Source organism: Limnochordia bacterium (assembly GCA_023230925.1).
Classification (GTDB): domain Bacteria; phylum Bacillota; class Limnochordia; order DUMW01; family DUMW01; genus JALNWK01.
The window spans coordinates 1-57671 of sequence record JALNWK010000003.1; the positions used below are offsets into that span (position 1 = coordinate 1).

39 protein-coding genes and 1 pseudogene (1 of these 40 running past the window's edge) are annotated in these 57671 nt (G+C 48.9%); 24 read left to right on the forward strand and 16 right to left on the reverse strand.

Translation table 11 applies throughout. The features are described 5' to 3' along the window. The first annotated feature begins 622 nt into the window (after positions 1 to 622). Genes M0Q40_00895 through M0Q40_00910 form a run of 4 tightly spaced genes read left to right on the forward strand, consistent with a single transcriptional unit; the run spans position 623 to position 3331 of the window. Complete coding sequence (locus M0Q40_00895; GenBank protein MCK9221177.1) at positions 623 to 919, forward strand: hypothetical protein; 297 nt, start codon at positions 623 to 625, stop codon at positions 917 to 919. A gap of 54 nt (positions 920 to 973) precedes the next feature. Continuing rightward, positions 974 to 1957 carry a hypothetical protein gene (locus M0Q40_00900; protein MCK9221178.1) on the forward strand — a complete coding sequence of 328 codons (984 nt, stop codon included), beginning with the start codon at positions 974 to 976 and terminating at the stop codon, positions 1955 to 1957. Positions 1958 to 1963: 6 nt separating this feature from the next. Then, positions 1964 to 2938 (forward strand): FAD:protein FMN transferase, encoded by a 975-nt coding sequence (locus tag M0Q40_00905; GenBank protein ID MCK9221179.1) that lies wholly within the window; start codon positions 1964 to 1966, stop codon positions 2936 to 2938. A 21-nt stretch (positions 2939 to 2959) separates the two neighbouring features. After that, positions 2960 to 3331 carry an FMN-binding protein gene (locus M0Q40_00910; GenBank protein MCK9221180.1) on the forward strand — a complete coding sequence of 124 codons (372 nt, stop codon included), beginning with the start codon at positions 2960 to 2962 and terminating at the stop codon, positions 3329 to 3331. A 542-nt stretch (positions 3332 to 3873) separates the two neighbouring features. On the opposite strand, the gene M0Q40_00915 is transcribed toward M0Q40_00910, so the two are convergent. After that, positions 3874 to 4698, reverse strand: a complete 825-nt coding sequence (locus M0Q40_00915) for an rRNA methyltransferase (protein ID MCK9221181.1) — start codon at positions 4696 to 4698, stop codon at positions 3874 to 3876. A gap of 217 nt (positions 4699 to 4915) precedes the next feature. On the opposite strand from M0Q40_00915, the gene M0Q40_00920 reads away from it, so the two are divergent. After that, positions 4916 to 5905, forward strand: a complete 990-nt coding sequence (locus tag M0Q40_00920; GenBank protein MCK9221182.1) for an ATP-grasp domain-containing protein — start codon at positions 4916 to 4918, stop codon at positions 5903 to 5905. A 5-nt stretch (positions 5906 to 5910) separates the two neighbouring features. Here M0Q40_00920 and M0Q40_00925 read toward each other — a convergent pair whose 3' ends face one another. The 5 genes from M0Q40_00925 to M0Q40_00945 all read right to left on the reverse strand — a co-directional run bounded on the left by M0Q40_00925 (position 5911) and on the right by M0Q40_00945 (position 15389). Continuing rightward, entirely contained in the window at positions 5911 to 6888 is a 978-nt protein-coding gene (locus M0Q40_00925; protein ID MCK9221183.1) for a DUF3231 family protein, read from the reverse strand. A gap of 80 nt (positions 6889 to 6968) precedes the next feature. Next, a complete protein-coding gene (locus tag M0Q40_00930; GenBank protein MCK9221184.1) occupies positions 6969 to 7838 on the reverse strand; it encodes a DUF1848 domain-containing protein in 870 nt (289 codons plus the stop codon). A 45-nt stretch (positions 7839 to 7883) separates the two neighbouring features. Beyond that, positions 7884 to 9704: a bifunctional homocysteine S-methyltransferase/methylenetetrahydrofolate reductase gene (locus M0Q40_00935; GenBank protein ID MCK9221185.1), complete on the reverse strand. Its 1821-nt coding sequence runs from the start codon at positions 9702 to 9704 to the stop codon at positions 7884 to 7886. Between the two features lie 423 nt (positions 9705 to 10127). After that, a complete protein-coding gene (locus M0Q40_00940) occupies positions 10128 to 11237 on the reverse strand; it encodes an acyltransferase (GenBank protein MCK9221186.1) in 1110 nt (369 codons plus the stop codon). A 1086-nt stretch (positions 11238 to 12323) separates the two neighbouring features. Further along, a complete protein-coding gene (locus tag M0Q40_00945; protein MCK9221187.1) occupies positions 12324 to 15389 on the reverse strand; it encodes a DUF2961 domain-containing protein in 3066 nt (1021 codons plus the stop codon). A 256-nt stretch (positions 15390 to 15645) separates the two neighbouring features. Between M0Q40_00945 and M0Q40_00950 the strand changes: the two genes are divergently transcribed. Beyond that, entirely contained in the window at positions 15646 to 16686 is a 1041-nt protein-coding gene (locus tag M0Q40_00950; protein MCK9221188.1) for a stage II sporulation protein P, read from the forward strand. Here the strand turns inward: M0Q40_00950 and M0Q40_00955 are convergent. Then, positions 16663 to 17367, reverse strand: coding sequence for a 4Fe-4S binding protein (locus tag M0Q40_00955; protein ID MCK9221189.1), 705 nt, complete (start codon positions 17365 to 17367; stop codon positions 16663 to 16665). The genes M0Q40_00950 and M0Q40_00955 overlap by 24 nt on opposite strands. A 978-nt stretch (positions 17368 to 18345) precedes the next feature. Between M0Q40_00955 and M0Q40_00960 the strand changes: the two genes are divergently transcribed. After that, entirely contained in the window at positions 18346 to 20259 is a 1914-nt protein-coding gene (locus M0Q40_00960; protein MCK9221190.1) for a glycoside hydrolase family 13 protein, read from the forward strand. Between the two features lie 834 nt (positions 20260 to 21093). Further along, positions 21094 to 21639, forward strand: coding sequence for a plasmid pRiA4b ORF-3 family protein (locus tag M0Q40_00965; GenBank protein MCK9221191.1), 546 nt, complete (start codon positions 21094 to 21096; stop codon positions 21637 to 21639). Between the two features lie 35 nt (positions 21640 to 21674). On the opposite strand, the gene M0Q40_00970 is transcribed toward M0Q40_00965, so the two are convergent. From M0Q40_00970 to M0Q40_00980, 3 genes are read right to left on the reverse strand one after another with little or no spacing between them, the layout of a single operon-like run. Further along, positions 21675 to 22436: an ABC transporter permease gene (locus M0Q40_00970; protein MCK9221192.1), complete on the reverse strand. Its 762-nt coding sequence runs from the start codon at positions 22434 to 22436 to the stop codon at positions 21675 to 21677. Further along, positions 22426 to 23343 carry an ABC transporter ATP-binding protein gene (locus tag M0Q40_00975; GenBank protein ID MCK9221193.1) on the reverse strand — a complete coding sequence of 306 codons (918 nt, stop codon included), beginning with the start codon at positions 23341 to 23343 and terminating at the stop codon, positions 22426 to 22428. The genes M0Q40_00970 and M0Q40_00975 overlap by 11 nt, the downstream gene beginning before the upstream one ends. 3 nt (positions 23344 to 23346) lie before the next feature. Continuing rightward, positions 23347 to 23541: a PLD nuclease N-terminal domain-containing protein gene (locus M0Q40_00980; GenBank protein MCK9221194.1), complete on the reverse strand. Its 195-nt coding sequence runs from the start codon at positions 23539 to 23541 to the stop codon at positions 23347 to 23349. Between the two features lie 1365 nt (positions 23542 to 24906). Between M0Q40_00980 and brxF the strand changes: the two genes are divergently transcribed. The 10 genes from brxF (at position 24907) to M0Q40_01030 (ending at position 42185) form a co-directional block, all read left to right on the forward strand. Continuing rightward, positions 24907 to 25377, forward strand: coding sequence for a BREX-3 system P-loop-containing protein BrxF (gene brxF, locus M0Q40_00985; GenBank protein MCK9221195.1), 471 nt, complete (start codon positions 24907 to 24909; stop codon positions 25375 to 25377). A gap of 15 nt (positions 25378 to 25392) precedes the next feature. Then, a complete protein-coding gene (locus M0Q40_00990; GenBank protein ID MCK9221196.1) occupies positions 25393 to 29085 on the forward strand; it encodes a DUF6079 family protein in 3693 nt (1230 codons plus the stop codon). 12 nt (positions 29086 to 29097) lie between these two features. Continuing rightward, on the forward strand, positions 29098 to 31878 hold the full coding sequence (locus M0Q40_00995; GenBank protein ID MCK9221197.1) for a DNA methylase: 2781 nt from the start codon (positions 29098 to 29100) through the stop codon (positions 31876 to 31878). A 7-nt stretch (positions 31879 to 31885) separates the two neighbouring features. Continuing rightward, positions 31886 to 34687 carry a DEAD/DEAH box helicase gene (locus M0Q40_01000; protein MCK9221198.1) on the forward strand — a complete coding sequence of 934 codons (2802 nt, stop codon included), beginning with the start codon at positions 31886 to 31888 and terminating at the stop codon, positions 34685 to 34687. Beyond that, positions 34680 to 36671 (forward strand): BREX-3 system phosphatase PglZ, encoded by a 1992-nt coding sequence (gene pglZ, locus M0Q40_01005; protein ID MCK9221199.1) that lies wholly within the window; start codon positions 34680 to 34682, stop codon positions 36669 to 36671. Before M0Q40_01000 ends, pglZ begins: the two co-directional genes overlap by 8 nt. Then, positions 36668 to 37429 (forward strand): hypothetical protein, encoded by a 762-nt coding sequence (locus tag M0Q40_01010; GenBank protein ID MCK9221200.1) that lies wholly within the window; start codon positions 36668 to 36670, stop codon positions 37427 to 37429. The genes pglZ and M0Q40_01010 overlap by 4 nt, the downstream gene beginning before the upstream one ends. A gap of 10 nt (positions 37430 to 37439) precedes the next feature. After that, positions 37440 to 38660, forward strand: a complete 1221-nt coding sequence (locus M0Q40_01015; protein ID MCK9221201.1) for a DNA repair exonuclease — start codon at positions 37440 to 37442, stop codon at positions 38658 to 38660. A gap of 7 nt (positions 38661 to 38667) precedes the next feature. Then, positions 38668 to 41244 carry an AAA family ATPase gene (locus tag M0Q40_01020; protein ID MCK9221202.1) on the forward strand — a complete coding sequence of 859 codons (2577 nt, stop codon included), beginning with the start codon at positions 38668 to 38670 and terminating at the stop codon, positions 41242 to 41244. A gap of 94 nt (positions 41245 to 41338) precedes the next feature. Continuing rightward, positions 41339 to 41827 (forward strand): prepilin-type N-terminal cleavage/methylation domain-containing protein, encoded by a 489-nt coding sequence (locus tag M0Q40_01025; GenBank protein ID MCK9221203.1) that lies wholly within the window; start codon positions 41339 to 41341, stop codon positions 41825 to 41827. A gap of 7 nt (positions 41828 to 41834) precedes the next feature. Beyond that, entirely contained in the window at positions 41835 to 42185 is a 351-nt protein-coding gene (locus tag M0Q40_01030; GenBank protein ID MCK9221204.1) for a prepilin-type N-terminal cleavage/methylation domain-containing protein, read from the forward strand. Positions 42186 to 42194: 9 nt separating this feature from the next. Here the strand turns inward: M0Q40_01030 and M0Q40_01035 are convergent, their stop codons facing one another. Then, entirely contained in the window at positions 42195 to 43280 is a 1086-nt protein-coding gene (locus tag M0Q40_01035) for a DUF362 domain-containing protein (GenBank protein MCK9221205.1), read from the reverse strand. A gap of 153 nt (positions 43281 to 43433) precedes the next feature. Between M0Q40_01035 and M0Q40_01040 the strand changes: the two genes are divergently transcribed. The 4 genes from M0Q40_01040 (at position 43434) to M0Q40_01055 (ending at position 46466) form a co-directional block, all read left to right on the forward strand. Continuing rightward, entirely contained in the window at positions 43434 to 44174 is a 741-nt protein-coding gene (locus tag M0Q40_01040) for a TPM domain-containing protein (GenBank protein MCK9221206.1), read from the forward strand. A gap of 13 nt (positions 44175 to 44187) precedes the next feature. Next, complete coding sequence (locus M0Q40_01045) at positions 44188 to 44742, forward strand: LemA family protein (GenBank protein ID MCK9221207.1); 555 nt, start codon at positions 44188 to 44190, stop codon at positions 44740 to 44742. A 144-nt stretch (positions 44743 to 44886) separates the two neighbouring features. Next, positions 44887 to 45651, forward strand: coding sequence for a sugar phosphate isomerase/epimerase (locus M0Q40_01050; protein MCK9221208.1), 765 nt, complete (start codon positions 44887 to 44889; stop codon positions 45649 to 45651). 80 nt (positions 45652 to 45731) lie between these two features. Further along, positions 45732 to 46466, forward strand: coding sequence for a hypothetical protein (locus M0Q40_01055; GenBank protein MCK9221209.1), 735 nt, complete (start codon positions 45732 to 45734; stop codon positions 46464 to 46466). Positions 46467 to 46693: 227 nt separating this feature from the next. Here the strand turns inward: M0Q40_01055 and M0Q40_01060 are convergent, their stop codons facing one another. From M0Q40_01060 to M0Q40_01080, 5 genes are all read right to left on the reverse strand, one after another. Continuing rightward, complete coding sequence (locus M0Q40_01060; protein ID MCK9221210.1) at positions 46694 to 47761, reverse strand: acetylxylan esterase; 1068 nt, start codon at positions 47759 to 47761, stop codon at positions 46694 to 46696. A 174-nt stretch (positions 47762 to 47935) separates the two neighbouring features. Further along, a complete protein-coding gene (locus M0Q40_01065) occupies positions 47936 to 49306 on the reverse strand; it encodes an MATE family efflux transporter (protein ID MCK9221211.1) in 1371 nt (456 codons plus the stop codon). Between the two features lie 17 nt (positions 49307 to 49323). Next, positions 49324 to 50502, reverse strand: coding sequence for a DUF763 domain-containing protein (locus tag M0Q40_01070; GenBank protein MCK9221212.1), 1179 nt, complete (start codon positions 50500 to 50502; stop codon positions 49324 to 49326). A 58-nt stretch (positions 50503 to 50560) separates the two neighbouring features. Then, positions 50561 to 51733 carry an MFS transporter gene (locus tag M0Q40_01075; GenBank protein ID MCK9221213.1) on the reverse strand — a complete coding sequence of 391 codons (1173 nt, stop codon included), beginning with the start codon at positions 51731 to 51733 and terminating at the stop codon, positions 50561 to 50563. A gap of 61 nt (positions 51734 to 51794) precedes the next feature. Beyond that, complete coding sequence (locus M0Q40_01080; GenBank protein MCK9221214.1) at positions 51795 to 52886, reverse strand: YchF family ATPase; 1092 nt, start codon at positions 52884 to 52886, stop codon at positions 51795 to 51797. Positions 52887 to 54088: 1202 nt separating this feature from the next. Between M0Q40_01080 and M0Q40_01085 the strand changes: the two are divergent. Beyond that, positions 54089 to 55176: pseudogene (locus tag M0Q40_01085) on the forward strand (extracellular solute-binding protein). 234 nt (positions 55177 to 55410) lie between these two features. Then, positions 55411 to 57671, forward strand: partial view of a hypothetical protein gene (locus M0Q40_01090; protein ID MCK9221215.1) — the 5' portion only. 529 nt of this gene lie beyond the right edge of the window; the window shows 2261 of its 2790 coding nt (coding positions 1–2261); it begins with the start codon at positions 55411 to 55413; its stop codon lies off the right edge, out of view.

Sequence of the window (57671 nt, forward strand, 5' to 3'; positions counted from 1 at the left end):
ACTTCGTCTGGTGGATTGTCGAACCTGTTCAACAGACTCAATGAAGGTACCACTTTCTAGCACGTAAGGAACCGAGCCGACTTGGAGATGGAGCCTCTACCCGCTAATCGTTGACTCACTCCCTTGGCTAACATGAATTATGAGTTGGGAATCAACGCCCAGTCTTACGTACAGATCACCGGTTTGGGCTCAAGAATGGTGATGGACCTAGCCGATCAGCAGCATCGGTTCCGATCCGGTATCTAATACATGTGAAGTCGTCGGATTTTGCAGCAGCCAATTCCATCTTGCTCTTCCCCTGACGGCTACAGTAGAAGTACAGGTAGAGGGTTTTCTTTCCCAGCAAAGATTGGTCCGCTTTGATTGCCCCCAAATTACAGAAACCATAGAAGCGGTCTATACGGGAAGATTTGCTAAACAGGGTCCCCCTGGAGACCAAGGTCAGGATTTGCCCAGCCTGCAGGTGTTGATTGGCTGTGAAGCCGATGTACTAGATGAAGGTGTTCTTACCCTTGACTATGGTCTTGGCGCCTAATCAGTATCACTTTTGAGAACGCACCTTAGCGCGGTTTGTCCCCTAGCGGATATTATCGCCCACCCCTTCTCCTATGGGTGCCCGAGGATGGCTGAGCTTACTGAGCACATTGGCTCCGATGTTCTGCTTCCCCTTATTGAAAGGGCTAAGGCCAATGAAGTTGCTGTGGAGATTAGTCCCACCACGGTGGACAATGGGCATCGGGACTTCATGTATCGCTTCTATGTGATGTGTTTGGAAAACGGAGTACAGCTCTGTCCAGGTAGTGATGCCCATTGTCTTGATGATGTTGGTAGGATGAAGTCCGTTATGTTATTCTTGGATCAGTTAGGTGCCAGACCCGAGGATCTATTGGAACTAAGCGATCTTAAGGAAAGATCATGAAGCTACCTCCAAAGTAATGGAGGTGTGAGCTGCTCGGTAAAGGAGGCTTGAGAAATGACAAGTCGAGAGGTAGTGGTTCGTAGTATCAGGTTTGAAAACCCAGGTAGACTGCCCCGGAACTTCCCATCCCCCTTCGGGTCAGATTTCTACTGGACGAACATGTCACCAAACCCTGATGCTCGTCCCAAAAGTGGCATTGATGAATGGGGGTGTGTCTGGGAGAATCTGGGTTTCTCCAATTTAGGTGAGGTGAAGGTCTTTCCGATCACGGACTGGTCGGAGTTGGAGAAGCTTCGGGTACCGGATTTTAAGGAGCGAGACCGCTTTGCCCACTTGAAGGGGATTCGGCAGGATGCGGGGGATCGGTTCATTATTGCCACGGGAGTATCGATTTATGAAAGAGCCCATTTCCTACGCGGCTTGGAGAATCTCTGGGCGGATATTCACCTGAATCCCAGAAAACTTGGCCAGCTGCTGGATATCCTGGTTGATCTGAATCTAGCCGCTATATCAGAATATGCCAAGCTTGGAGTTGATGGTTACACTATGTGTGACGATTGGGGGCTACAGGATCGCCTAATGATCTCCCCAGAGCACTGGCGGGCTTTTTGGAGACCACGCTACCAGAAGATTTTTGATGCAGTAAAGCGGGCGGGTATGCTCTCTTTCCTGCACAGTTGCGGGTATATCCTGGACATACTTGATGATCTTGTGGAAATAGGACTGGATGTGATTCAGATTGATCAGCAAGAGAATATGGGATTAGAGGTCCTTGGAGAACGTTTTCAAGGTAGGATTACGTTTTTCGCCCCGGTGGACATCCAGCGGGTCATGTATCAAGAAGTTGATCAAATCCGCAGTTACTGCCGTAAAATGGTCCAGTATCTGGCAAGTAAACAGGGTGGATTCATCCCATGTTGGTACGCAGATCCTCATGGCGTTGGCCACTCCCAAGAGGCCATCGAGGTCATGTGCAATGAATTCCTGAAGTTAAGCGAGGAACTATATACTGACGCTTGGGATGGGAAGGAAAAATAAGTCTGCATGGTGAAGAGCGAGTTTTGTAAAACAGCCGATGGGTACGTGGAAGAACGGTTTCCTGCCATGGGTACCAAAATCACGCAGAGAATCGTTGGTAGTCAAGGTCTGCTTCAGGCTGGCCGAAGCAAGATCATAGAATTGGAGAGACTTTTGAGCTTCTATGACCCGGACAGTGATCTTACCCAGCTTAATCAAAGCGCTGGTGGGGACTGGCTTACTTTGCATCCAATTACCTGTGAGGTTCTGCGGGAAGCCAGGGACTACTGTCTGTGGACTGAGGGAGCCTTCGATGCTACCATTGCTCCCTTGGTTGCTGCCTGGGGCATTGGCACTAGCCATCCGCTGATTCCGGACCCGAAGGAGATTGAGACTCTTTTGCCATTGGTCGATGGAGCTAGTATCGAACTTAGTGAGACCGAGGGACGCTTGCCCTATGTAGGTCAAAGGATTGACTTAGGAGGTATCGCTAAGGGTTTTGCTGCGGACTATTTGTCAAGATTCTACCAAAGCAGCGGTACTGGTAGTGGCCTGGTAAACCTAGGCGGAAATGTGCTGGTGTGGGGAGCAAAAAGCGACGGTAGTCCCTGGCGGATCGGAATCCAACAGCCCGGTCGCCGGCGTGGTGTGCATATGGGGTATGTGGAATTGGCAGGGGGGTGTATGGCCTCTTCCGGTGCTTACGAGCGCAACTTTCGCTGTCGGGGGAGGACTTACGGCCATGTGCTTGATCCAAGGACGGGATATCCCGTTGTACATGATCTCCTTGGTGTAACCGTAGTGGCTAAGGATGGGGTTTGCGCCGATGCCCTATCTACTGCAATATTTGTTCTCGGACTGAAGCAAGGGATGCAATTGGTAAACAAACTGGAATCAGATGCAGTCATAATAACCAGACAGGGGACCGTGTTCGTCTCCATGGGGCTAAAAGATAAATTTGTATCGTGTAGCAAAGAACAAGTATTTTACGTTGGTCCATGAGGGGTGAAGGATTTGAAGATCGTGTTAGGTATCGTGGGTGGTTTGGTTGTCTTGGTGGTGGCGGGATTGTTATACCTATCCCGGGGTTTGAACCAGGGTGCAAGCATTACTATTGATGAGATTGATATCAGTTCTCTACCCGACGGTATATATGAAGGGACCTATCGAGCGGGGCGCTGGACGAACACCGTTGAGGTGGATGTTGCAGATGGTAGAATGACAGCCATACGCGTCGTGAAAGATGTGCAATTCGCCCTCGCTGAAGTCCGTAAACAGACCATTGATCGAGTACTAGAAAAGCAGTCACCGGCTGTGGATGCAGTCTCTGGCGCAACGGTTACCTCTAAGGCGTACTTGAAGGCGGTGGAAAAAGCCCTAGCAACAAAGGACTAAGCTTTCCATGTTTTTACGATCATCTGTTTTGGGCCTAGCATCTGCCAACAATGGGTACAAACAGGCCATCAGCGGATCGAGGGGCGAATTGAACAGGATGCTTCTTTTGCCGGTCATGGACTCGCCATACGGTTTCGGTTGGAGGCACCGGTGTCCATTCATCTAAAGTCACCAGGTTGCATTTTCCGCGTTGGTTCGGGTGTGCGGGGTGAATGGTTTACTACGTTAGATACAAATCTAGGGTAACCCTCGTTGCGGGTACGGGTGGAGGTTTCTCTTCCTCAATGAAGAGACCTGTTTAATTCCGACAGGGTATCACCGATTTACGCACCCTAAGCTGGAGTAATCTAGACACAGGAGATGTTTTTGACGTTAGAAGAACCAGGTTCAGTAAACCCTCAATAGCTGTGAGAGGAAGCCCAAAGACTCTCTTCTTTGAGAACGTGTCCGCTGTGCAAAACAATGCACCTACCCATGGCGGGCCCAGGTAAAGATCGTTGCCAAGAAGCTACATCTTTGGCCGTGGCGATTCGTGTGGCTGATTATTTCCTTCGCCTTTGCTGGTTGCTCTCATATAGGAAAATCGATGCAGCGCAGGCAATATTCAAAGAAGATGCCGATCCGTATATGGGGATGCGCACTAGATCGTCACACAAGGTGCGGAGATTCCAACTTAAGCCACTGGTTTCGTTCCCTAAAACAAACGCGGTAGGCCGGGTAAAGTCAACTTCAAGAATGTCCGTTGTTGCCTTTGCACTAGAACCGATAACTTGAAAGTTGGGGTAACGTTTCTTAATCTGGGCAAACCAAGGGATCAAGTCTTTGTACGAGGCAGCCCGAACCGAAGGCAAGGTGAATATTGAACCAATACTGGCTCTGATGGTTTGGGGATCGTAAAGGTCGGCGCTATGCCCCGTAATGACCATACCATTTGCACTGAAACTGTCACAGGAGCGGATGATGGTGCCGAGGTTTCCAGGGCTAGTGGGCCGATCTAAGATGATGCCGAGAAAATTCTCTGTGATGGGGATGCGACTGAGATCATCTACTGGTATGGATACAAGGGCGAGGAGTTCCGAGGTGTTCTCCTTGTCACTTAGTTGTTCCATCAGAGCGGGATGGAGTTGGTAGTGGACCTTGGCAGGGGACTCCTGCAAAATACTGATCGCCCAGTCGGAGAGATCCGCTTCTGGTCCGTAGATAAAGGCATCGATTGCCCAATGGTAAGCAATAGCTCGGTTAATAGCCTGGACACCTTCCACTAGGAAAGTCCCATGTTGGTGTCGTTTCCTTCGATTTCTGGAGATGACCTCGATATGTTGAAAATCGTTATTCGCTGTATTTATGCGCACAATCCGGGGGTTCATATCACTCAACCACCTCTATGATGTTCTCAATCTTACATACCTGTTCATGATTCCTAGGTCATTTGTTAAGGAACCCCAATCTAAGTTTCGTCACAGGTCATACAGATCCCTGTGCAGATCTAAGCCTACCCAGACCGCAGGGTAGGATATTCCCTTGTTTTGTCGAATATATCACAGAGCTAGCAGCGTAAAGCACCAATCTATAAGGGGTGACGATATGGATGTTCTTATCACATATAATACGCCTGTCAATAGAGCGGACCAACACTACCTGGCCCATGCCGGGGTAATGCAGGAGGTCCGGGATGTAGGCCGCGCCTGTGTGGAACTAGGCTATCGATTCAAGGTGTTGGGAATTGGTAGAAACCTGTCCGAGGAGCTAAAACGCCTAGCTGATACCAGTGTTGATGTGGTGTTTAATCTATGTGAGAGTATTAGGGAAAGTAGTAAAGCCCAGGCTTTGTTTACGGGCTACCTTGAGCTTCTGGGCATGAAGTTCACCGGTTCCGATAGTATCGGTATCTTCAATGCGGTAAACAAGGCGGTATCCTATGCCCTCCTGGCTGACGGGGGATTGCCAGTACCCACAACTTGGCCCTTAACCGCCTGGGAAGAGGTGGACATATTCCCTGTACTAGTTAAGCCTGTAGCTGAAGATGGTAGCATTGGGATCTGGCAAGATAGTATAGCCAACAGCCCCGTGGAACTACGAGGCATATTCGAGGGGAAAGCGGATCCTGCCTTTTGGTTGATTCAGCAATACCTGGACGGACGGGAGTTTTACGTTAGTATTCTAGAGGACGAACCCCTACGGACCCTAGCCCTAGCCGAGGCTGCCTTTGCCGAGATGCCGCCGGGGTATCGACCGATTCTATCCTACGATGCAAAGTGGACCGAAGGATCGGTTGAACAGAAAGCCTACCGACGCGTTTGCCCAGCACAGATCGGTCAGGATGAGGCCACCCGGTTTGAGGATTTAGCTACAAGAGCCTTCAAGATCATTGGTCTAAGGCATTACGGCAGGGTAGACATACGCCTTGATCAAGCTGGCCAACCCTACCTGATTGATGTCAATGCCAATCCGGATATTACCAAGGGGCAAGGGTTTCCCTTTGCGGCAGAGGTTGCGGGAATTACCTATCCCGAGCTTATAGACTGTTTACTCAAACTAGCCCTACAAGATAAAAAGACTGGTCCCTGGTCATAGCTAGCCTATTCCGCCCGGTAACTGGGCACCGGATGCAGCCAACTTTTTACTTTCCCATACTTGACGAAGTTGTCAAACATATCCAGTTCTTCTAGTAGCAGATCCTGGAACAGATGCCGAATACGGTCATTGACTAAACTGTGGGTAGCCGCTTCTGCATGCATGATCATGGCACCCTGGAGCCCTGCCAGGATATTGCGGTAGATTTTATCATCATCAACGATCTCGGCACTTACAGGGGTGGAGAGTACTTCGGATGGTCGTGTGGGTAGGGTAATGCCAAACTTCTTGCACTCAGTCTCCAGTACCTCCACCTGTTTGGCCAGAGTGGCAAGTCCCCGTTCGAGCAGAATACGGAAGTCCCCATCGTGCACTAGCTCGCGGAAGGCCTTAGTCTGCCAGATGTTATCATAGCGGAAGGTCAAGTGGTCCCACAGGTGGCCCACCCCGGACACATCAATGATCTCTTTTAGGTGTGATGGACTGCTCGGATACAGGGGTGGTGTGGCTACCCAACCCTTTAGTTTTACGTAATCAATCATGGTTTCCACTAGTTCAAACTCCGTTTTGACCATTCTTAGTATCGTACCCCTAATCTGCTCGTTTACTAAGGAAGTCCGAATGGCCCTTAACATGGTAAGGATGCGGCTCTGTAGTTGGGTTAGGACGTTTATAGCCATATATTCATCCCTCAACGCTTCCGGGTTACCGGCCCAATCGACGGGGAATCTGTATTGGTCAGGACCCCGCACCGCGAACTGCTTCATTAGGCTCTCCAAGATCTCCTTGTTCTTATCGATGGTTTTGATCAGCCTACCCAAGATGACCTGCAAATCTAGATCATGGGCAAACTGTTGGTAGACCCCCAATTGTTCAAGGGCATCGTATTTGGCTTTTAGCAGATCCCAAAGATTAAAAGCCTCCTGCACACTAAGCTGCTTCTGTCTTTCCTCTGTTTTTTTTGATTTGATGGTCATAATCATCGGTATTTGCACCCCTGAATTAGTATTGGAGTGGGGTTGGGGATTATGCAATTATCCCATGGTAAATATCGGAACAGAGGTCAGGTAAGGGGCTTTAGCAATGGGTCGAGGGGATTGTGGATGGGGATATTCTTCCGGTGGTTGGCATAGCAATAGGTGCAGCCAAAACCGCAGGTATCATACATACCGATATCTATCGATTGATCGCACTGACACAGGGGTCTTTGGTTGGGATCTTTTTTGGTGTTAAGTCGTAGGCCAAATAGTTGGTTTATTAGCCCATAGCTAATGCAACAGCCCGGGGGTATACCCAGGGTATCCGCTGGTTCAGCGCAGGAGACAAGGGAAATACCTTTGCTAAATCCAATCCGGTTCAGGGCCGCCACTAGGTCTTGTCGGGTCGAAAGACTAGGCTCTTGAGTAATCGTGATCCCTTGCTCCTGCTCGATCCTTCTTAGTTTAGGCTTAATCTTGGTGTAGACATCTAGGAAACTAATGGTGCACCGGCAGGTATATCCTGCTAGAGACTCTGCGATCTGTTCAAATTGCTCCAGATGGTAAGTCTGGGGTGTTGCGCTGCTTAAGATGATCGGGTCATAGCGCCAGAGGACCTTATCACTACCAATTGCGGCACTTAGCTTGTGGAAAGTAGCGATTCTCTGGTCAAGGGGTGGTACCAAGGGCTCGAAAAACTCAGGATAGCTGTTCAATGTGTACTGGAAATAATAGCGATACCCTAAGTCATCTAACTCCACCAAGTGGGGAAGAAGGGGGGCGGGATGCTTGGTCCAGAAGACGAAGGCGTCCACCGTGTCCGGGGATACTTCGATGGGCCGTTGGTGCTGGTTATACGGGTTAACTTGGATAAAGTAACCTTCGTTTAGCCGGTTCATGAACCAATCAGCATAGAACCCGGGAATATCCGTTCTCCTGCTCGCACTAATAATCATGCCCAACCCCCTCTTTTTAAAGGAATGAGAAAGGTGCTCTTATTCCTAGGGTTTTAGAATCTCCACAACCATGGAGTATCGGCCTAAGGGTGGCATGAAGTACACTCCTTGTACAAGTCCCTTAGCCTCAGCAGTGAATTCCCTGGAAATACTAATCCCTACTTGGGCCTGATCCCCTTGTTTTGCACGATACATCCGTTCCTGAATCCCTTCGGGAATGACAATCCCCGGTACTTCATTGTGCAAAAACTCCATATTCCGGACACTAAAGAGAGGAAGCACCCCGACCAGGACAGGAATTTGCAAATGCTGGATGCTCTTTAGAAAGCGTTGCAGTAATTTCAGGTCATAGATCGGCTGGGTCTGCACAAAATGGGCTCCCGCCTGTATTTTTCCCTCAAGCCTTTCAATTTCCCGATCCAGATTAACCGCAGCGGGATTTGCCGCCACACCGATGCAGAAATTGGTCTTTCGATCTAATGGATTCCCGGCAAGGTCAGTACCTTGGTTTAGGGCAGAAATGATTCTCACAAGACCCAGGGAGTCAACATCAAAGACACCGCTGGCATCGGGATGGTCACCAATGGATGGTGGATCACCGGTTAAGGCCAATATGTTCCGCAGACCCAAAGCATGGGCTCCGAGTAGCTCCGACTGAATTCCTAGTAGGTTCCGGTCCCTGCAGGTGAAGTGAAGAATAGACTCCGTGTCTAGCTCCTCTAGGAGGTGGTGTCCAATGGCGATAGGGCTTAGCCGGACCCTAGCCATGGGGCTATCTGAGATGTTGATCGCATCAACACCGCAATCCAGGAGTAGCTTGACTCCTTCATAGACCTTACTTAAGTTGGTTCCCTTAGGCGGATCGATCTCTACAGTAGTAACAAATTCGCTCCCAAGCTTACGGGCAAAGGCCGATTCATCTTGGTGGCTGGGGACAGACTCGGGTGTTGTTTCAGTCACCTGGACAATGCCTGTGCTAACGGAAATGTGTGGCTTTATGTGTAAAGCCTGCTCCATGGCACGAATATGCTCAGGTGTTGTTCCACAGCAGCCTCCGATCAAACGGGCTCCACAGGCAACAAATTCCGGTACTTTACTGGCAAAGTATGCCGGTGATGAGTAGTAATAGGTTCTCCCATCAACAAGTTGGGGCAAACCGGCATTGGGCTGGATAGATAAAGGCAAGTCAGTCAAGGACTGAAGCATATGTAGTACGTTGATTAGTGCTTGTACGCCAGCGCCACAGTTTACGCCCAAAACGTCTACGCCTGTGTTTGCCAGTTCATCCAGCATTCCTTGGGGAGTGGTGCCCATGACGGTCTTTCCGTCTTCCAGAAAGGACATTTGACAGATAATGGGTAGTTTGGGGTCCAAATCCCTTGCAGCCCTTACCGCTTGAACAGCTTCCTTTGGTTGGGACATGGTCTCAATGATCAAAAGATCGATACCGGCCTCAATTAGGGCTTGGATTTGGTTAGCATAGACTTGATAGGCTTCCTCTAAGGATAATGGACCCAAAGGACTAAGCAGCTTGCCGGTTGGCCCGAGGGATCCGGCTACATATACCCGATTATAAGCTGCTTTACGGGCAATCTCAACGGCCTTGTGGTTGATCTCGTGGACCCTATCGGCAAGACCGAAACGGGCTAGTTTAATCTCGTTGGCTCCGAAAGTGTGGGCCTGGATTACTTGGGCCCCTTGTTCAATGTACTGATTGTGTATGTCTTGCACCAAGAGAGGCTTGCTTAGCACCAACTCTTCCAGACAACTGCCCACTGGTACACCGGCTTCAATTAACATGGTGCCCATGGCACCATCGGCTAGCAAAACCTGTTCTTGGATACCTCTACGGAAATCTAAGGACATAAAACCCCCCCTATGCTTATGGGATACTGAATTACTCAGAGTTTAAAGCAACTCGCGGAGTTTGTCAAACGAAAGCTGTTACTTGCCGTACCTAACACCGGGCTGTCAACTACCTGCACCAACCAGTGCCCACACCGTCTAGTCGTCTTGTCCCGATCACCATCGCGATGCTGATAGATGGGTCTCTCCATGGCTTGCCGAAAGCTCCCTCGGACAACGAGACGCTCCACCTTGCTTGATTCCAACACAGAGGGGACGACCCTGGGGAAGCTGATGGGGTACTCAAGCAGAGTCGGAGCGGACTTGCCCCGCCCGAAGACGAGGCCTAGACGTATGCAAGCCCAGGATGACGATCGCTTTTTGCTGAGGCCTTTGGCTCGATATGCTCCATACTGTATGGAGCATATCGACCTAAAAGGTACCTCAGGAAGATATGGCCTTTCCTCTGCGCTTTCTGCCACTCGTCTTGCCCACGATGATCCAGCCATCTTCATCCTTGCTAACTAACCAGACCAACGCATAGGAGAGGGCCAACACCAGCAGAGAGGCTAGCGATGCCCCTGCCCAATTGGAGAAGAAAAAACCCTCTGCAAATTTCTTCAGGATGTTCCGGATAGCGACATGGACGAGGTAGATTCCGAAGGAGAGATCCCCGATAGAACGAAGGAGCCGTGACTTGTGTATTGTTGCCACTTTCCAAAGGAGTAAGGCGGTGGCCACAGAGTAAAGGAAGACTACCGGGCGCATGAAGTTTTCCCCTGGGTTCATAAGGTTCCTGGTAACTAGTACTGAATAATGGTAGTCCCAAAACAACAGTCCTAGACTGATCCCATAGAACGCTCCTAGGTGCCACCATGGTAGGCGCTGTACCCATTGACGAAAGCCGTCTAGGTTGGTGCCGACCAAACACCCTAGAGCGAAATACCCGATCCACGCTAGAAACCGTTGTTGGATGTTGTTAAAGATCACCCTGGAGAAACTGCTTTCGGGAAGAATCCTCAAGAAGATCAGCTCATAATACCCGAGGTAACAGAGGTTAAAAAGCACGGCTAGTACGGCGAAAGCTCGCTTGCGCGTATCATCGGCAAGATACAGCCAAATCGGGCTGAGTAGGTGGAACTGAAAGATCAGTGGGATGAAATACAGCTGGAAGTAGTATCCTCCGCCGGTCAGGACTGTGTTCCGTACCCACTGCGGGTAGATATGTCCCCACTTATGTAGGTTGAGAATACTGAGTAGTGTCCAGAACATGTACGGCACAAAAAGGTCTATCCAGCGACGCTTGACATATCTGTAATATGGAAAACCCTTCAGTCGGTAGCGGTAAGTAAGCAATAAACCGGAAATGAAAATGAAGATAGGTACGCAGAAGCGAGACCACTGATTCCAGAACATGGCGTAATTCCTGTTGGCATGCGAGCCCCGTCCTGTCCAGACAATCTCGGAAACGACGTGGATTAACAGCACCCCGATGATACTGACTCCCCGCAAGTAATCCAGCTCAGGTATGTACTGGGTTCGCGTATTGTCCATAGCGGCACTCCTTTTCGATGCTATAGTGAGTCATCTGAAAAACGGCGGCGTTGTGTGAGAGTGGTTACGCTAACTAGCTGTATCCAAAATGGTTCCTTAGGGTTCTGGTTTATTCTGACTATGCTGTTGCTTACAGACATTCGCATGAACCGCTTGTCAAGCTGCTTAGGTTCTAGGCCAATCGCGGCTGGTTCAGAGCCTGAAACCTATGATTAGCAGTATCCTCGGTGAGTGTGTCGTGTTATACCTAGTATCGGATGCTTCCTGTAAGAGTTTAGTGATCATTACGTATCTTGACTCTATACTACTACTTCTTGAATACAGTGCATTGTTCCTTTGTCTCAAGGTGCTCAGACTCAAAAATGATCAAATGCAGGGTGAGCAAGGTCAAAGATAGTCTGAAGCAAATCGCTAGGAATAGAGGGCCTACGTTGTTAGGCCTACTGCACAATTGTATAGAGCCCACCTGTGGAGCATCAGAAGGTGATTTCTGTGGAATCAAAGTCTCGCAGGGAAGGGGACGTAACGCTTCACCATGACCGGTGTTCCAAGCCTCAAGTGTTTGGCTACTCCACTTAAGATGTACTAGGCATATCTGCAGAACCCAAGCAGATATGTTGCTAGTGAGCATCCACAATGAAATCGTGGTTCACCCCAGTTCCCTCTCTTAAGGTACAATAACTTGCGGTGGATGTGTACCGCCTAGTGCTTTTTTGAGAAGACACCTTTGTTCTAGCTTTCCTATGCCCTGCGAACCGGATAATACTTCCTTCAAACTCCAGTATCCAAACGTTTTCACCATTGGTCCGGACCAATATGGCGGTGCTTCTTTCTACATTGAGGGTAACAGGAAAACTGTCGACCAGGACTGCGTGTGTCCGCACATCGGACTCTCATAGACGGCAGGGGGCTTCATCAAGCACCGCATAGGGTGACAAAGGGGTACCTGTAACGGTGGGTGAATGGCACTAGAAGACGGCAAGCCTGTTGCTTAGCCGTCTTCTAGTGGAGGAAAAGCACTTCCTGCCGCAGGTTGGTAGGCATCTTAGTCGTCCTACGCTCCATCTGCGGGATACAAAAGATTCCTTAGTTTTGTAGTACCAACTCACACGCATCTAGTCCTGCGAAGTAGCCCCTAGCGCTTGGGTTTTTTCCGGCTGCCTCTAGACGAAGTCTATGGACCCCCGATTCTAGGTGAATCTGACCGAGGACCAAACGGTCACTCCGCAATACACCACCGGCATATCCGTCCCAGGGTTCTCCTATTTGCTGGTCATCAATAAGTAGGTTAATCTTGCCATAATCCGGTGCTTTGGTGAAGTAAACGGCTACTTCGTATGTCCCGGTGTTGGGGACATGAAATGTGCCTTCAAGCCATTGTCCCTCTTCTGTGGGTTTGAAGAAAAGATGTTTATCTTTGCTCCAGTAGGGACCCACCCAATCCATTCCTTGGATCTCAAAGGGGGCATCGGCGTTAATGTCCTGTAATGCTTCACCTTCGACCCAGATTGTTCTATCGGTCATATGCTCCACCGCCGCGGAAGGAGCGGACTCGACACCAAAACCGCTTACTGCTACTACCCGATAATACTCTGTATCGGCAAGGGGCACAGGGCTTCCCTGCCACTGGGAAGAATAACTCTGCCCAACTTGGAGCCAGGGCCCGGGGGCAAAGTCAGGGGTTAGTGCCCGGTAGATACGATAACTCTTAGCTGTGGCGGAAGGGCTCCAGCGCAAGATTAGTTTCCCCTCCTGTTTGTCTAGGACAAGATCCGTAATAGCATCAGGCTTTACTAGATCAATCTCTGGCTTTATGAGACTATGTGTCTCGTAGAGGAAAGCAGTCCAGGGACCCTTGGGGACGATCTCTACGGTGATCTCGGTCTTTCCTTCGGTAAAGGCTTTGGGAATAAAGAAGTCACTGTCTGCAAATCGATGGTTTCGGTTTGTTTCAGGATTGAACCATGTACCTACGAAAGCGCCATCTACATTGATATCGGCCTCCTGTGCCGTGGCTTGATCGCTGGTTCTTCGTAGGAGCACGCCTTGGTTGGCTGATTCGATCCTTAGTTTGAAACTGGTTGTCTCTTGACCAGTGGTCCCTGTTTTCGTCATGAAGTCTCGATCCACGGGTCCTTCGAAGGCCGAGTTAAGGGTGAACTCCTCGACCTTACCTTGCCAATGATGGGCCCGGCGATCTGTCTCATCCCCGGGTAATAGGCGATCCGATAGGATGAGGCCGTTGCCCGCTAGCCCGTACCAAAAGACGGTACTTTCATAATCTCCGGGTACATCATTGAGACCGCCGTGCTCTAGGGTATAGGAGATACCCGAGCGGAAAGAAACAGGATCTGGCAAGAAGAATCGATACACACTACTGATATAGCGACCTTCAATAGCGCTATGGCTTGGGGCACCGTAGAAAGGAAGGGTAAAGGGGCCCCTGTTGAAGTACCAGGCACCGCCAAAATGATCCTCGGTTCCTGTACCATAGATGCTTGGTGTGTGCAGTCCATCTACACAGATGCGCTCATCGCCCTCAAGGTAGCCACAATCACCGGCGCCAACTAGCTTCATACTCACACCCACAAGTTTTCCATACCCGTCGGTTTTTAGTACTGTATAGTCTCGTCCCGGTGTCGTTGGTTTTTCTTGGTGATAGGTGGCGTAAAAGTGACCAATTTCCCCGTTGGCTAGGTGTTCTTTAATCTGGGGCTCTTCAACGAACCTGATATTGTAGGATAGCTGAACCGGCTCATCTTTCCCATTGTATAACCGTAAGTCGGCATTAGAGCCAAAGGGCATGGGAAAGAGGGAACGGAACTCGGCATCACCTGTGGCGGTATTGCCTACAGATGTGACCGCTGAATCCACCGGATGGGGTCCAACCGGGGAGGCGAAAAACAGGTGAAAGGGTGTACTAACCGCATTAAAGGGTTGCTGATCCCAGTTGAACTCAAGCCATAGATTTCCCAAGGTCTCCATAAAGGTTGGATCAGGTTGTTCTTCCATCGGGGGATACTCATAATCCCTGGTACCGGACCATTTCCGTCCATAGATCCGATACTTATGCCCGATTTCCTGGAGAGTGTCGCCCACATCCAAGGTATCGGTGAGGAATAACTCATTACCAACCACGGAATAGATCCAATAATAGAACTCGTTCCAATCAATTTGGGCAGAGACGAACTCAATCCGGATGTGGATTGAATCCTTACCTTCGGTAAATGCCGGGGGGATATCGAAACTGGCGTCCATCCAGCGGTAACCCGTAGCTGTCCCCGGAGTACTCCAGGTTCCCACCAGCTGGTCATCTACGTAAACATTCGCGGTTTGATCCCCGATGCCATAGTCAAATCGGCGTACCAGGCGAACCCCAGCGTTGTCAGCATCAATCTTCACCACGAACTCACTATGTTCCACAAAAGCGTAACCATCATCATGGGCAGGAATCCCCTTGGGTGCTTCTGTTACGGAGATTCCAGGTACGGTAAAGGATAGCTCGGTGATCAGACCTGCTCCCTGTAGGTCAGCCAACTGCAGAGATTGTCCGGGTTCAATTACCACCTCGTTGCGGATGACGGAACTTTTACCCATTGGCAATGCCTGTCTCTGGCCCCCCTGGGTCAGCTTATAGCCAATTTGGTAGTAGAGGGGAGTGCCTAGGACGGTGACCTTGCAGTATTCCTCAAAAGCCAAGGGCATCATGGATACAAAACCGCCACTGGAGGTTAGTTCATCAGAGACCCAAGGGTGGCGGAAAGGATCTATGGTACCTGAGAACAGCTCCTGGACGGTCAGGTCATATGTAGGATTGGTCCTATCATCTAGGTAGATGCGAATCCGCTCTATGTTATCAACTCCGGTAAACCAGAACCGGTTTATCTCTCCTTGACCTCGTAGTTCCGCTAATACTCGTTCATTACCGTCTTTATACAGGTACCCCACGTGGGGTTGTCTCTCGTCGCTCCAATCTTGATTTCCACCTGTGCGATCCCGGCTACTGAACTGGCCCTGGAAATCATTGGGCATCAACCACGGCAGATTCTCGATCAGTTCTTCTGTCGAAGAGATTGCTCCCGATGTGCGTTCTCCCAAACTAAAGGGTATCAGTAAGAACAACACTAAGCAGCAGATTAGTCTCCGTCTCATTGATTTGCCGAATAACCTTCCTGGTTACTCGATTTGCCCTCCTTTGTTGTATTCGCTCCCTAATCTAGAGATGGAATTGGAGTATACGCATACATCTAAACCATATTCTCATAATTCGACGAAGGTTTTAATAATCCTGCAACACAACGCCTTACACCAATGTATTCGAATACTCAATGGCGGGTTTCGGTTTGTCATAGAAGCAATGGTGGTGAGAGATACTAAGCTAGCCTTTACGGAAGGATGGACCAGCTAGATGAAGACTACGATTATCGTTTTGATCTTGATCATGTTCGTATGTCCAGCCAGATCGGGATCAGTTGTAAACATCTACAACGAACAGGATGAGTTGCTTTTTCAAACGGGGCTAGAAGTGGGGGTGGGAGATCTGTTTCTAGCACCGGATAATCGTAAGTATCAGATCCATAAGATCCTTGGCGCCACTGCCCGGGCTAAATACGTGGAGACGGTTAACCTAGATGAGGTGTTTCCAAAGGAAGTGTTTGAGCGGGGACTGCTGTGCGGCGCAAAATCCGATCTAGTCCGCCACGATAAAATCGGAATCTATCATACCCATAATGTGGAATCCTACCTGCCCACCAGCGGTGTAGAGACCAAACCGGTGGGGGATGTTTTGCAGGTGGGAAACACCATTGCCCAGTGGTTACGGGACCAGGGATTGCAGGTGATTCATGCCAAGAACAACCACGCCCCGATGGATGGCGGGGCGTATTACCGGTCGAGGCGAACCGCCACGGAAATCATCACTGCCAAAGTTGATGCCCTCTTTGATATTCACCGGGACTCTCCTCCGGCAGAGGTCTATGCATACCAACTGGAAGGTTTGGCTCTAACCAAGATTCTGTTAGTCGTGGGTGCTGAAAATCCGCTGATGCGCATAAATGAGGAATTCGCCCTCGCATTAAAACACTATGCAGATAAGGAATACCCCGGGTTGATCCGCGGTATGTTCTACGGGAGATCCACTTTCAATCAAGACCTACATCCCCGGGCTCTGCTTTTTGAGGTGGGCTCGGTGAATAACGCCCTTGCCGAGGCGGAAAACGGGGCAAAACTCATGGGCCAGGTGGTGACCGCTGTACTATATGGAACTGAAGCTGGCCCTCTGCAAAGGGCTGAGAGAAGCCAAACCATACGTCTGTTTACTGTGTTGGTTCTCGCGGCGGTCGTGATTCTCTTTTTAGCCGATAAAGCTCGTTTTCGATGGCTTTCCTGGCACCTTGCGCGATTGGCCTATAGTATACGGACCTGGTTAGGGAGCATCCGAAGAAGGTAGCCGCGTCTTTTCCAGTTGGAGAAGATCCATCGGGCAGTTAGCCACACAAATGCCACACTTGATGCAGCGCGGATCTGCTAGTTGATCCCGGGTTGGCAACTGTATTCCCATGGGACAAACTCGCCTGCATTTGCCGCAATCCTTACAATTTGCGAGGTTAGCTTGGGTAACCCTTACATCGGTACCCCGGTTGAGGCCAGTCTTACTGCCGAACCAATAGGCCGCCTGCTGCATGGTTCCCATAGGACATATCCAACACCAGGCCCGGCGTCTAATAGTCAGGGCCAAAACAGTGCCAAGGACAGTGGGTACAAGGTAATTGATTGCCAGAAGTAATCCCAGTTTGTCCCAAAAACCTAGGGTGCCAAACAAGGGTAGCACCCGGGCAACTCGCCGGATAAACATGAACATATACAACCCGAAGAGAACTAGACGAAAGCCTCCGGAACCTAGAATCTTTGGCGTTCTCTTGTTAGATGTAAAAGGTTTTAGGATTACGTCAAAGAGGCTACCGTGGGGACAAAGCTTGCCACACCAATACTTGCCCCTGAAGACTCCAAGAACAATCAGGGTGAGCATAATTGGTAGGAGAAGCAGCCCAAGTTTGTGGTAGTATAACCCACCTAGGGCAATGATGGGCATCAATAGCCAAGTAACCTGTTGCCAGAGGGTTGTTTTCATTGATCGAACCTCCTTAGGTAAACGCCCAAAGCCAGATTGTCAAGGAGATCTTCCAGTAGCGACAGGCACCGCAACTGGTACTGGTTGAGCATGGATTCACACTAAGATTGCCCTCAAATCGCTACATACCCCAGGATGGATATACGCATACTATGCGGCTGATGGAATTAGCGTTTGGTTGGACGTAGGTCATCAAGGTATGCTGAACTGCTTTTAGTAACAAGCCTATGTGGTTTTCTGCAAAAGGTGGGAATATCACTGCAGACCGTAGTTAAAAATGCATTAGCAGGTCTAGAGAACTGCTTAGACCTTTCTTAGAACAGCTATAGGCTAATCGAGAAGTAGACCAAGTGGAGGCCAATTTATCCAAGGACCCACTGCCGGGCGGCCTTCCAAGAAGCTATTAGATCACGGCGAAGGTGCTATTGGGACTGGTCTAAACAGGTAGCCTCAGGTGTAGAATGCCGATCATGTAGCTCTGTTCCTCTCCAGTGGTGTGTGGGTGGTGAGACATGCCCAAGATACGTGTCTTATTCTGTTCTTCATGTAGGCCGTAAGGGAATGTACAATACAAACAGTATAGAAGCCCTTGTGAATCTAGGTTTGTGGCATGGTCGCCGAAGATCGAGCTGGCAGTTGAACAACGCTAGTAGTGCGTATGAAGCATTAATCATTCCATTGTGCCCGTATCTGTAGCGAACCAAGAAGTCTAGGACCTGCTATGCCTTCTGAGGATGCCCTTACTATACAGGCAAGTTATGCAGACAATTAGCACAAATCCGCCCATTCTATCGGTGGTGATGGAACCCTGCTGGTAGCTAGAATCCTACACTGAGATTCTTTGCATTAAATGTCACTTGCCGTCGCAATTGTGAGTATAGTATAATACCAAGTACAGAATACAGGCTACTCAAACAATTTAGGTAAATTGTCGGGCTGATGATTGCCCCCCAACTTAAAACCCTGGAGGGAAACCTGATGGTTATTCACCATGATTCGCACGACATCTTGTATCGAGAGCCGTTCGGGGCTGTTGCCGAGAAGACGAAGGTGACCCTGCGGCTGAAAGTTGAGGCTTCATCAAGTGTTGAAAGAGTCTACTTGCGGCTTTGGAAGGACGGACGGGAGAAAGTAATCCCGATGAAGCTAAACTCCCAAGGACTCTTCGAAGGGAGGTGTGTGGCCCAAAGTTGCGGCATCATATGGTATTACTTTATTATCCATAGTGGAAACAAAATATATTACTACTGCAATAATCCGTCGCAAAAGGGTGGGGTAGGTCAGATCCTAGACTACCCGGGTAGTTCCTACCAGATTACCGTATACAAGAAGGGCTTTACTACACCGGCTTGGTTCAAAGAAGCAGTTGTCTATCAGATCTTTGTTGACCGATTCTGTAATGGCACAGAGGATGGCTCTATTCTAAACCCGAGAGAAGATGCAGTAGTACATTCAGACTGGTATGAAAAACCGTACTATTGGGATAAACGAAATAATGACTTTTTTGGTGGAAACCTACTGGGCATTATCAAGAAGTTACCCTATCTGAAGGACTTAGGCATTACCGCCCTCTACCTCAATCCTATCTTCGAGGCCTTCTCCAATCATAAATACGATACAGGCGACTACTACAAGATTGACCCGATGTTTGGCGATAACAAGATGTTTGAGGAGCTGTGTGCAAAGGCTCAGGAACTCGGTATCGCCGTGATTTTAGACGGTGTATTCAGTCATACGGGGAGTGATAGCATCTACTTCAACAAAGAGGGTAGATACGCCAGTGTCGGTGCCTACCAAGGCCGTCATTCACCCTATCATTCTTGGTATCAATTCTATCACTACCCGGAAGATTATGACTGTTGGTGGGGTTTTTGTACCTTACCCAACGTCAATGAACTAGAGCCCTCCTTCTTGGACTTCGTCTTAGAAAACGATGATAGCGTGGTTAAGTACTGGATTAAGCAGGGGGCTTCTGGTTGGCGTATTGATGTGGCCGATGAGCTACCCGACGAATTCCTAAGGAGACTGCGCACTGCTGTAAAACAGCAGAATCCCGATGGGGTACTCATCGGAGAAGTGTGGGAGGATGCATCTAACAAGTGTGGTAGTGAAGGATTACGTCAGTATCTATTAGGGGAGCAGTTTGACTCAGTGATGAACTATCCATTTAGGGGGCTAGTTCTAGACTATCTATGTGAACGAATAGATAGTACCCTATTGCACCAAGGACTGATGAGTCTGTATGAGAACTATCCCAAGGAAGCCTTTTACGCCATGGTCAACCTAATCGGCAGCCATGATGTGGTGCGGGCTTTGACCATCCTCCAAGGAGCGCCCTCCGAGCATTGTCTGAGCATGGATGAGCAAGCGGGCTTCACTCCTTCATCGAGTCAGAAGACCCTGGGGAAAAAGAGGATGAAACTGGCAGTACTATTCCAAATGACCTTCCCCGGCGCACCGAGTATCTACTACGGCGATGAGGCGGGTATGGAAGGGTATAAAGATCCATTGAATCGATGCACGTATCCTTGGGGCAAGGAGAACAAGGATCTTCTTACTTGGCATAAGAAACTGATTCACCTTCGGCATGAACATGCTTGTCTACGGACGGGTCTGTGGACCACCTTGTACGCCCAAGGAGACGTCTATGTCTTCCGTAGGCAGATTACCGGTGGAAAGGATATCTTTGGTGAGCCCCGAGAAGACGGCCAAGCCATAATAATGATCAATAGAAGTAGGAAAAAACGCCATGAACTGAATTTGGACCTAGGCGTTTCCGTGAACTTCAAGGATGTGCTCCATGACAACCAGGTGTTCAATACCCACCAAGGCAATGTAACAATCGATCTAGGACCCTTGGAAGGTAGACTACTAATCGCAATCGATGATTAATAAGTCACCGCGGTGGAAAGCCGCGTTATTGTAGCGGCTTTCTGCATCTATTCCGGCAATAGTGGACCTAGCGGTGATATTAAGACAGCTTGTGGACTTCTCAGAAATTGATAGGGTGGATTTCAGCACCCAAAGAACAACCTCTCCAAGTCAAGAAACCGCATGTTTTGAGGAAGTAACCTTCCTGAGCCAAAAGAGATATCGAAGAAGGGGTTGCTAGGTAGTATAGTTGGCAATCTCAGGCGGTAATACTCCGGAACGTGGCTGCTACTAGGAAAGATAAGTTAGGTGTCTGAACAGAACCGTTGCCCTGAGTAAACGTGTCCAACCCTTTCTTGGTTCTGTTCTGTATGGGTGCACGTATCGTTGTCCCTGCTGTTAGCTTTTTCCGCTAGAGAAACAGTCGATTAAGCAAAAAGCCACTGCAAAATGGGAAGACACGATGTCAATCGTTAGAGTACGCGCAGAGTTCTTTACATATAAGGACTGTTGCGCATGCAATAAAGCAGCGAAATAGCTACCGTACGCCTTTAAAGTACTTTACTCCATAGGGTGTTCGATTACAGCTACGGGTAGGTAAGATTTGGACCCGTGAATGGTGCGTTTCGTGGCTGCTGAAGACTACATACTAAACAAAGGCTACAACAGCATACTAGGTGCTAAACAGACATCATCCAGGGAACAGAAGGAAGATAGGTTAATTGATTAGGATTTGCGCAGAGTGGGCTCTTTTCATCTACTTACTGACCGTAGTATAATAGGAGCAGCAGCACATCCGGCCGTACATATTTGCTATTGGACTGGGTGATATTAGTATCTAGGGAGGAAAACTTGATGTCAGAAGGTAATGCATTAGTCCTTAAAGTGACGCTAGACGATCCCTTTGGACGTGCCATAGACAAACCCTATCGCGTGTTGGCCGTGCCCGCCGATTGGTTACTGTATGATTTGGCACGTCTTATCGTCGGCAGCTTTGACTTTGATTTCGATCACTTATTCGGTTTTTACAATAACATCCGCAACTATGGGAAGTCTACGGAAGGCTATGAGTATCTCGGCGAAATGGATGAAGCCAGTGAGTTTGAAGGAGTCACAGGCATCGTTGTATCGAAAGCCTTTGACAAGAAGGGCAAGAAGATGCTCTTTCTCTTCGACTACGGCGATCACTGGTGCTTCATTGTTACGGTAGAAGATATTGTGGACGCAGGGGAGTATGAGGAACTACCCTGCCTAATCAAGAGTGTGGGTCAAGCTCCGGCCCAGTACGGTGAAGCGGAAGAAGAGTGGGATACCGAATGGGATGACGACGATGATTGGTCAGAGGACTGGTCAGACGATGAATGGGACGAAGAGTGGTCCGATGATGACGATGATTTCTAATGTGAAGGCCGGCGTAATGCCGGCCTTTAATGAATCTAAAGCTCCTGCTTGTTAAAGACCATAAGTCCAAGGGCCATCAGCACAAGGGAGACTAACACAGTGATTCCGATGGTCCAAAGGGTATCACCTAACTGGATGCTTCCCACAAGCGTGTTATCGGCTAGTGTGGTGAGGGCTCCTGGGGAGTAGGTCTTTAACGTCTTGTTGATCACAGGGAGGGTCACCGTAAGAATGAACCCGGCAACAGCAATTCCTCCAGCGGCTAAGCTACTTCTACTGATGGTGCTTGCAAACAAGGTTAAAGACGCAACAAACAAAATGTAGACTAAGGATAGTACTGCCGCCTGGGCTGACGCTGCCACGTCAACATCCGGAAATAAAACCATTGTATTGTACAGACAGCCACCGTAGGCCACCATGAAAACCAAGGCCAAGAAGAATAGGTTAGCCGTATACTTAGCGATGACGAAACTCGAACGGGAGACTGGTTTGGCTAATACTAAAGCGGCGGTGCCTTTATCCTTTTCCTCAGCAACGCTACCCATCAGAGTCAAGATTACGGCGATGATCCCAATCTGATGCATATTCTTAAAGAACTGGCGAAAGGCGTCTAGCCAGGTCGGTGGTGGGATCTCCATCTTGTATTCCTCAACTAAGGACTGAACCAAATCCGGTATCATCTTGGCAATGATGGGACTGGACAGACCAAAAAGCAAGAAGATAATGGGAATGACGAAGATCCGATAGGTGCGGATAATCTCCTTTGCTTCCTTCTTCAGTAAGGCTTTAATGCCCATTGTTCTTCACCAACCTTACAAAAATGTCCTCCAACGTAGCTTCTTTCATATGGAAGTCTTCAAGACCGAGACCCAGCGCACTAATCATACTCGGAATAGCGTGTTGGGCCTGAACAGGATCCTTAGCGGTTAACCGAAACTGATGCCCATCTACAGTAACGTCCTGGACCCACTCCGCGGCTGTAAGCTCCTGGAGCAATTGGGTCGGCTCCTCCGAGACGCGAAAGGTGATAATCGAATCGACGTAGCGGTCCTTAAGACTTACCATGGGTTCGTGGACAAGAAGCTTCCCCCGGTCCAGTATCGCTACCTGATCGCAAATCCGCTCCACATCCGCCAGAATATGGGTGGACAAAACCACCGTTGTCTCTTCAGGAAAGGAACGGATTAGCTCTAGCATTTCCTTGCGACCGATTGGGTCAAGGGCTGAAGTAGGCTCATCGAGCAGGATAACCTTGGGGTTATTAATCAAGGCTTGGGCTAGTCCCAACCGCTGCTTCATTCCCCGGGAGAAACCGCCAATTGCTGTTTTCACATCAGCCAATCCCACGATTTCCAGAAGTTCCTCCACCCGATGCCTTAAAGAGCTTCCCTGCATTCCCACCAGTTCACCGCTGAAGGTTAGAAACTCCTGGGCACGCATCCAACTATAGAAGGTAGGCACGTCCGGTAGGTATCCTACGTTCCTGCGATAGTCCCCACTACCCACCGCTTCTCCCATAATCCAAGCTTCTCCCCGGGTGGGCTTGGTAAACCCAAGGAGCATCTTCAAAGTTGTGGTTTTCCCTGCTCCATTTGGACCAAGAAAGCCAAATACTGTTCCTTGGGGTATCATAAGATCAAGACCATCCACCGCGGTGACAGTCCCGAATTTCTTTGTCAGGTCCTTAGTAACAATTGCCTCCACGAACTATGCCTCCTTTCGACCGAAGAGGAAATATACCAGTGGTCCGATAATGGATATGCACAGGATAACAATTCCCCAAAGAATCTTGTTACCCCCGGTCACTTCCTTCCTCTTGACCAGGTCCATCATTGCCGCAACCAGCAGTATGACCTGCAAGACAATGATGGGAACCAATAGCTTGATTATTGTTGTATCCATAGGATTCATCCTCTCTCAAGAATTCACATAGGAGCCTTTGAATCATGCTAACCACGCACAAAGCGTACCAGCGGTGGGACAACCACCGTCATGGATACAAGAACAACCTTCTTGCATAACTGGCATTACGCTTCTTTTTAGAAAGACCGTCGCCACCGGACGCAATAGTAATTGTACTATGGCTAGTTGAGTCAAAAATGCCAACGTTGTATCCATGTGGTTTATTTCTCCATGACATAAGAATATTAGATCATAGTGGCAAAGTCCAGAGCAAAAGTGGTCGGTTCCCGTGGGGATTGAAGCAGTCTAGGAGGCAAGCATGTGCGAAGAGCTCGAGTTTGACATCGAAGAAAGCGGGCACGAGAGGGCAGGTATTAATCCACAATTGCTGTCCTGATTGTTTCTCTAGCTGTGGTTGGCAAGGCCGAATTCCTTGTATTCGATGCTTAGTGGGTTCCCAGGAGTTATGTAGTCGGTTGAAGCCGATGGGGACTTGGATACAACCGATGGTTTGGTATTTACGTTGTTAATGCGCGTTGCACTTACTGATGATGCAGAGGACGTTGGCACGCTTACAAGTCCGGTGCTGATGTCAATGCCTGTGTGCTACATGTTCCAAAACGGCGGTGATCGAAGCACTAATTGCAGCCGGCGCGGATGTGAATGCGAGGAATTCCGTGGCTCTTATGCCCTTGGTGCATGCTGCGGAATCAGATATCAGTCCTGAGATTGTCAAGGTGTTACTGAAAGCTGGAGCTGATGTTGCGCTCAGGGCAAGTGATGTTTCGATTATACCAGTGAGAATCCCGATATTAGGTAGACCAATGAAGTGTATCTGCTATTTCAAAACGCACATTTCTGATAGCCCAAGAACCGTTGAAGGGCACACCGAATGTCCTCAACGGTTATATCGGAATGTAGGTGTGGTAAGGAAGGACAGACAACGAGTACGGTCACAAGCTAGTTAAAGACAGTAGTATCCGTGGGTTTTCAGGGCATTCGTGTTGTGTGCAAATCGGCTAAGGTTATACAATATTGCGAGTTGCTTTTGTACAGATGCCGGCAAGATGACATAATGCAGAAACCGTTGTCTCGCCCTACTCTAATTGTGTTCATCAACTTGCTGTAGCTAGTCGGTAACAGGTCATTGGGGTCATCACCGCATTGAATAGCCGAACAACCGCCCAGCTAGTTCTTGCACATGTGGTATGTTCTTTCCTATTGAAAGACTGTATGTTAACTCCAAACAACTTTGACAAAGTCCCAACCTATTGGTAACCTATGGTTACTAGATAGTAACGGTATTAATAACATTTGCAGTAGTATTTCTGTAATCATTGCATATAGAAGCTGGGGGGGTCGGGGTTGGCACTGATTGATGAGCTCCTTATGAAGATACAACAGGCAACAAAGCGTTACGAGCGACTTGTCTTGGTAGTAGGGGCCTCCGGTTCTGGAAAGACCGCACTTCTGGAAGAAGCAAAGCAGCGGACGGGTGCCCCATTAATTAACATCAACCTTGAATTATCCAAAGGAATGCTTGAGCTTACCGAATTACAAAGGAAGCTCTACGTTAAAGATTTAGTGGACGAGATTATCAGTGCAGCAACAGATCAACTGGTACTACTTGATGAACTTGATCTCCTGTTTGATAGCAGTCTTGAAATAGATCCGTTAGCACTACTTCGTTCCTTATCCCGGCGTTTCACGGTGGTTGCTGCTTGGAATGGTTTTGTCAAGGATGGTTACCTGTTCTATGGCATTGTGGGACATCCAGACTATCGGCGTCTGCAGTTAAGGAACGATTTCGTCATTGATCTGGTTCCAACAGCATGAGAAGGAGGCTCAAAAATGAAGTACCGGGACTTGGTACAATTTGAACCGATAACTAGCGTAATTCAGCTTAAGGACGCTAATGAATTCAGTAAGGCACAGCGTCTTGTAGAGACCTATGTTATCTCTGAGCAGATGGCAGACAAGCTTATTTCCATGGTATTTCGACATCTCCAGTTTGACGAACCCACGGACAACAAGGCCCTTCTGATCGTCGGAAACTATGGATCGGGCAAGTCCCATCTTATGTCTGTAGTCTCTGCTGTTGCCGAACATCGAACGCTTGCGGCATACCTTACCAACGATGATGTTGCTCAGGGAGCTGAGGACATTGCGGGGAAGTTTAAGGTGATCCGTCTTGAGCTTGGTTCGACTACAATGGCCCTGCGTGACGCTATTGTAGGTACATTACAGGAGCAACTTTCTAGGATGGGTGTCGATTACGTTTTTCCATCGGCAGCTGATGTCGTCAATCACAAGAGCGCTTTCGAGGACATGATGAGCGCGTACCACCAGGTGTATCCTGAGCACGGTTTGTTGATGGTGGTGGATGAGTTGTTGGACTATCTCTATTCCAGAGATGATATGCAAAAGGTGCGGGATTTAGGGTTTCTTCGGGAAATCGGGGAAGCATGCAAGGATTTGCGGTTTAGATTTATTGCTGGCGTCCAAGAAGCAATCTTCGAAAGCCCACGGTTTGCTAGTGTTGGGGATAGTCTACGGCGAGTAAAAGATCGTTTTGAACAAGTATTGATTGTCAGAGAAGATGTGAAGTTCGTTGTATCAGAGCGATTGCTCAAAAAAACCACGGTACAACAAGCCAAGATTGCCGCGCATTTGAAGCCCTTTGCCAAGTTCTACGGAGACATGAACGAGCGTATGGATGAATTCATTCATTTGTTTCCGGTGCACCCTGATTACATTGATACCGTCGAGAAGGTGTCTGTGGCTGAAAAGCGACACATCTTAAAGACCCTTTCTCTTTCTATGGAAAGACTACTGGAACAGGAACTACCCCAGGACCAGCCCGGACTTATTACCTTTGATAGTTATTGGACCACCCTTATGGAAGACTCATCTTATCGTAATATTGAGAATATAAGAATCGTCTCGGATCGTAGTCGAGTCCTAGAGGACAAAATAGACCGAATGACCCGCAAAAACTATCAGACGATGGCAAAACGGATCATCCACGGTTTGTCGGTACATCGTTTGACAGTGGGGGATATTCACTCCCCTATCGGCTTAACTCCTGAAGAGTTGCGGGATACTCTTTGCTTGTATGAACCAGAAATAGCGGGTTTTGGTGGGGAGCCAGCTGAGGATCTTGCAGGACATGTGGGGACAGTGTTAGATGAGATCAGAAGAATGGTCAGTGGGCAATTCATTTCCTTTAACCCCGATAACCGCCAGTATTATCTGGATCTAGACAAGCATTATGACTACGATGCGGACATTGAAAATGAAACGGGCAGTATTGGCCCGGTACATCTAAACCGCTATTACTATGAGGCATTGAAGCGTTTAATGGAATGTGCGGACCAGACATATGTCAATGGATTTCGCATTTGGGAGCATGAATTGGAGTGGCTGGAGTGTAAAGCAGCCCGTCTGGGCTATCTGTTCTTTGGTTGCCCCAACGAGCGGTCTACTGTTGCGCCGCCCAGGGAGTTTTATCTGTATTTCATCCAGCCTTACGAGGCTCCTCGGTTTAAGAATGAGAATAAACCAGATGAAGTATTCCTTTACCTTGAACCAGATGAGGTCTTCGATGAAACATTAAGATACTATGCGGCAGCTTCTGAATTAGCGAATCGCTCCTCCGGTAGTACAAAAGTGGTCTTCGAAGAAAAGGCAGATGGTCTCCTAGGTGACTTAGCGAACTGGCTACGGGAAAATTTCACTGAAGTATATAAGATAACTTACCAGGGCTCAACCAGAAAGCTAAGTACTTGGCTGAGGCAGCAGCATGTACCAAGAAGCGAGGTCGTTAACATTCGTGATGTGGTAAATACCGTGAGCTCGGGGTGTTTAGCCCCACATTTCAGAGACCGGGCGCCGGAATATCCTAGTTTCAAAACGTTAATTACCTCGCAGAACCGTCCACAGGCGATGCGCGATGCTTTACGCGCAATTGCAGGTGGTACAAGAACAAAGCAGGCTACCGATGTACTTCAAGCCCTTGAATTGATGGATGGGGAGCGTATTGACCCACGAAATTCTCGATATGCTAGACATATCTTATCTATTCTCGAGGAAAAGTCTGGACAGGTGATTAATCGTTCTGAACTCATCGAGGATGTTTACGGGGTTGATTATTTCGCTCCGAACTTGTTCAGATTGGAGCCAGAGTGGTTAATTGTTGTTATAGTAGCCTTAGTATATTCGGGTCATCTTGTTCTAGTTACTTCCAGGCAAAAGATAGATGCGACGCAGTTAGCTATGCTACCTCAGCTTTCCGACGAGGAGCTACTTAGTTTTAGACACGTTGCACCACCAAAGGACTGGAATCTATTGGCGATGCAAGCGTTAATGGAGCTGCTTGGTCTTGCGCCAGGGCTAGCAGTAGGTATCACCCAACGGGATAACCAAGCTGTCCAACAGGTCCAGGCGAAAATAGATACAATGCTATCGGACTTGGTTAAAGGGTTAGAGTACCTAAAAGGTGGGTTACATTTTTGGAGCAAAGACCTACTTGCTGCCGAAGAAGAAAACAGGGTACGTGCGGAGCTTACCAAGACCAAGACCTTTCTTGAAACCATTCGAAGGTATTCCACACCGGCTAAGTTTCAGAACTTCGCCCATGATGAGCAACAAATTGAAGAGTATAAGGTGGGGCTGCGTGAACTTGAAAAGCTTGAGAATCTAAGGAAAGTTACTAGCGAGCTAGATCCACTTGTCAATTACTTTGTGGCGGTTGAGGTCATATTGCCCGAAGACCACGACTTTATCACTTCCATCCGTGATCTTCACGAGAACCTTCACTCACAGCTGAGTTCCAACAAGTGGCAGGAGGCTGGTTTTTCCTCTAGTGCCAAACGGCAGCTTAAAGGGCTCCAAGACTCATATATTGACATGTATCTTAAGGACCATCAACAGGCTAGGCTCGATGTTGGTCAAGACAAGCGTAAGACAGAACTATCACGTGATCCACGGCTCAAAGCCGTACGAAGCTTAGCACCGATTAAAGTAATGAATCGGGGACAGCTTACCGATTTTGAAAACACGCTTAATAACCTAAAAACTTGTCCAGCGTTGACGCGAAAGGATCTACAGAGTAGACCTAAATGTCCCCATTGTGGCTATCTTCCAGGTACTTCACAAACGAATGTAGCGAAGGTGCTCGAAGCCTTAGAGATGGATTTGGAGCAGTTGTACAATCAATGGACTAAGCAGCTTCTAGGGGAACTTAATGATCCGACTGTCAAAGATAACTTTGACTTACTCAAACCAGAGCAGAGAAAATTGATCGAAGATTTCCTAGACAACGGTTCTCTACCTGAAGAGACCGACGATGAATTCGTGTTGGCTATACAGGAGCTTCTAGATGGTCTCATCCCTGTGTCCATTGACGTAGAGCAACTACATCAGTATTTATTTGTTCCTGGTATGCCTTTGACCTGTACAGAACTGAAGAACAGATTTGATGAATACTTGAATGATTTGCTCAAAGGAAAAGAACGAGATCAAGTTCGTATTGTGCTGAAATAGGAGGTCGTTTCAATGGTACAAAACGAGAAGATACCTTTTGTTATAGAAGATGTGGATACGGAAACGGTTACCCAAGGTCCGGTGGAGTGCCTCGGTATAACCTTTACCAATGATGAAGAGCGCCGGGAATACTTCCGAGAGAAGCTCCGGCAAAAGCTTGAAGAACCCGAGTTTCGTCAGATTGAGGGTTTTCCCATCGGTAGCGATGAGGATATTCTTGCTCTTTCCGATCCACCGTATTATACAGCGTGTCCTAATCCCTTTATTCAGGATTTTATTGATTACTATGGTAGGCCCTATGATCCCAACGAAGATTATCACCGAGAGCCCTTTGCAGCAGATGTTAGTGAAGGCAAGAACGATCCCATCTACAACGCTCATTCGTATCATACGAAGGTACCACACAAGGCCATTATGCGGTATATACTCCACTATACTAAACCAGGGGACATCGTCTACGATGGCTTCTGTGGCACTGGCATGACTGGAGTTGCGGCTCAACTCTGTGGGGATCGGGAGGTAGTTGAATCTTTAGGATACCGCATCGATGACGATGGAACCATTCTCAAAAGAGAAATTAATGAACAAGGGGAAGTGTCCTGGGTTCCTTTTTCCAAACTTGGTGCTCGGTATGCTGTACTAAATGATCTTTCCCCGGCTGCCACCTTCATTGCTTATAACTACAATACGCCTGTCGATGTGGATCAGTTTGAAAAGGAAGCCAAGCGCATTCTAAAAGAGGTGGAAGCCGAATGTGGATGGATGTATCAGACACTGCATACAGACGGCAAGGCCAAAGGAAGGATCAACTACACGGTATGGTCCGATGTATTCACTTGTCCTGAGTGTGCCCACGAGATCATTTTCTGGGAGGCCGCGGTTGATCAGGAAGCCGGAAAGGTACGGAAAGAGTTTCCATGTCCCTATTGCAGTGCGATTCTCAAAAAGTCAAACATGGAGCGCGCCTGGACTACTAAGTATGATGACACCTTAGAACAGACGATAAGACAGGCAAAACAAGTACCCGTGTTGATTAATTATAGTATCGGAAGAAAACGGTTTGAAAAGGCACCAGATGAGGCTGACTTGGCATTAATCCGGAAGATTGAAGAGAGTGAAATTCCATACCCATATCCCACAGAATCAATCCCAGATGGTGATAAAACCGGTGAGCCAAGAAGGATCGGCATTACTCACGCGCATCATTTTTACACGAAGCGAAATCTATGGATATTAGCTGCGTTTTCGCAGAGAGCACGTGTACGTAGCATGAGAATGCTTTGGGTTGTTACGGCTGTTACAGAGGGTTCCTCACTTCTGAATCGGGAGAGGCCTTTCGGTCTTCCGAGTAAACTATCTGGGACTTTATATGTCAGTTCTATGATCAGAGAAATCAACTCGATTGAGTTTTTGCGGCGGAAAATAAAGAGATATCAATGTAAAAGTAATCAACTCCGAGTCTCATCCGAGTGCCGCTCAACAACAACGGGGTTTTACACGGATAGCTCGATGGATTATATTTTCACGGATCCACCATTTGGTAGCAATCTAATGTATTCTGAACTCAACTTCCTTTGGGAGTCCTGGTTAAGGGTTTATACGGATAACGTACCGGAAGCCATTGAAAACAGAACTCAAGGCAAAAATTTGCCACAGTACCAGGAGCTCATGACCCGTTGCTTCCATGAGTACTATCGGGTATTGAAGCCAGGCCGCTGGATGACGGTGGAATTTCATAATTCTAAAAACAGTGTCTGGCACGCGATCCAGGAGGCTTTACAGCGGGCAGGGCTTGTTGTTGCTGATGTCCGTACACTTGATAAAAAACAAGGCTCATTTAATCAAGTAGTAGCTGGCCGCGCTGTAAAACAAGATATTATTATTTCAGCATATAAACCTAACGATGGCCTGGAAGAACGATTCAAGCTTAAGGCTGGCACTGTAGATGGCGCCTGGGACTTTGTCCGGAGTCACTTGCGTCAATTACCGGTTGCCGTTATCAAAGATGGTAAATTGGAGGTTATTACTGAGCGGATGAATTATCTCCTTTATGATCGGATGGTAGCCTTCCATGTGGAGCGGGGTGTCATTGTTCCCATATCAGCAGGCGATTTCTACGAAGGTCTTGAGCAGCGTTTTCCACAAAGAGACGGCATGTACTTTCTCCCTACGCAGGTAAATGAATATGATCGTGCATGGGCCAAAGTAGAAGCGGTAGAACAGATTGAGATGTTTGTTCATGATGAGGCTACAGCCATCCAGTGGTTGAAGCAGCAACTTGGCTCCAAACCACAGACCTATCAGGAAATACATCCATTGTACATGAAAGAGATTACTGGCTGGCAACGACATGAAAAGACGATGGAGTTGTCGAGACTGCTTGAGGAAAACTTTCTATGCTACGATGGTACCGGTGATGTGCCTAGTCAGATCTGTCGCTATCTGTCCAGGAACTTCAAAGAGCTACGTAATGTGGAAAAGGATGATCCTGCCTTAAGGGCTAAGGCCAAGGATCGTTGGTACGTGCCTGATGCAAACAAGGTAGGTGATCTGGAGAAACTGCGCGAACGGGCGTTGTTGCGGGAATTTGAGGAATACCGCAACTCTAACCAGAAAAGGCTTGGTGTCTTTCGTTCTGAGGCTATTCGTGCTGGATTTAGGAAGGCTTGGGGGCAACAAGATTACGAAGTCATTGTGCAGGTGGGAAGCAAGATCCCCGAGCGCGTTCTTCAAGAAGATTCTAGGTTAATCATGTGGTATGACCAGGCCTCACGAAAGCTACGATCGCGGTGATGGGTCTATGAAGCGGATTGAAGTCGGCAGTTGGATTTTTAGCACTGAACACCGTCAGTGGTGCCAAGTTATAGACACCCAGAAGTTGTGGGGAAATACAAGCTATCGTGTTTGGTTGCCTGAACAGGATGCGGTTTTGCGGATTAATGCTGAAGATGTGCGAACCATGGATGAACTGGATCTTCCCTCGGCAGATCAGTTGACATATGTTGCCGCAGCGGCGAAGATCGCGGATTCGTTAACGGGAGATGTTCTGTTGGCGCCCCTTGACTCCTCCGTAATTCCCTTGCCGCATCAGATCCGGGCATTGTCCCGGGCAATGAGTGGAGATCGCGTCCGCTATTTACTGGCGGATGAGGTGGGTCTAGGGAAGACAATTGAGGCGGGACTTATCATGCGGGAATTGAAGCTGCGGGGGAAGGTGAAACGCACCTTAGTAATTGCCCCTAGGGGTCTAGTTACCCAATGGGTCGCTGAGCTAAAGACTCACTTCAACGAGGAGTTGCGACTATTAATCCCTGGGGAGTTTGCTGCTTATCGTCAGGTGCTCAAAGAAGACAACATTTGGCGTAGTTTTCCGCAGGTGGTTTGCCCTGTTGACTCGGTAAAACCACTTGATAGCCGGCGGGGTTGGTCGGAAGAACGTATAGCTAAGTACAACGAAGAACGGTATGAGGATCTCATTTCAGCGGGATGGGACCTAATCATTGTTGATGAGGCACACCGGCTTGCAGGTGGTCACGATCAAGTTGCTAGGTATAAGTTAGGGCAAGGATTGGCGGAAGCGGCACCGTACTTGTTGTTGCTTTCGGCAACGCCCCATCAAGGAAAGACAGATGCCTTCTGTCGTCTGATGTCTCTGCTTGATGCTCGCACCTTCATTGATGAAGAGAGCATTACCCGGGAGCGGATCCAGCCTTACGTAATTAGAACGGAGAAACGACAGGCCATTGATGCACAGGGCAAGCCACTGTTTAAACCTCGAAGGACACAGTTAATTGCAGTTCCCTGGGGATTGGAGCATGCAAAACAAAATGATTTGTACGATGCTGTTACCGACTACGTACGCAAAGGCTATGATCAAGCCATGCGGGAAAAACATCACTACATCGGTTTTTTGATGATTCTAATGCAGCGTTTGGTCGCATCAAGTACCCGGGCGATTCGTGTTACCTTGAAACGGCGGCTAGAAACACTGAGTACTTCTGAGAAAGGTCTATCGTTGCTGGAAGATTTCCCACAGGAGGAATGGGCCGAACTGGATGGCGAAGAGCAGACTGAAATACTGGTGAAGCTTGCTGAGGCTGTGGAGAATGAGCAAAGTGAAGTCAAATGGCTTCTAGATATGGCTATGCGGTGCGAAGAGGAAGGTCCTGATGTGAAGGCTGAGGCTTTACTGGATTGGATCTATCGGTTACAGGAAGAGGAACGGGAGCCTTCGTTGAAAGTGCTTATCTTCACCGAGTTCGTCTCTACGCAGGAGATGCTATATGAATTTCTTACTGGGAGAGGGTTTCTTGTTACTTGCCTCAATGGTTCTATGGATATGCATGAACGCAAAGCGGTTCAGGAGCACTTTACTAACGAGGCCCGTATTTTAATCTCAACAGATGCCGGTGGGGAGGGCCTGAATTTGCAATTTTGCCATGTGGTGATCAACTACGACATCCCCTGGAATCCGATGCGATTAGAACAGCGAATTGGTCGAGTGGATCGGATTGGCCAGACCCGTGTGGTGCGCGCCATAAATCTCGTATTGGAAGATTCTGTGGAGCACCGTATCCTAGAGGTACTCACTGAAAAACTAGCTGTAATCTTAAGGGACCTTGGGGTGGATAAGACAAGCGATGTCCTTGATTCAGGGCAATCAGCGGAACTATTTGATGAGCTATACATAAATGCTATTTTAGATCCTACCAATCTGGAAGCATCGCTTATGAAAAACCTAAACCAGTTCGCTACCCAAGCCAAACAAACGAAGGAGAGTGCCCTAATCCTTGGAGATATAACTGAGTTAAAACCTGATGAGGCACAACGCCTCAGTGCCCATCCACTTCCGGACTGGGTGGAACGGATGACTACTAGTTTTATTCGGGCCCATGGTGGCAAAGCCGAAAGGCTCCTTGGTGAATGGAACCTAATCTGGCCAGATGGTGAAGAGGCTTTCGGTGTGGTCTTTACGGCAAAGGAGGCTAGGGCCAATCCCTTTGCCCGACACTTAACTTTAGAAGAGCCTCGTGTCCGTGGACTAGTCATGCGCTTGCCCCGTTTTGCTCAGGGTCAGCCAATACCCATCATTGAATTGGCGGGCATGCCAGTTGGTGTATGTGGGTTCTGGTCTTTGTGGGAGATCTCTATCCATACCCGTGACTGGAATCGAAGAAGCATTCTCCCCTTGTTCGTACACGATGATGGTAGGATTCTGATGCCTACTGCAAGACGTATTTGGGATCAGTTGCTTTCTGAGTCCATAAGAGTCAAAGGCCACCTCACAAGGGAGAAAGCCGAGGAGATATTTATAGATCTCGTGCACAATGCTAAGGTACAGGGACAGGAGACCTTTCAAGAGTTACTGCGCGCCCACAGGCAATCCCTCGAACAAGAAAGGGCAAAGGGTAATTATTTCTTTAGTGTACGTCGTGAAGCCATTGAGAAACACGGTCTATCCACCGTTCGTCGTCATCGTCTAAAGGAACTTGAGCAGGAATTAGCGGTCTGGCAAAAGCAAATGGTGCAAAAAAGCAGAACTATTCCGGACTTGATCCCGTTAATGATCCTTCGTTTGGAGGAGGGTAGGTACCATGTCTAACTGGCAGAGGCAAGTACTGAAGAAGCTAGTGCCATCGATTGCGCGGCTATTCATTGTTTCAGATCCCGATGGACTTTTGTTCGAGGAAGAAGTATTCCATCAGATATCTGGGCAAGGTTTTCATCTTGTTACCTTCGAGGATTCCATAGCTTTCAGGTACCTATTCGAAACCAAGTATCGGCCGTATCAAAGGCGAGGGGAAGGGACTCTCATTGTACGCTATGACGGAAAGGATTTGGACGATTTACCCGCGGATTTACTGCAAAAAGGACATCAACTTTATATCAGTCTCGGTGAGCTGTTTCCCGATCTTAATAGCGAGGTAGTTGCAGCATTGGATCGGGGTTATTTGGATCTGGTCGATGAGGCGGTCAGGGCATATTCTCCCCATAGTCTAAGTGCAAATGAAACAAAGGACTTCATTCTTAGGCATGTGTTTAAGATTGTGCCGGATTTAATCAAAACACCAGCAGATCTTTTGCATGTTCTGCTTCGTCGGCATTACTTAGGACTAAGTATCCCCAAGGTTTTGGATGAGTACTTCATTGAGGTACTACAAGGAAGTGGACGTTTCGCGGCATGGCCCCTTGAAGAGATTACCAGCAATCGGGAGCGGTTCTTCTCTTTTCTTCAGGAACGATGGCCTGTTTTCTTAGAGCATCTTGTTATTGACGGAGCTTGCGAGCGAGAAGAAAGTGCCATCTTTGGTTTAAAGGAACCGGTTCATCTTCCCTTCGATCACAGTGATGTACGGGTATACGTGGATAGTCTTTTTATCGACGGTCATTTACAGCCGGTCACTTTTAATAAAGCAGAACTACTTACGGAAAAGTGGGTCACTGTGGGGATCAAGATTGACCCTGTGGCCGACCGATTGCGGCGTTTGAAGGGTTTGACTAAGTCGATTGAGAGAAACCTTCCGGATGAACGGGCAAGACACCAAACCTGGCTGACTTTTGCGTACCGCTGGGCCGAGTTGACTACGCTCACGCTTGAGCTTATTAATGATGTCGATCCTTCAATTCAGACTCGGTTTGAGGGTCTGCAAAGAACAGTGGATGAGAGGTTTTCGAACTGGGTAAAAACGCGTTTTGCCGGGTTATATAATCAGCCGCCCAATCCTCCGGTAATGGTCCATCATATTCCCCGTTCGCTAGCTAGGAAGTTGAGTGAGGATCCAAAGAAAAAGCTTGCTTTGATCGTGATAGATGGGTTAGCTCTTGATCAATGGCTAGTGATCAGAAATACTCTCCAAGAACAGTCACCGGGGCTTGAAATGCGGGAGAGGACTGTATTTGCGTGGTTGCCGACAATTACACAGGTGTCTAGGCAGGCGCTTTTTGCCGGGAAGCCTCCCTTCTACTTTCCGAAGAGTATCGGGACAACAAAAAGAGAGCCGGTGCTATGGCAGCGGTTCTGGAAGGATCAAGGCCTAACTCAAGCAGCTGTCAAATATGAGAAGGGGCTTGGTCAGGTGGACGATTTAACACAAGTTCGAGAGGTAGCATCGCAACCGACAACTCGCGTGATGGGGTTGGTGATAAATACAGTGGATAACATCATGCATGGCATGGAACTGGGAGCTTTGGGGATGCATAACCAGGTTCGTCAATGGGCTGAGTCAGGTTATCTAGCTCGGTTAATTGCACTACTCCTTGACGAATCTTTCGAAGTCGTGTTAACCTCGGATCACGGAAGCTGTGAGGCACAAGGCCAAGGCCGACCCAATGAAGGTGTCCTTGCTGAGGCCCGGAGTGAGCGAGTACGGGTTTTTTCTAAGGAAGTTTTGCGGCAACGGGTGGCAGAAGGGTTTCCTAACAGCATTCTATGGCCTCCGGTGGGTCTGCCCGAGGACTATCTCGCGTTAATGGCGTCTGACCGTTACGCCTTTGTTCATAAGGGTAAGAGGGTGGTAGCTCATGGAGGGATCTCTCTCGAAGAAGTCATCGTTCCCTACGTACATATCCTAGGGAGGACAATATGAGAGAACGCTATACTCAGATTGGTTTCGATCGCAAAATATGTCTAGAATGGCTTGAAGATACCACGGATTTGCTATGCGCAGACAAGCAGCCTTCCGAAATATTCGAGAAGCTGGAGGAGCTTTTGCTGGATCAAGTATCCAAAGGTAATCATGCTCCAAGGAATTCGCGAGAGAAAACCATCACGATTTTGATGCGAAGTTGGGTTAATGTCCCCAACGAGTTGACTATGTTGCGGGATGAAGGACTTAAGATGCTACAGACTCTATCTGGTAGACAGCGGCAGTCTGTACATATGGGGATGATCATGGCAGTATATCCCTTCGTTCGGATAGTTGCCGAGAATACGGGCAGGCTCTTGCGAATACAGGGAGTGGTCACCACATCCCAAGTTCAACGGCGTGTTCAAGAGAAATATGGGGAGCGCAGTACTGTGGTTTACGCCGTAGGACGGGTCATAAGTAGTTTCGTTGATTGGGGGCTCCTGAGCAGGAAGGGTCGGGCGGGCAAGTATTGTCTTTCCGGTGAAGTGGAGCCCGTTGGTGAGGAGCTTACTCTTTGGTTAATGGAGGCTTTGTTACACAGCATTCCCCAAGGACAGGCCCCGCTAGAGACACTTCTAGATTTCCCAGCTTTGTTTCCATTTAAACTTACATGGCTACCGCCTCAAACGGTGAATAGGTCACAGCGTATAAGTGTTTTTAGCCACGGTCTTGACCAACAGCTCTTAATCCTTGATACGCCAGCGACAAAATTCTAGGGTGATTGAATTGACTCCATTTCGTTTCATACATTTAGCAGACTGTCACTTAGATGCGCCTTATGCCACCAAGAATCAGAGGATCAGAAGGCTTCTGCTGGATGCAGCCTATGCATCATTTCAGAATGCAGTAGCACTGGCTCTGGAAGAACAGGTCCATGCTTTTCTGATTGCCGGAGACCTCTTCGATGAAAACTATCTGTCCTTTCGTGGTGAACGCATGCTGATGGAGAATCTAGCCCGTTTGGTTGAGGCGGGGATTAGTGTGATTTATGTGACAGGTAACCATGATCATGGGGGACCGGACTCCAAGGCCACGAACCTACTGTGGCCAGATATTCATGTTATAGATGATGCTTTCGAAGTGGTGGAGGTACAAAGGGGAGGAGAGCTAGTTGGTGTTGTCGGTGGAATGGGGCATAGCTCACCGAAAACCCTAGATAACCTAGCAGCAATGTTTCCCAAACTAGATTACGATGTGCCTACTGTAGGTCTGCTGCATTGTCAAGTGGCAGCTAGTGTGTCACCCAAAGAGCCCTATGCACCCTGTACCAGAAATGATCTTAAAGACAAAGGTTATGACTACTGGGCTTTGGGCCATATTCATAAACCACAGCAGGTTTTGGAACAACCCCTAGCTCACTATTCCGGTAGCCTGATCGGAAACAACCCCAAGGAGGATGGTCCCCGGGGTGTGCTATTGGTGGAACTAACAAAGGACTTTGGTCGGGTACAATTTGGACCTACGGCACCGATCCAATGGCTAAGACTAGAGCCGGATCTAAAAGATGTGACCAACTTTGCTCAGTTGATTGAGAGACTGCCAAGCCTAGTTCCCATTAAACCCGGTAAGTTACTGGTAAGAATCGAGTTTTCCGGGCCAAGCCCTTTAAGTCAGGAAATAAGAAGGGTGGCGGCTGATGCGGCGGAATGGGAGGATTTGGCTGAACAGATTACAGAATCAACTGGGGCCCTAGCTGTAGAGCTTAAGCTAGGCACATTAAGTGGCTTAAAGGACCCCGCGGAGTATAAAAATGCTCCCCATGTTTTGGCCGAAGCCCTCGCCATTTTCGAGGAGCTTGAGCGGAATCCGGAGGATGCTTTGGGATTGTTACCCAACCTAGCAGGAGTCCGGGAGGGTTTTGTGGATGAGGGGAATCGGAGGGAGTATCTAGTGGAACTGCTTTGTAACCTAGATCAAGAGTTGACCCTAAAAATGGTCAAGGAATGAGGGAAACATGCGGGTATCAGAGATTGAAATTGCAGCCTTTGGACTTTTTACTGATCTGAAGCTCTGCCTAAAGGACAGTAATCTGATCCTGATCCACGGCTCAAATGAGGCGGGTAAATCCACTCTGTTTGCTTTCCTCTCTACTATGCTCTATGGATTTTCTCCGGCTAATCAAGCTCAGCACCCTTATGTGCCATGGACTGGTGGTCGTCCTGAGGGTGCAGTGGAACTGGTCTTGGCCGATGGAAGTAGCTACCGGGTGGAACGAAACCTTGCCTCCCGTCCAGCGGGCACCTTGATTAAAGAAGGAAAGACCGTATCCCTTAGGAACCGGGCTGTCCCCTGGGTAGAGCAGATTCCTAAGGGGTTGTTTGAAGAGATCTATATGCTTACCCAAGCCCAAATGCAGTTATTTGGACCTAGAACCTGGGAGCAGATCGGTGATCAGCTGGTGACAGGGATTGGGACCAGTTTTCTAGAACCAGTCAGCAAGGTGGCCGAGGAGACCTTTAAAGAGGCTCGGAGCCTATGGCGGGAAGATCGACGCCGGAGTAAGTCCCGGGATCTCACAGAGAGAATCAAGGCCCTTAGAGAACAACGAAAAGAATTGGTAACCGTACAAGACGATTTGAGAAGAAATAATGCCGAAGAAGAAAGGATTCTGGGTCTGGCCCAGCGACTCCGCAAGGAAAGGGACGAGCTAACAGCTTTCCTGAAGGAGGCTGTTCATCTTCAACCGGCCTATGAGCAACTGCAGCGCATCGAACGGCTATCCGAGACACCGTGGAAAGAAGAAGTACAGTCTTTGCCACCGGAGATTGGGGATCGGTTTCAAGAGATTCTCAGGGAGCTAGAGACGGTCGAAGCACAGATGAAAACACTAGCAAGAGAGATTGAGGAGCTGCCACCCCTTGCACCGGTTTTAGGACAAGCCCTCGCCTTGGAAGAGGAGATTAGTACATTAAAACAGCAAGAACCTCTTTATGCTCAAAAGCAAGAGGACATGCAAAGGTTAGTCCAGGAAAGAACGATTCTCGAAGAGCAAATGGCTAGCTTGGAAAAGGCCTGTGGATCAAGCCTCACTGAGAGACTGGCCCTTGTGGAGCGGGAAGTCCTAGAAGGAATAATTGCTCGGATCAGGCAGCTTAATGGCAGTATTCACGGGGATGCAAAACCGAAAGGCTCTCTGGGCTGGCTATCCCTTGGACTAGCCATAATCCTTACGTTGTTGGGTGTTAGGTTATCTCCTTGGTTTTATCTGGGCTCGGTTCCCTTGTGGGGGTTTGCCGTGGGCAGGCTTTTGGTCTGGCGGGAGTGGCGAAAACGTACGGATTTGCTCATCCGGGCAAGGCGGGATGAGATTGTCCGCTTGGGCGCCCTTACCATGCTACCGGAGTCTGCCTGCGCGGATGAGACGATGCTAGATGAGATTCTACGACTCTATGATTGCTATGAGGAACACGTTTCCCAAACTTCAGCAATCAAGGAACTAGAGGAATTACTGGAATGCTTCACTTCTTCAATTAGTGGCGTTGGAAAGGGGCTTGGCTTGGAAGGTCCCCCTGCGGAACAACTGGTAAGGATGTGGCATCTTCTTGAACGGGCCAAAGAGGCTAAGCGGGAAAGCACCCTAATGAAGGAGCGCACGGCGCAAAAACGAGCGGTGCTTGCGGCACGACAGGACTACTTAAAGGAGCGGTATGCCCAGTATCAGGAGGTACTAGGTCGCATCGGTGAGGGTGATTTAGAGCAGGGTCTGCTCAAAGCCCAAAGGGTGCAAGCAGATTTACAGACCGCCACAGTGTTAACACAGCAGTTACAAGAATCGTACCATGATCTTGAGGAACTCCGCCGGAGGATCGCCCTAGGGGAACAGGAGGGCATCTTGTGCCCGTCCAAGGTAAGCAAGGCCCAGGAAAGGTTATCCGCCATTGAAAGGGACGGAGGTCTTTTGGATAGATGCAAGGAAGCCCTGGCCAAACTTGCCATAGAAAAGGCTAGCCTGGAAAGACATACGACCCTTGCAGAAGTAGATAGTGAGATCGCAGCCTGTATCGAAGAGTTACAGGAGACTGCTTTTATGCGGGATCGTCTCGAACTTACCGGAGCCATCTTACTTGAGGCAGAGCGGCGCTTTCGCGAAAAGCATCAACCAAGTGTACTGAAGATCGCCAGTTCTTACTTAGAGAAGATTACCCAGGGGCGATATACCCAAGTTTTCTTCGAAGAAGGTTCTCCTCCCCAACTGGTGGTGAGAAGGACCGGGATCTATGCCCCTATTCCCATTAAAAGCCTAAGCCAAGGGACCCAGGACCAGGTGCAGTTTTGCTTAAGGTTAGCGATTGCCGAGCATTTGGATGGGGCCCATGAACCATTGCCCATTTTCCTTGATGAGATCTTTGTTAACTGGGATCGGGCAAGGGTAATACAGGCTAAGTCATTGGTGAAAGAGGTTAGCAAAAAGCGACAGATCTTTATCTTCACGTGCCATGAGTGGTTTGCGGAGTTATTGACCAAAAATCTTCCGGTTTGTTCCATTAGTCTGGATCAAAGGATGGGGGTCGCTCAGAGCGAGGGATCGTAGCTACAAAGCATGCAAAAGATACGCAGCGGACAGGAATAAGTGTTATGATCAAGAATAGTTAAGCAGGATGAAAATCTAGCATCAGGGTGAGACCATGGAGTATGGTGAAGAGGGCTACACGTTAATGGAATTGATGATTGTGATCTCAGTGGCTAGTATTCTAGGGGCGATGATCCTCCTGGTAGTATACTCCGGTGCCTTGGTACCTAGGCAGATTACTAGTTGGTATGATAGTGAGAGAAATCTTGCTGTGGTGATGCGTGAGATCTCCTATGGCTTTATGGGTAAAGACGGTGCTTATCCTGGATTAATGCAGGCCAGTGAGGCGATGGTGCCTATGGATGGTGCAGGGATTTCCTACCGGGATTCGGAGGGGATAGAGGTCACCTACACTCTAGAATGGAATATACTGTATAGATCCTATGGTGAAGAGTGTGTTGCGGTATTATCCGATGTTGCTGCTGTTTCCTTTACCATTGATGAACAGGGACTGGTGGAGATTGTACTGGAGTTGAGCAAAGTGGGGAACAAACCGCTACGGGCTTTGCAGTACATTGCCCTGCGTAATGCCCAGGGAGGATGACCCCTATATGGAACATCGAGATGCGGGCTTTACCATTGTAGAGATTATGGTTGTCATTCTGTTGGTAGGGATCATCTTTCCACCAATGTATGCGTTAATCGGGACGATTAATCGCAGTATGCAGCTTACCTCCGACCAAGCCGAAGCTTATCGGTTAATCCAAAGTGTTGCCGACTACACCAAGAGTAAAGGCAAACTTCCCCCCCAGGATACCCTCAGAAATCTATCTTCAAGGCTTACGGTTGTGCTTACCACCGCCGAGACCGACCTTGAGGATCTACGGAAGACAACGATTACTATACAAAGACTTGAACGGGAGATTGCCTCCTACAGCTTTCTTTGGCGATCCTTCGAGTAGTAGTAATTCTCAATTAGATCCAGTAGTCTCCTCTAAGAAACGCAGTATGTCTAGGGCCTGGGGAGGGCAACCAGGCAAATGCTTAGGAAAGCTCCGGGTGCAGGACCCAATGCCGATTTGTGTACCCTTTTGTTTTTTGTATCCTTGCCCGATGACGATTCTCTGATTCTGGGGCCAAGGACCATGCCTTTTTTCATATCTGTGCAGGGCATGGAGCAGACTGCCGTAACAAGCAGAGCAGGCATCCTTTGCATCCACATATTTGCCAAGACGCTGATGTATGCGCGTGGACTGAGTATTATTGATTTGGCCTGGAGTACCAAACTCTTGTATTGTATAGTCTCGCGTACCAACTTGTAGCTTTTCGGCGAGCAGAATGTATTCTATCTCCGGGGGTTCATAGCCAAGGAGCCTTGCGGCGTAGGCATCGATGGCCACCGGATCGGTGCCACAGATGATCCGGTCCATGGCCACAGGGTTTCCACCTTCCTCGAAGGTAAGATCCCCGGCTAAGGCGTCAACCACAATGAGGTGCTGAGGGAGTAGTTTGTTTAAGAGGGCAATCGGTTGATGTAGGCCAAGGGTATGGAAGCGACGCTTTTCTCGATCGGGAATACATCCTTTAAGGTTTTTCAAAGCACAGGTAATTTTGGTTTGACAATGGGCTTTTAATACCGGCATATTGATTAGGAAATCTACTTCTAAGGGAGAGGTACAGACCTCGATCCAGGTATCACCGTCCATGAGCTTTCGGGTTGTATCCTTTTTTAGATCAACTAATGGTACTTGATAGTGTTGACTCAGTTCATTGTAGCCACATACTTCAAAGGCCCTTTTGGTGCTATCGCCTACCCAAGAGCCTTCCATGATCGAGATGTCTTTGACGCCGTGGTCTTGGAGGTACTCAATTAATGAGGCCACTAATCTAGGATCGGTGGTGGCTCCACTGTCCGCAGGCTTTGCCACCACGAGGTTTGGCTTGATTCCCACCTTAGTGGAAGGGTGGAGCTCCCTGCCGATTTCCATCTGATCTAGGATGTACCAGAGTCTTTCTTGAATCTGGTTGACGTCATAGTGCACTAGAATCTGTTCCATGGGATCCCCTCCTGTTTTAGCACTAGTCTAGCAAATGGAAGGGCGCAAAGCAAATAATCATGCCAGACTTTCGCTCTTTCCCCAGGGGTCTTAATATGGTATAGTTGTTCGTAGTTACGGTTAGTTACACTTTGCCGAAGGGGTGGCGCATGCATGGGCAAAACAGGGAGGCTAGTAAGCCTCGTATTGGTAGTGCTACTTCTCATGGTGGGAAGTAGTATGGCTGCTTTTCCAAAACCGATGGGGTATGTGAATGATTTTATTAACGTCATTGATCCTGTTAGTTATAAAGAGATGGAAATCATAGCCAAGAACCTAAAGGAGAGTCAAGGTATAGAGATTGCTGTGGTGACGGTCGCTTCCACCGATGGCATGACCGCGAAGGAATACGCTGTGGAGCTTTTTAATCAGTGGGGTATTGGTGGTAGCTCCTATGATACCGGGTTATTAATGCTGTTGGTGATTGGCGAGGAGGATGGCCGGGTACAGCGTGAGATCCAAGTGGAAGTTGGTTATGGCTTGGAAGGTGATTTACCCGACGGCAAAGTCGGTGCCATATTGGACAACTATGTGCTTCCGCATTTTTCTGAAGGGCAATACGGCAAGGGCCTGCTTGAGGGCATGAAAGCCTACGCGGGAGAACTGACAGGGGAAAGCTATGTAGTGGATACTGAGGAAAATGATGCGATCAAAACATTGATTAGCTTTTTTGTGATTGTGATCTTATTATTGATCTTCTCCCGTCGCACCCCCTTGATTATTGGACCTCGGGGTACCACTAGGGGAAGGCGCGGTGGGGGATACATGCCGCCTCCGAGGGGCCCAAGCGGTGGAGGGTTTGGCGGGTTCGGAGGAGGAAAAAGCGGTGGTGGAGGAGCCGGCCGCAAATTCTAGGGGAGGAATCAATTTGAAAAAGGGTCTTGTCATTGTTGGTATTGTTGTACTCATATTGGCTGTTGTGGTCATCGGTCAATACAATAGTCTAGTAAGTATGGAGACAAACGTGGATGCCCAGTGGGCCCAAGTGGAGAATCAATTCCAAAGACGGGCGGATCTGATTCCTAATCTGGTTAGCACGGTGAAGGGATTTGCCAGTCATGAGCAGGAGATTTTCCAGGAGATTGCCGAGGCCCGTAGTCGATTGCTAAGTGCCCAGGATCCACAAAGCCAGATGGAAGCAAATAATAGCCTGGATGCATCTTTGGGTCGTCTTCTTGCTATATCCGAGAATTACCCGACCTTGAAGGCAGATGCAAGCTTTATTCGCCTACAAGATGAACTTGCTGGTACGGAGAACAGGATCGCTTTTGAAAGAAAACGATATAACGAATCTGTGGAAAAGTGGAACCGCTCCATTCGCCGTTTTCCGATGGTGATTGTCGCCAACATGTTCGGTAAAGCACAGTATCCGTACTTCGAAGCTTCTGAACAGGCTAAGAGTGTGCCGCAGGTGGAGTTTTAGTTAATAGGGCAATAGTTTGGCAGTATTTAGTCGAGTTCAAGCCTAGAGATGACCAGGTTAGGTCATCTCTAGGCTCCCGCTAATAAGCCTTTGAGTCAGTGACTCTGTCTCCTACCTAAGAACATATCCACGGAGGGGTTAGCGATGAGGTTAGGTATTTGCTGTGACGCAGACCAGGCAAAATGGGCCCAGCGTATCGGATATGAATTTGTGGAGTTAAGTGCTACTCGCTACCTTTCGGGAACCCGAGAAGATTTCGAGTCTCTTTATGAACAGTTGGAAGCCGCAAGCATTAGAGTTGATGCCTTCAATTGCTTTCTTCCAGGGGATCTTAAGATTGCCGGTCCTAGCCGGGACTTACCGGTAATTGAGGCCTATTTGAATTTGGTCCTTCCTCGGGCTAAGGCCTTAGGTGCCGAGCTGATTGTCTTTGGCAGTGGCGGAGCTCGCTCGTACCCGGAAGGGTTTCCACAGGATGAGGCCATGGAACAGATTAAGGAGTTTTTAGCCATGGTGGGTCGGTACGCGAACTTCAATGACCTTTTGATTTGCCTTGAGCCCCTACAGAGTAAGGAATGTAATACAATTAACACCCTCAGGGAGGCCTCTGCGTTAATCCAAGATGTGGGAGAACCATCACTTAGGTTGACCCTGGACTTGTGGCATATGCATGAAGAAGGGGAATCATATGAGGTCATAGGTGAAGTTGCTAATGCTTTGCATCATGTTCATGCGGCTGATACGAATCGATTGTACCCAGGTAGTGGCTCCTACGATTTTCGGGCGATGTTCAGGAATCTTAGGGAAACCGGCTATGCACAAAGGATTTCATGCGAGTTTTCTGTCTCAGATTTTAACCATGATGCTGCATGTGCCTACGCTTTCCTAACAAAGATGCTGCAAGAGTAAAGGACATTGGGAGTAACTTAAGGAGGTGCGGCGCAACGGAGGGTCTGCTAGCTCCTTCGCTGCGTTACGATTTAATGAAATTGCCTAATCATCATAATCACACAGGTAACCATAATTTTTCCTATTGTGCGGAACCAGATCTGTACTTAGAGTGGTACGAAGAACACCAGGAACTGTGGTCCCAGGTTGCCATCACAGACCATGCTTTTGCAATTGCTTTCCCCAAGGATATTGCTTGGGGATTCCGGTGGCATACCGATCCTTCGTATTTTGAGGAGTACCGGGAGTACCGGTTGGATAAAATGAAGCAGTACTTAGATATGTTATCTAGACTAGACCGACGCAAGTTTATCCCTGGTATAGAGCTTGAGGTGACCAGTCGAGGAGAGCTTACGGTGGATGAGGAGTATATCCCTCACTTCGAGATTATTCTGGGCGCTGTGCACTATCTGCCCGGCGAGGACGAAGAGGAGATCATCGCATCATTTACAGAGCAGGTTACAGCCCTGATGGAGCATCCCATAGATATCTTGGCCCATCCTTTCCGCATTTTGGAGCGTAAAATCAGTGACATTCCCCCTTGGCTTATCGATTTTGTGGTGACGAGGGCCACCGAGGCTAACGTGGCCTTGGAGCTGAATTCCCATAAGATCAGTCCCTATGATGAGACTCTCGTCGCGCGGACCTTAAAACAGGGGGGGAAGGTCGCCATCGGCACCGATACTCATGCGCGATATGAGTTTCTTGATGCATCCTACCATTTGGATTTGTGCCGAAAGCTAGGTATTGGTCCGCAGGACATATTCATCAAGTAACCAAGGATTCGTCTACAAGTCCAGACTACACATTGTCTTAATCAGCGGTGGAAATTGATCGGGAATCAATGAGATGGGGCTGATTTCCCGATAGGACTGGCGAATAGGGAGATGGCTCTTTTGTCCGCCCGGCTTTTGGACTTCCAAATTTGGTCTTTCGTTGACATTGCCCGAGACGGTGAAAAGTCGGATTCTACCGGATGTGACATATGGAAGGGCTTATCTCCCTACCGCAGATGTCGATCCATGAACTTGAGGAACTGTTGCCAATCAAAACGACTAAGAAAATGGGTACCAGCCCTTAGGTGATAACCGATCTCCCCTTCATGGAGGGAAACACCCGGTTCGGGGAAGCGGCCTTCGTGGACGAGTCCCCGTAGTCCCAGAAGTTGATATGCTTTACTCGCGGCCATCGCAGAGAGAAACTCACTTTTGGGGTCTGCCCACAGGTCTTCCACGGCACTGGCTACATAAACCGGCCGGGGTGCCATGGCAGCAACCAGTTGATGTTGATCGAAGGGCAACTGGGCTTCCCGTCCTTGGTACTGATGATAGTTCGCACAGAACCAGTGGGGAAAGCTGGTCACGATATTTGCTATTTGTTCCCCTGTTTTGCCCCTGCTAATGGCAGCCCCGCTGCAGCCGGAATTATTAGCTACTGCTGCACAGAAGCGCTCATCTTGCACTGCAGCCCAAAGGGCGGTCTTTCCCAAACGGGAGTGACCGACGCTGAAGATTCGCCGTTTGTCCACTTGATCTAATGTTAAAACATGATCTAGAACGCGGCTGGCCGCCCACGCCCACATGGAGATCTTGCCCCATTCATGCTTGGCACCATCGCGGGGATACATTGCCGCCAGACCAGAGCCAAAACCATCGGCCCGATCCTTTGTAACATCCTGATAGCAGAAAGTAGCCAGTGCGTAGCCACTGTCGACGATTTCCTCGATGGGAGCATATTTGCCTATGGGATACTCGGTAAAGGAAATATAAATGGCCAATGGTAGTTGTTCTTCAATGTAGGGCAGGACCAGATGCACTGGAAAGGAAAACATTCCCTTGGGTGTCTGAAACTGAAGGGCGATCTCTTTATGTATTGCTTTCCCTGCCCAAGCTCGCTCTTCAATCTGCTTGGTCTCAGCGTGTACAGTTGCCGGCGGCTGTGGCATACGGCCATACACTTCCTCCTGAAAGAGTGCAAATAACTCATCTCGCCGTTTTGGCCAGTCTTGGGCTGTAGTATCTGGTGCTAATACCCTAGGCAGCTTTCGCCGCTCAAGTTCCTTAAAAGGCATCTCTCATTCCCTCCTCGGTTCTGTGGTTCTCAACGAATCTTCCTACGGGACTGTATTTGATCCTTTGCTGGTTAAGAGTTTAGGATGGGAAATAATCCATGTGTTCGTTACTGAAGGTCCTCCTTACTGATAGAAGTTCCTTAGGCCCTGGGGCGGTTACCCAGGGCCTTTGACTCAGTTCCTTTCACTAGATAGGTTCCATTTACGGGCAGAGACAGCAATCCAGAGGATAGCAAGGATTGCTGCTAAGGTATCGGCGATGGGTACCGCATACCAACATGCTTCCAGGGAATGATGGGAGAGTAAGTAAGCCATCAAGGGTAAAACGAAGATCACCTGGCGGAGGAGAGACAGGACTAGGCTAGGTAGCCCTCGGCCCACCGCCTGAAAGGTGGCGGAAATGATCATGAACAATCCAACAAAGTGCATGGCTAAGGTCATCCGGCGTAGGGCGGGGATCCCGATACCAGTCAGGGCCTCATCGGAATTAAATAGCTGTAGCAGTTGCCTGGGAAACAGCTGAAAGGCTAGAAGACCGGCCGTTGCCATGACTAAGGCAGCTACTGTTGCTTTCCAGATGGCCTCTTTTACTCGTTTCTGGTCTTGTTTTCCATAGTTGTATCCAACAATAGGTGTGAGCCCTTGGTTTAGTCCGGCGATGGGCATCATAATGAAACTCTGTAGTCGGAAATACACCCCCACTGCAGCAATGGCCAAAGGTTCGATGCTTCCCACCAACTTGTTCATACCAGCTACGGCGATACTTCCGAGCAATTGGAAAGCAATAGTGGGAAGGCCCACCTGGTACAACTCCCACAGGATTCGGGGTGAAAAATGGTAACCACGGAAATCAGGAATGATGTCATTTTCCCTTTGGAAAAGCAAGTAAACAAGGAATAACCCTGAGATGATTTTGGCTAAGATAGTGGCGTAGGCCGCACCCTTAACCCCTAAGGTAGGGAAGGGGCCCAAACCAAAAATGAGAAAAGGATCAAATAGGATATTAAGTCCTGCCCCGAGGAGAAGAACTAACATGGGGTAAAAGGTATTCCCCTGTCCCCGCAGAATGTTGTTTGAGCAGACGGGGAAATACAGCCCGATAGAACCAACGAAGATGATCCGTAAATAATCTGCGGCCTGACTGGCGATTCCGGGATCATCCACAAAGAAATGGGCCATGGGTTTGGCGAGGAAAAACCCCAAAAGGGCGGTCAGTGCTCCATAGACAAAACAGAGAATTAAGGTATGCTCTGCAGCTAGTTTGGCGTCCTGTTTATTGCCTTGTCCCAGATACCGGGAGATCAACGATGTGGCACCAATACCAGTCCCCACTGCGATGGCAATAATGATCATCTGCATCGGAAAGGCGGCAGAAACGGCGGTTAACCCCTCACTACTATAGCGACCCACAAAGATCGAATCAACAATATTGTACAGGGCCTGGGTGGCCATACCCACAACTCCGGGCACGGAAAGACTCCATAGTAGCTTTCCGATGGATTCTTTCCCGAGCCGATGGGCTCCTTTGGTCTGATTGTTTCCCATATTAACGACTTCCTTTTCTACTGTATCTGTTGGTCTCCTTGCCACTGGGCCAATTGACGCAAGGCCTTCAGTTTGTCCGAACGGTCGATCTTGCTTGCAGCCACCGCTTCTTGGAGCATATTAATCGAGTAATCGTAGTCATCCCGGTTAACAGGGAAAGGATAGCCATCTTTACCTCCGTGGGCAAAGGCGTAGCGTACGGGGTCCTTGAAACTTGCCGATGCCCCATAGGCGACCTCCGCCACCATGGCTAGGGCCCGTATTGTACTCGGCCCAACGCCGGGAAGGGCTAGGAGCTGCTCAAAGTCTTTCGGTGCCTGTTCATAGGCCTGGTCCAGTACCTTGAGCAAATGCTTGGTGTGGGGGATGGCGTGATTAGCTCCGAGGACAAAACCCGTTGTGTTCAGGGTAGCTAGGTTCTTCAATTTGGTCTCCTCTGGGTTGGGTTCAAAGAGTGATAGCTGGGTGCCGATTGCAGGCTGCTTCTTCCTGCTCTTTTGCATCAAGGACAACTCAGCTAATACTGTCTGGGGTTTCTCCCTGGTCAGAGTGGTTATTGCTGTTCTTGCCCTTTGGCTTTCCCGTGCGACCATGTTCAGGATGTGGTCAGAACGGTCATCGCAACAGATCGCCTTGTGGGGTTCGGAGACGAAGTCTGTCATGTCGGTACTAAGCCAATGGTATCTTCGCGCTAGCCTGTTTCTTGGGTTCATGCCCTGTTGCACCACGGCCCAGTCTCCATCTCGGGTGAAGACGAAAAGATGATGATAGATCTGATACCCGTCCTGCAATGCAGCACTGTCCACTTTGGCAGCTAGTCTACTTGCATACTGCAAAGCGGATGCATCTACGGTTAGACTGTGCTCATCTGCCAGGGAGATAATCTCCTTTGGAGTAGCCCGGGATGCTCTTCCCTTACCACCCGCGAGGTACAGATCCAGGCAGTCATTCTTCAGGCCCTCCTTTAGAGCGCCACAGACTGTGGTGGTAAGGCCCGATGAGTGCCAATCAAAGCCGAGGACACAACCAAAGGCCTGAAACCAGAAAGGATCAGCTAACCGCCTGAGGACTTCTTGGGAACCGAACTCTTGAACAACAACTTCAATAATGAGCGGTGCCAGTTTCTTCATCCGTTCAAAAAGCCACGGAGGGCACTTGCCACCATGGAGCGGAAGATCAGTATAGCCTGTACGCACAAGTATTTACAGACATGGTCGGGTCGATGACCACTCTGTTTCCCTCCTCTGAATCAATTTACGACAAGTCACATTTAGACCTGCGTGCAGCAATGTCATTCGATTGGGTCATAATGAAGGCGGCAATCACCGCAATCACAATGAGTAGCGGCAGGGCAGAGACGAAAATAGCGCCCCGGAGGGTCTTCATATCGGCAATGGCCCCCACAAGTGGGGTGAACCCGATCACACCTACATTACCGAGGGCGGTGGCCATGTTAGTTGCCCGATCACCAAAGGAGGCAAATTGCTTGCTAATCAAAGACATAATACCCGGATAGATACCCGCAAGGGCCAAGGCTGTCCCGGCGAACGCGATTAGTACCCAAAGCAGTGAGCTAGCCTGGGAAGCGATCATGGTACAGACAAAGGCCACTCCACAGGCAAAGGAAACAAAGGATTGTTCGGAGAAAAAGGGCAATAGCCAACCGGCTAGTAAGCGGCCGAGAAACATAAATACCCAGAAGATGGTCACGATCTGATAGCCGATACCATGTTCAAAAACATCCAGGATGTACTTACTACTCCAAGTACTCAAAGCACCTTCAGTGGCCACATAGGACGTGAGGGCAAGGCACCAGAAATAGAAAGCAGCTGGTAAAGGACGAAAAGGTTTGCCATTAGGGGTGTCCTCTTTCGGTGCGGGCGCTTCGGAGCCAAGCAATAGCAAAACCCCGGTGGCGGTGCACAGGGCGAGCAACCGATAGGCAAGTCGCCAGCCATGGCCATGGGCCAGCAGGCTGCCAATCATTAGCGGACCCAAGACGACCCCCAGTCCGAAGGCACTGTATAACCAGGATAGATATCGTGATTGATGGGGCGCGGTTCGGCGAGTTGTCTGAGCTGTCAATCCAGCGAACAACAAGCCGTTGGTGGCTCCCACAAGTCCGTACAGAACATAGGCCACAGGAAGACTGTTGTTTAGGCTAAATACTAGCAGTACGAGACTCCGCAGGAGGGTTATACCGGTCAGTCCCTTCTTCGCCCCGTAGCGGCGGACTACCCATTCAGCCAAGAACACTCCCGGGAAGGTACCAAGGCTATAGGCAGAGGCTAAGAAACCAATGCCCACTTTATCTGAATCAAAGGTATCGATGAGGGTATCTACACAAGGACCATGGGCCACAAGCACCATTCCTGCCGTGAGCATGGCTAGAAAGTACAGGTATAGTTCTCGTTTCTGGTTTACCAAGATCATCACCCTTAGAAAGCCCAAAAGGGCAAAGCGTTAACGAAATGGTGCCCCAGGGCAATTAGACGTTAAAACGGAAATGAATGATGTCACCATCTTGCACGGTATATTCCTTACCCTCAAGACGTAGTAGTCCCGCCTTGCGCAGCTCGGTGAGGTTGCCTTTACTTATGAAGGTATCAAAACCCACCACCTCGGCCCGGATAAAGCCCCGGGCAATGTCCGAATGGATCTTCCCAGCAGCCTCCAGGGCGGTTTCCCCTTTGGTGATCGTCCAGGCCTTAACCTCATCCTCACCCACGGTAAAAAAGGAGATTAGTCCCATATTGCCATAGATCGTCCGGGCAAGACGATGAATACCCGGTTCACTAATCCCTGCATCTTCCATGAAAGCTTGCTGCTCTTCCGGATCTAATTCGGCAATCTCCTTCTCAAGCTGTCCCAGGATGCTGATCAGGGGAATGCTTAAGCTTTTGCACCAGTCAACTACTTCATCTTCGGCTGCATCGTTTTCTTCGTCAGTATTGACGACCACGATCAGTGGTTTCATCGTTAGAAGGGCATAGTTTCTTAAAACCGTCTGCTCTTCTTCATTAAAGGTGAGATTAAACAGGGGTTGTTCCGACTCCAAAGCCTGTTTGCACTTACTTAATAGGGGCAATTCCTTCTCCCAAATGGCCCGCTTACGGGGGTTCTTTTCAGCTTGGCCCCTAGTAATGCGGGTTTCTATTAACTGCCAATCGGCGAGGATAATTTCAGAGAACACCTGTTTGGCATCCCGGAGGCCTGAAACACTACCTTCAACATGGGGTACATGGGGGGCGCTAAACTGACGCACGATATGGACGAGGACATCCATATCCTGTAGTTGGGTAAAGATCTTCTCCTGATTCTGACTAGTGAGCCCAGGGAAGTCGACTAACGTAATCTGGGCGTAACTAGTTTTTGCCGGCTTGAAGATCTGGCTTAGTTTCTCCACTCGGGGATCAAAGACCCTTGCCACGGCGATATCTGAAGCACCTTTCTTGCTTTGACTGGTTGCCAAGGAATCAAACACAGTCGTCTTGCCCACTTGGGGCAGTCCAATAAGACCAACCTGCATGTGCTGTGAAACCTCTTTTCTTTTGATAGTGACCACTAGATATCTTAACATAACAAGGACTGCTTTGCTATCCTAGGCCAGACTTTGTATAAGTTAGCGCGTCAGGCTACTCTCACTGGGGTTTTATGTGATACATGAAGGGCAACGTTTTCAGTCATATCGACGGTCTCTATATTGGGCCCACAAAGAAGTTCTATCATTAGACTTGTCTAGCTTTGTTTTCCTTCACATACGGGCCAAATTTCTGGGTTTCACGAGACCGAGACTTCTGTGCGGTGTGCTATTGGACACCAGGTGTAGTAACAGTACTAAGGGTTGTCAAACTGCGTGCAGACAAAGCTTCGCGAAAAGAAGTCCTAGAGTTTACAGCTCTAGAAGGTCGCACGAGTTGAGGTGTTACAAACTCACTGGGTAGCGGTTGGGATAGTGAGAAGGATGTCCAGGCACAGAAAAGGCCTGACACATGCGCCCGAAAAAAGGTCATAATGTTACGTACATCTACGACTAAACACCAGATAATCCCCTCAGAACAAGGGTCTGGGGAAGCTAATGACTGCAGACCAACTTGTCTGGAAGCTGGTAAATTGTTTGGACGAATTCTCTGATGAAATCTGATGAAAAAGGTAGAAATAGGGAGCCAATTCGCACATAATCAACCGAGTTGGGGTAAAGCCGCTGCCCGAGAATATTGTTTTTCACAGGGGTCTTTGATACATTAACGATAATAACGTTGCATACAATAATCGGGTTATAGACTATCTGTACTAGTTGGTTGCATATACCAAACTGGATTATTAAAGGTATCTTGTCGTTACATTTGTATGAGGATGAGTAAAGGGTTTTTCAGCTAAGCAGAATGTATCGGTGTACGCTGTGGCACTATGAGCAAATCGGCAATCCTATGAAACGTATCGAATACTTAGTTTACGCTGAATCTCGATTACATAAGACGCGGCACAGCTCGACCAAGAACAAATGACTAGTAGCCTCAAGAAAGCAAAGGTGATTACCATACTAGTCTAGTAGCAACTGAGCAGGTTTGACTTGTGACTTTATCTTATATCTGATCTAGGACGGGCGCAAAATGATGTAACGATCGGTCCATGGGCGAGCTGACACTGTAAACCAAGCTAGCTTGCAGACTCGTACTTGGAAGAATACTCCACGGCGTAGTTGGGTTGAATTCATTCTATGCTTCTGGGAGCTAAAACGATTCTTACTTTGCTTTTGAAGAGGCTAATCCAGGTATTGAGGTGGAACTGCGACCTGGGTCAAAGAGAGATCAGTTCATTGCGGCATTCGCTGGTGGAGTAGCCCCGGATGTGTTTGTGATCGGTTCAGGGATCCCTGGATACGCCCAGAACCATATGATTAGCCCCATTACATCCTCTGTGCAAGAAGACGGATTCAGCGCAACTGATTTCTTTCCGGCTGGCTGGATGGAGGTGCAGTGGAAGGGTGATGTCTGGGCGTTACCACTAACGCTAGATCCGAACTTTGCCTTGCTTGGCAATCGCCGATTACTGGAGGAGGCGGGGTTACCAGGAGAGACTTTGCCGACAACTATTGCGGTTCTAGATAACCATATTCATCGCTTGACACAACTAGATGCCGATGGCCGTGCCCCGAGATTGGGATGTCAGTCTGGGATAACGCGTGGGGTCAGCTAAACAACCTATATACGTGGGGCTGGGCATTTGGAGGAGCCTTCTACGATGTGGTGAGCGATACGGCGACTTTGACCGATCCTCAGGTAGTCAAAGCCCTTGAATGGTTAGCCGATCACTATAACCGGTATGTTATGACACTTGCGGGTAAGAATCCGTCCTTCGTTAGGCGCTTTATAGACGAAGATGAAGTCATGATTACTGCCCATACTGAAGTCATTGGCGAGGTGCTTAACTTCAATCCGGAGATCAAGTTGACCCTTGGGATCATGCCTCACGAGGCAGGAGTTGGTCCAGAGAATCCGGCTTGGGTTGGCGGATGGCGCATTGTACTTGTCGAAGGAAGTCAGTATACCGAGGAGGCATGGAAACTGATCAGGTTTTTGGCCGCCGATCCTGTGGGAACAGGTGTCTTTGGGGTGACCGCCAGTCAATACCCGGGGTATCGGTATTCAAATGCCTATGATCAGTTCAAGATGGATCCGATTCGAGGTTTCTTTGCCCAAATACTCGAGGCCGCTCAACGGGTTCGTCCTGTGACTACGCAGTCGGATGTGTTTACCAGGGAAATCCAAGCCTTGGTGCGTCCAGTCTATGCGGGGGAGAAGTCACCGCAAGCTGCATTGGCAGAGGCTAATCGTCGCATTAATCAGGCGCTTCATGATGCACGATAAACCATAGGCGCGGAGAAATCACGGTCACCATAGTCTCAACAAGGTGATCGTGATTTCCTTAGTACTGAAGCATAGGTGGCTGTCACCGTTGTCTTAGTTGACAGGAAAGCGAAATGTGATGCCTGGTTGATACAATACCGCGTCTGCATCTTCGCTTCAGAGTGATAGTCTGTGATGAACAGGCTAGAGACTCTCCACGTGGTTTCGTTCATCGGTTGAATAGGAGGGTTACCTATGTTCATAGATTACTTTCAAGACAGTGCCCTTTGCCGGATACTGGAGTTGTTTCTGATTGTTGTAGTTTTAACTACGGGGTGTCCCGCGATGGCCAAAACGCTGTTTCAGACGGGTATTAATACATACGATCCACGAATTGACCTGAGAACCGATGGGGTCATGGTACATAAACATGGCCTGATAACTCCGCCTGTATCCTATACCCTAAGGGATTGGAAATCAATCGGCAACTATCTTGTCTACCGCATGTGGCTTATCGGGTCAGATGCTGGCCAGAGCTTTACCCGGGGCGAGTACGACGGACATGAATATCCGGAGGCAATTGAGACTGGCCGAGTGGGAAATCATTTTGCAGTAGGCAGCCGTCCATATATGGTACCAACTACCGCCTGGAACGAGTATATGCGTCGCATTACCCGTGAATCCATCGATGCCGGTGTCGTTGGAGTTGTCCCAGAGGAGCCGCTGGCCCATGCCGCAGCGGGATACAGTCCGGCCTTTCAGCTAGCATGGGAAGACTTCTATGGCGAGCCTTGGCAACCACCGCACAGTTCACGCGATGCCTTTTGGAAGAAGTCCAAGCTGCAGAGTCATCTTTACCTGGAGACAGTCAAAGCGGTTATTGATGAAGCTAAAACATGCAGCAACGGCGAGACAGAAGTCCTTCTTCCGACGCACAGCCTCATCAGTCATGCGGCAGGTCAGATGATTTTCCCCAGTGGGGCTGCCGCGAGGTTACCCGGTCTTGATGGCATTATCGGACAAGTATGGACGGGTCCAATTAGCTGGTCCCTTGGTGTTTATGCGGGCAACCGCCTCACTCGGGATAATGGTTTCTTTGATTCGGCTTGGCTTCTGTATAGCTACTTTGCTAACCTAACCCGTGACAGTGAAAAACAGATGTTTCTACTAGGTGATCCGGTTGAAGACGATCCACAATATCGTTGGGAACAGTATCATCTGTGGTACAATCAGACACTTGTTGCCATGCTCATGTTTTCTGATGTCTTTGGATACCAGGTTATGCCTTGGCCGGAGCGGGTTTTTCTACCAGGCTATGGTACCGGAGGAGGAAGTCCAGGTCCAGCTGAGTACCGTACCCAACTCATGGTCAATTTCCAGGCTCTTAGCGATATGGAAAATCAAGAAGAGATCCATTGGCAGGGAGGAACGGAGGGAATTGGTGTTTTGGTGGGCGACACGATGGTATGGCAGCGTGGAGGCCCAGAAGGCTCGGGCATGGAATCCTTCCACGGTCTGGTCTTACCTTTGCTGAGGCAAGGCATCCCCGTTCAAGTGCTCCCAGTCGAACGGATTATAGATCAGGGTTATCTTGATCCATTTCGTTTGCTTTTGGTTAGCTACGACATGTGGAAACCGCTCGATCCAGCCTCTCATGTTGCTTTGAGACAATGGGTTCAACAAGGGGGGATTTTGGTATTCTTTGATGGAAATGACGCATATAACCAAGTAGATGAATGGTGGCGTCAAGCCGGGTACCATGCTCCGGTGGAACACCTCTTTGAACAGTTAGGCATTCCGGTGGAACGGCAAAGTCGCGCAAGTGTTAAGCCCCAGGAGAGCATGGGGTGGCAGGAAGTGCTCCGTTCTGAGGCGGACTATCATAACTTGGAGAACATGAAGACCTACTCTATCGATTTGGCGCCTTTTCTGCCTGCGGATCAGATTCTTGTGCGGCTTGAGGACGGTTCCAAGCAGGATGGCTGGGGACCCTTTCTTGAATCAGTCACCCTTGACTACGAGACGACTGATGGTACGAAACAAAGTATTTCATTTAAGGCCAATGGAGGGCCAGAAGAGGCCAAGTATCTTGTGGAGGTCATTTCGCCGGGTGGTGTGAATCCAGGTCGTAGGTTTGCCGATGCTACAGGCTCCTTCACCTATGCTTTCCCTGTTTCAAATGTGAAATCCGGGAAGCTAGAGATGAGGGTAGGAAATAACTTCGTGATCAAAGTACAAACGGAACAGCAAGAAAACGTGTTAGTTGGGACCGGTGGTATGCCGAGTAGTCTTCTTACGACCCTTGACAGTTTGTTGGTCGGCCAAGAGGTACCCGTTACCAGTTATGCTTTTGATGGTGAGAACAGCTCTACTTATCAAAGGCAAGTTGGCCAAGGATACTTCGTGTACATCGGTGTCCCCTCGGCTCTTTTTGCAAGAACAATGGACGGGGCTAACTTCATTTGCTTATTATCGTCCTACGCGGTAGAGCAGTTGGGAGGAGGGGAATATCGAGA

Bases quoted from the DNA above. Each gene is read 5' to 3' on its own strand.
- M0Q40_00895 (MCK9221177.1), top strand. From the start codon at position 623: ATGGCTGAGCTTACTGAGCACATTGGCTCCGATGTTCTGCTTCCCCTT.
- M0Q40_00900 (MCK9221178.1), top strand. From the start codon at position 974: ATGACAAGTCGAGAGGTAGTGGTTCGTAGTATCAGGTTTGAAAACCCA.
- M0Q40_00905 (MCK9221179.1), top strand. From the start codon at position 1,964: ATGGTGAAGAGCGAGTTTTGTAAAACAGCCGATGGGTACGTGGAAGAA.
- M0Q40_00915 (MCK9221181.1), bottom strand. From the start codon at position 4,698: ATGAACCCCCGGATTGTGCGCATAAATACAGCGAATAACGATTTTCAA.
- M0Q40_00920 (MCK9221182.1), top strand. From the start codon at position 4,916: ATGGATGTTCTTATCACATATAATACGCCTGTCAATAGAGCGGACCAA.
- M0Q40_00925 (MCK9221183.1), bottom strand. From the start codon at position 6,888: ATGATTATGACCATCAAATCAAAAAAAACAGAGGAAAGACAGAAGCAG.
- M0Q40_00930 (MCK9221184.1), bottom strand. From the start codon at position 7,838: ATGATTATTAGTGCGAGCAGGAGAACGGATATTCCCGGGTTCTATGCT.
- M0Q40_00935 (MCK9221185.1), bottom strand. From the start codon at position 9,704: ATGTCCTTAGATTTCCGTAGAGGTATCCAAGAACAGGTTTTGCTAGCC.
- M0Q40_00940 (MCK9221186.1), bottom strand. From the start codon at position 11,237: ATGGACAATACGCGAACCCAGTACATACCTGAGCTGGATTACTTGCGG.
- M0Q40_00945 (MCK9221187.1), bottom strand. From the start codon at position 15,389: ATGAGACGGAGACTAATCTGCTGCTTAGTGTTGTTCTTACTGATACCC.
- M0Q40_00950 (MCK9221188.1), top strand. From the start codon at position 15,646: ATGAAGACTACGATTATCGTTTTGATCTTGATCATGTTCGTATGTCCA.
- M0Q40_00955 (MCK9221189.1), bottom strand. From the start codon at position 17,367: ATGAAAACAACCCTCTGGCAACAGGTTACTTGGCTATTGATGCCCATC.
- M0Q40_00960 (MCK9221190.1), top strand. From the start codon at position 18,346: ATGGTTATTCACCATGATTCGCACGACATCTTGTATCGAGAGCCGTTC.
- M0Q40_00965 (MCK9221191.1), top strand. From the start codon at position 21,094: ATGTCAGAAGGTAATGCATTAGTCCTTAAAGTGACGCTAGACGATCCC.
- M0Q40_00970 (MCK9221192.1), bottom strand. From the start codon at position 22,436: ATGGGCATTAAAGCCTTACTGAAGAAGGAAGCAAAGGAGATTATCCGC.
- M0Q40_00980 (MCK9221194.1), bottom strand. From the start codon at position 23,541: ATGGATACAACAATAATCAAGCTATTGGTTCCCATCATTGTCTTGCAG.
- M0Q40_00990 (MCK9221196.1), top strand. From the start codon at position 25,393: ATGAAGTACCGGGACTTGGTACAATTTGAACCGATAACTAGCGTAATT.
- M0Q40_00995 (MCK9221197.1), top strand. From the start codon at position 29,098: ATGGTACAAAACGAGAAGATACCTTTTGTTATAGAAGATGTGGATACG.
- M0Q40_01000 (MCK9221198.1), top strand. From the start codon at position 31,886: ATGAAGCGGATTGAAGTCGGCAGTTGGATTTTTAGCACTGAACACCGT.
- pglZ (MCK9221199.1), top strand. From the start codon at position 34,680: ATGTCTAACTGGCAGAGGCAAGTACTGAAGAAGCTAGTGCCATCGATT.
- M0Q40_01010 (MCK9221200.1), top strand. From the start codon at position 36,668: ATGAGAGAACGCTATACTCAGATTGGTTTCGATCGCAAAATATGTCTA.
- M0Q40_01020 (MCK9221202.1), top strand. From the start codon at position 38,668: ATGCGGGTATCAGAGATTGAAATTGCAGCCTTTGGACTTTTTACTGAT.
- M0Q40_01025 (MCK9221203.1), top strand. From the start codon at position 41,339: ATGGAGTATGGTGAAGAGGGCTACACGTTAATGGAATTGATGATTGTG.
- M0Q40_01030 (MCK9221204.1), top strand. From the start codon at position 41,835: ATGGAACATCGAGATGCGGGCTTTACCATTGTAGAGATTATGGTTGTC.
- M0Q40_01035 (MCK9221205.1), bottom strand. From the start codon at position 43,280: ATGGAACAGATTCTAGTGCACTATGACGTCAACCAGATTCAAGAAAGA.
- M0Q40_01040 (MCK9221206.1), top strand. From the start codon at position 43,434: ATGGGCAAAACAGGGAGGCTAGTAAGCCTCGTATTGGTAGTGCTACTT.
- M0Q40_01050 (MCK9221208.1), top strand. From the start codon at position 44,887: ATGAGGTTAGGTATTTGCTGTGACGCAGACCAGGCAAAATGGGCCCAG.
- M0Q40_01060 (MCK9221210.1), bottom strand. From the start codon at position 47,761: ATGCCTTTTAAGGAACTTGAGCGGCGAAAGCTGCCTAGGGTATTAGCA.
- M0Q40_01065 (MCK9221211.1), bottom strand. From the start codon at position 49,306: ATGGGAAACAATCAGACCAAAGGAGCCCATCGGCTCGGGAAAGAATCC.
- M0Q40_01080 (MCK9221214.1), bottom strand. From the start codon at position 52,886: ATGTTAAGATATCTAGTGGTCACTATCAAAAGAAAAGAGGTTTCACAG.